The sequence below is a fragment of the Nonomuraea harbinensis genome, assembly GCF_019396385.1.
Lineage (GTDB): Bacteria > Actinomycetota > Actinomycetes > Streptosporangiales > Streptosporangiaceae > Nonomuraea > Nonomuraea ferruginea.
Map to the genome: position 1 here is coordinate 1 of NZ_JAHKRN010000061.1, position 49,502 is coordinate 49,502.

The 49,502-nt window shown below is 72.0% G+C and carries 37 protein-coding genes; 18 read left to right on the plus strand and 19 right to left on the minus strand.

What is annotated here, in order from left to right; genetic code table 11:
- Nucleotides 1-54 precede the first annotated feature (54 nt).
- Entirely contained in the window at nt 55-777 is a 723-nt protein-coding gene (locus KME79_RS38585; RefSeq protein WP_246641153.1) for a hypothetical protein, read from the minus strand.
- 48 nt (nt 778-825) lie between these two features.
- Here KME79_RS38585 and KME79_RS38590 point away from each other — a divergent pair, with 48 nt between their 5' ends.
- Nucleotides 826-1,191 (plus strand): hypothetical protein, encoded by a 366-nt coding sequence (locus KME79_RS38590; protein ID WP_219550657.1) that lies wholly within the window; start codon nt 826-828, stop codon nt 1,189-1,191.
- Here KME79_RS38590 and KME79_RS38595 read toward each other — a convergent pair.
- A complete protein-coding gene (locus KME79_RS38595) occupies nt 1,181-2,707 on the minus strand; it encodes an ATP-dependent DNA ligase (RefSeq protein WP_219550659.1) in 1,527 nt (508 codons plus the stop codon). The two genes, KME79_RS38590 and KME79_RS38595, sit on opposite strands and share 11 nt — an antisense overlap.
- A gap of 355 nt (nt 2,708-3,062) precedes the next feature.
- Entirely contained in the window at nt 3,063-3,437 is a 375-nt protein-coding gene (locus KME79_RS38600) for an FKBP-type peptidyl-prolyl cis-trans isomerase (protein WP_148030111.1), read from the minus strand.
- A 67-nt stretch (nt 3,438-3,504) separates the two neighbouring features.
- On the opposite strand from KME79_RS38600, the gene KME79_RS38605 reads away from it, so the two are divergent.
- On the plus strand, nt 3,505-4,137 hold the full coding sequence (locus tag KME79_RS38605) for an SDR family oxidoreductase (protein WP_219550661.1): 633 nt from the start codon (nt 3,505-3,507) through the stop codon (nt 4,135-4,137).
- Here the strand turns inward: KME79_RS38605 and KME79_RS38610 are convergent.
- Nucleotides 4,127-5,566 (minus strand): GuaB1 family IMP dehydrogenase-related protein, encoded by a 1,440-nt coding sequence (locus KME79_RS38610; protein WP_219550663.1) that lies wholly within the window; start codon nt 5,564-5,566, stop codon nt 4,127-4,129. The genes KME79_RS38605 and KME79_RS38610 overlap by 11 nt on opposite strands.
- 98 nt (nt 5,567-5,664) lie before the next feature.
- Between KME79_RS38610 and KME79_RS38615 the strand changes: the two genes are divergently transcribed.
- Nucleotides 5,665-6,117, plus strand: coding sequence for a GyrI-like domain-containing protein (locus KME79_RS38615; RefSeq protein WP_219550665.1), 453 nt, complete (start codon nt 5,665-5,667; stop codon nt 6,115-6,117).
- Here KME79_RS38615 and KME79_RS38620 read toward each other — a convergent pair.
- Nucleotides 6,114-6,641 carry a TetR/AcrR family transcriptional regulator gene (locus tag KME79_RS38620; RefSeq protein ID WP_219550666.1) on the minus strand — a complete coding sequence of 176 codons (528 nt, stop codon included), beginning with the start codon at nt 6,639-6,641 and terminating at the stop codon, nt 6,114-6,116. The two genes, KME79_RS38615 and KME79_RS38620, sit on opposite strands and share 4 nt — an antisense overlap.
- 91 nt (nt 6,642-6,732) lie before the next feature.
- Between KME79_RS38620 and KME79_RS38625 the strand changes: the two genes are divergently transcribed.
- Nucleotides 6,733-7,962 (plus strand): FAD-dependent monooxygenase, encoded by a 1,230-nt coding sequence (locus KME79_RS38625; protein ID WP_219550667.1) that lies wholly within the window; start codon nt 6,733-6,735, stop codon nt 7,960-7,962.
- Nucleotides 7,963-8,033: 71 nt separating this feature from the next.
- Here KME79_RS38625 and KME79_RS38630 read toward each other — a convergent pair whose 3' ends face one another.
- Nucleotides 8,034-9,155, minus strand: a complete 1,122-nt coding sequence (locus KME79_RS38630) for a CaiB/BaiF CoA transferase family protein (RefSeq protein ID WP_219550668.1) — start codon at nt 9,153-9,155, stop codon at nt 8,034-8,036.
- 152 nt (nt 9,156-9,307) lie between these two features.
- Between KME79_RS38630 and KME79_RS45830 the strand changes: the two genes are divergently transcribed.
- The 4 genes from KME79_RS45830 to KME79_RS38650 all read left to right on the plus strand — a co-directional run bounded on the left by KME79_RS45830 (nt 9,308) and on the right by KME79_RS38650 (nt 14,581).
- The gene (locus KME79_RS45830) at nt 9,308-10,858 is read left to right on the plus strand and encodes a serine/threonine-protein kinase (protein ID WP_246641155.1); all 1,551 of its coding nucleotides are present in this window, start codon (nt 9,308-9,310) and stop codon (nt 10,856-10,858) included.
- Nucleotides 10,855-11,838, plus strand: a complete 984-nt coding sequence (locus tag KME79_RS38640; protein WP_219550669.1) for an NAD(P)-dependent oxidoreductase — start codon at nt 10,855-10,857, stop codon at nt 11,836-11,838. Before KME79_RS45830 ends, KME79_RS38640 begins: the two co-directional genes overlap by 4 nt.
- A 129-nt stretch (nt 11,839-11,967) precedes the next feature.
- On the plus strand, nt 11,968-13,317 hold the full coding sequence (locus KME79_RS38645) for an FAD-binding oxidoreductase (RefSeq protein ID WP_148030120.1): 1,350 nt from the start codon (nt 11,968-11,970) through the stop codon (nt 13,315-13,317).
- Nucleotides 13,318-13,321: 4 nt separating this feature from the next.
- Nucleotides 13,322-14,581, plus strand: a complete 1,260-nt coding sequence (locus tag KME79_RS38650) for an SAM-dependent methyltransferase (RefSeq protein ID WP_219550670.1) — start codon at nt 13,322-13,324, stop codon at nt 14,579-14,581.
- On the opposite strand, the gene KME79_RS38655 is transcribed toward KME79_RS38650, so the two are convergent.
- Together KME79_RS38655 and KME79_RS38660 are read right to left on the minus strand one after the other, a co-directional pair.
- Entirely contained in the window at nt 14,582-15,391 is an 810-nt protein-coding gene (locus KME79_RS38655; protein ID WP_148030122.1) for an alpha/beta fold hydrolase, read from the minus strand.
- 102 nt (nt 15,392-15,493) lie between these two features.
- On the minus strand, nt 15,494-17,029 hold the full coding sequence (locus KME79_RS38660; protein WP_219550671.1) for a long-chain-fatty-acid--CoA ligase: 1,536 nt from the start codon (nt 17,027-17,029) through the stop codon (nt 15,494-15,496).
- Nucleotides 17,030-17,177: 148 nt separating this feature from the next.
- Between KME79_RS38660 and KME79_RS38665 the strand changes: the two genes are divergently transcribed.
- Entirely contained in the window at nt 17,178-18,719 is a 1,542-nt protein-coding gene (locus KME79_RS38665) for a GMC family oxidoreductase (protein ID WP_219550673.1), read from the plus strand.
- 51 nt (nt 18,720-18,770) lie between these two features.
- Complete coding sequence (locus tag KME79_RS38670; protein ID WP_219550675.1) at nt 18,771-19,610, plus strand: alpha/beta fold hydrolase; 840 nt, start codon at nt 18,771-18,773, stop codon at nt 19,608-19,610.
- On the opposite strand, the gene KME79_RS38675 is transcribed toward KME79_RS38670, so the two are convergent.
- From KME79_RS38675 to KME79_RS38695, 5 genes are all read right to left on the minus strand, one after another.
- Complete coding sequence (locus tag KME79_RS38675; RefSeq protein WP_219550676.1) at nt 19,570-20,682, minus strand: TRM11 family SAM-dependent methyltransferase; 1,113 nt, start codon at nt 20,680-20,682, stop codon at nt 19,570-19,572. The two genes, KME79_RS38670 and KME79_RS38675, sit on opposite strands and share 41 nt — an antisense overlap.
- Nucleotides 20,683-20,911: 229 nt before the next feature.
- A complete protein-coding gene (locus KME79_RS38680) occupies nt 20,912-23,263 on the minus strand; it encodes a penicillin acylase family protein (protein ID WP_219550677.1) in 2,352 nt (783 codons plus the stop codon).
- Nucleotides 23,264-23,271: 8 nt separating this feature from the next.
- Nucleotides 23,272-25,548, minus strand: coding sequence for an FtsX-like permease family protein (locus tag KME79_RS38685; protein WP_219550679.1), 2,277 nt, complete (start codon nt 25,546-25,548; stop codon nt 23,272-23,274).
- Complete coding sequence (locus tag KME79_RS38690) at nt 25,545-26,255, minus strand: ABC transporter ATP-binding protein (RefSeq protein WP_148030129.1); 711 nt, start codon at nt 26,253-26,255, stop codon at nt 25,545-25,547. Before KME79_RS38690 ends, KME79_RS38685 begins: the two co-directional genes overlap by 4 nt.
- Nucleotides 26,252-26,779 (minus strand): PadR family transcriptional regulator, encoded by a 528-nt coding sequence (locus tag KME79_RS38695; protein WP_148030130.1) that lies wholly within the window; start codon nt 26,777-26,779, stop codon nt 26,252-26,254. The genes KME79_RS38690 and KME79_RS38695 overlap by 4 nt, the downstream gene beginning before the upstream one ends.
- Nucleotides 26,780-26,899: 120 nt before the next feature.
- On the opposite strand from KME79_RS38695, the gene KME79_RS38700 reads away from it, so the two are divergent.
- Complete coding sequence (locus KME79_RS38700; protein ID WP_148030131.1) at nt 26,900-28,141, plus strand: cytochrome P450; 1,242 nt, start codon at nt 26,900-26,902, stop codon at nt 28,139-28,141.
- Between the two features lie 3 nt (nt 28,142-28,144).
- Here the strand turns inward: KME79_RS38700 and KME79_RS38705 are convergent, their stop codons facing one another.
- On the minus strand, nt 28,145-30,469 hold the full coding sequence (locus KME79_RS38705; protein WP_219550728.1) for a hypothetical protein: 2,325 nt from the start codon (nt 30,467-30,469) through the stop codon (nt 28,145-28,147).
- A gap of 519 nt (nt 30,470-30,988) precedes the next feature.
- On the opposite strand from KME79_RS38705, the gene leuS reads away from it, so the two are divergent.
- Both leuS and KME79_RS38715 read left to right on the plus strand, forming a co-directional pair.
- Complete coding sequence (leuS, locus tag KME79_RS38710; protein ID WP_219550686.1) at nt 30,989-33,442, plus strand: leucine--tRNA ligase; 2,454 nt, start codon at nt 30,989-30,991, stop codon at nt 33,440-33,442.
- 178 nt (nt 33,443-33,620) lie between these two features.
- The gene (locus KME79_RS38715; protein ID WP_219550691.1) at nt 33,621-35,729 is read left to right on the plus strand and encodes a transglycosylase domain-containing protein; all 2,109 of its coding nucleotides are present in this window, start codon (nt 33,621-33,623) and stop codon (nt 35,727-35,729) included.
- A gap of 2 nt (nt 35,730-35,731) precedes the next feature.
- Here the strand turns inward: KME79_RS38715 and KME79_RS38720 are convergent, their stop codons facing one another.
- Both KME79_RS38720 and KME79_RS38725 read right to left on the minus strand, forming a co-directional pair.
- The gene (locus KME79_RS38720) at nt 35,732-36,700 is read right to left on the minus strand and encodes a TIGR03557 family F420-dependent LLM class oxidoreductase (RefSeq protein ID WP_148030134.1); all 969 of its coding nucleotides are present in this window, start codon (nt 36,698-36,700) and stop codon (nt 35,732-35,734) included.
- A gap of 7 nt (nt 36,701-36,707) precedes the next feature.
- The gene (locus KME79_RS38725; RefSeq protein WP_148030135.1) at nt 36,708-37,151 is read right to left on the minus strand and encodes a hypothetical protein; all 444 of its coding nucleotides are present in this window, start codon (nt 37,149-37,151) and stop codon (nt 36,708-36,710) included.
- Nucleotides 37,152-37,304: 153 nt separating this feature from the next.
- Between KME79_RS38725 and KME79_RS38730 the strand changes: the two genes are divergently transcribed.
- Entirely contained in the window at nt 37,305-40,454 is a 3,150-nt protein-coding gene (locus tag KME79_RS38730) for a S41 family peptidase (protein ID WP_219550696.1), read from the plus strand.
- 46 nt (nt 40,455-40,500) lie between these two features.
- Here the strand turns inward: KME79_RS38730 and KME79_RS38735 are convergent, their stop codons facing one another.
- From KME79_RS38735 to lexA, 3 genes are all read right to left on the minus strand, one after another.
- On the minus strand, nt 40,501-41,613 hold the full coding sequence (locus KME79_RS38735; protein ID WP_308249205.1) for a MalY/PatB family protein: 1,113 nt from the start codon (nt 41,611-41,613) through the stop codon (nt 40,501-40,503).
- A 34-nt stretch (nt 41,614-41,647) separates the two neighbouring features.
- On the minus strand, nt 41,648-42,055 hold the full coding sequence (locus KME79_RS38740; RefSeq protein ID WP_219550700.1) for a DoxX family protein: 408 nt from the start codon (nt 42,053-42,055) through the stop codon (nt 41,648-41,650).
- Nucleotides 42,056-42,303: 248 nt separating this feature from the next.
- Entirely contained in the window at nt 42,304-43,011 is a 708-nt protein-coding gene (gene lexA / locus KME79_RS38745; RefSeq protein WP_148030138.1) for a transcriptional repressor LexA, read from the minus strand.
- A 972-nt stretch (nt 43,012-43,983) separates the two neighbouring features.
- Here lexA and KME79_RS38750 point away from each other — a divergent pair.
- From KME79_RS38750 to KME79_RS38765, 4 genes are all read left to right on the plus strand, one after another.
- Complete coding sequence (locus tag KME79_RS38750; RefSeq protein ID WP_219550705.1) at nt 43,984-44,616, plus strand: hypothetical protein; 633 nt, start codon at nt 43,984-43,986, stop codon at nt 44,614-44,616.
- Between the two features lie 6 nt (nt 44,617-44,622).
- Nucleotides 44,623-44,793: a hypothetical protein gene (locus KME79_RS38755; RefSeq protein WP_219550711.1), complete on the plus strand. Its 171-nt coding sequence runs from the start codon at nt 44,623-44,625 to the stop codon at nt 44,791-44,793.
- A gap of 328 nt (nt 44,794-45,121) precedes the next feature.
- Nucleotides 45,122-45,577 (plus strand): transcriptional regulator NrdR, encoded by a 456-nt coding sequence (gene nrdR / locus KME79_RS38760; RefSeq protein WP_148030140.1) that lies wholly within the window; start codon nt 45,122-45,124, stop codon nt 45,575-45,577.
- Nucleotides 45,574-49,440 carry a vitamin B12-dependent ribonucleotide reductase gene (locus KME79_RS38765; protein ID WP_219550717.1) on the plus strand — a complete coding sequence of 1,289 codons (3,867 nt, stop codon included), beginning with the start codon at nt 45,574-45,576 and terminating at the stop codon, nt 49,438-49,440. The genes nrdR and KME79_RS38765 overlap by 4 nt, the downstream gene beginning before the upstream one ends.
- The last annotated feature ends 62 nt before the right edge of the window (nt 49,441-49,502 follow it).

Genomic DNA, 49,502 nt, shown 5'->3' on the forward strand with positions numbered 1-49,502 from the left:
GACTGAGGGGCCGGTGTCCGGCGGGCGGGCCGCCCGCCGGACACCGAGGGCGGGTCAAGGCTGGACGTGGACCAGGTCCGCGCCCAGGAGGTCGGCCGTGGCGCGGAGGTCCGCGGCCCGGTGGCCGGTGCCCAGGGCCCAGTGATGGGAGATGCCGGTGGCGCTCCACTCGTCGGTCCACTCGCCGGGGTCGCAGCCGAAGTCCACCCGGGAGGTGGTGTTGCCGATCCGCAGCAGCGGCCCGTCCACGACCTCGCCCTCCGAGACGACGAACCCGTAGCCGCCGTCACGCGCCTGGCGCAGCCCGAACACGGTGACCGGCCCGTGCTTGACGTCGAACTCGACCGACACGCCCCAGCCGCGCTTGCCGTGGTAGACGCCGAGCCCGCGCAGCAGCGGCTTGCGGGCGCTGATCGCCAGGTGGGCCGGGCCGTCGTGGCCCATCTCGACGTGGCCGCGGTGGAAGTCGAGCGCCTGCAACTCCGTGAACGAGCCGCCGGCGCCGAGCCGGTCCATGATGAGCATCGCCAGGCTGGTGCGCAGCTCGTACTCGCCGGCGGCCGGGATGCCGCGGGCGGTGAGCAGCGACGAGCCGAGGATCATGCCCGCGCCGAGCCGTTCGTGGATCTCGCCGTCGAGGCCGCGGTGGTAGTAGGCGAGGCTGTCCAGCTCGAAGTCCTCGACCAGCCGGTCCAGGCCGACGGACACCCGGGCCGCCCACGCCAGGTCGTCGTCGACGGAGGCGTCCAGCTCGAACACCTCGCGGTCGAGCTGCACGCCGTCACGGCTCCGGGAGCCCAGGGCGGAGCCGCCTTCACCGGCCCGGTGCGGTTCACCTGCGGACCGGGCCGGATGCGGCTGGGCGACTGGGAGGAACGCGGCCTCGCCGGATACAGCGGCGGTGTCCGCTACCGCACAACCGTCACGGCGCGTTCCGGGCCGGGCGTGCTCGACCTCGGCAGGGTCAGGGGCACGGCGGAGGTGACGGTGAACGGGCGTCCGTGCGGGATCAGGGTGTGCTCGCCGTACGCCTTCGACGTCGACCTGGACGACGGCGACAACGTGGTGGAGATCCTCGTCCTCGGCACGCTGGGGCCCTATCTCGACGAGGTCAGCCCCACCCACTTCGTCTTCGCCGGCCAGCGCGTCAGCGGCCTCTTCGGGCCCGTACGGCTGCGTACTAGATCATGAGGGCGCGGACCGTCCCGACCGTGTCGGCGTCCTCGGCGCGCTTGTCGGGGCGGTAGCGCAGGACCCTGGCGAAACGGAGGGCCATGCCGCCCGGATAGCGGGGCGACCGCTGCACGCCGTCGAAGGCGACCTCCACCACCAGCTCGGGACGGACGTGGACCGTCCACTCCGTGGTGGGGCCGTCGGCGAGCGCCAGGAAACGCTCCGTCTGCCAGGCGAGCAGCTCGTCGGTCAGGCCCTTGAAGGTCTTGCCGAGCATGACGAACCCGCCCGTCTCCGGGTCGCGGGCGCCGAGATGGAGGTTGGACAGCCTGCCCTCGCGGCGGCCGTGGCCCCACTCGGCGGCCAGGACCACCAGGTCGAGCGTGTGGCGGGGCTTGACCTTGATCCAGCCCGCGCCGCGCCGGCCGGCCGCGTAGGGGGACGACAGCGCCTTGACCACCAGCCCCTCGTGACCGGCCTTCACCACCTCGGCGAAGAACCGCTCCGCCTCCGCCACGTCGTCGGTGACGAGGCGCGGGGTGAGCAACGGCGGGGGAACGGTGGCCGCGAGCCTCTCCTGGCGGGCCGCGTACGGAAGATCGAGCAGGTCGGCGCCCTCGACCCGGAGCGCGTCGAAGAAGAAGACGCTCAGCGGCGTCTCCGCGCGCAGGCGATCCACATCGATCTTGCTGCCGGTGCGGGCGGCCGTCACCTGGAAGGGGTGCGGGCGGCCGTCGGGGCGGAGCGCGATCACCTCGCCGTCGAGCACCGCGTCTTCCACGGGGAGCGCCAGCACGGCCTCCACCAGCTCGGGGACCCGCGAGGTGAGGTCGTCGAGGGTACGGGTGAAGACCCTGACCTCCGAGCCCGAGCGGTGGGCCTGGACGCGGATGCCGTCGAGCTTCCACTCCAGCGCGGCGGGGGCGCCCGCCTTCGCCAGGGCGGCGGCGACGCCGGGGGCGCTGCCGGCGAGCATCGGCGAGACCGGGCGGCCCACCTCCAGCCGGAACTCCTTCAGGCGCGGCACGCCGCCCGCCAGCGCCGCCGCCCCGACCGCCGGCAACCAGCCGCGGAGCGTGAGCGCGCGGCGCACGTCGGCCGAGGGCGCCCCGGATGCCTTGGCGACCGCCTCGATCATCACGCCGTCGAGCGCGCCCTGCCGCAGCTCGCCGCCGAGCAGCTTGAGCATGAAGGCCTGCTCCTGGCTGGTCAGGCCGGCGAACAGCTCGTGCACCAGCGCCTTGCGCGCGGCCTGTGAGCCCTGGCCGGACACCGACTTGATCTTGGTGAGCAGGGCGTCGACGTCGGTCAGCGTGGCGGTCGCGGCCAGCTTCGGGCCGGGCAGGTCCTGGAGGGAGCGCCAGCCCACGCCGATCTGGCGCTGCGGCAGCTCACCCGACAGGTAGGCGATGGCGATCTCCGCCTCACCCGGGCCGACCCGGCCGAGCAGCTCGGCCAGATGGCCGATCTTCCCCAGCCGCGCGGGCGTGCGCGCCACCGCCTCGGACACCCGGACCACGTCGATCAGTAGCACACCGCTATCGTGCCTCACCACCACGACATTTCCGCAATCCCCCTTCGATTCGGCCCCCCGGAAGGGCGCGCGAATCCCGTACGAGAAAGAAAGAAGCACATCACCGACCCGGGAAGAACCCCGGCGAACGTACCCGGAGTCGGGACCTCGGGCGGATGTGGTGGACTCGGGGGAGAAGGCTCCGAGGTGGCGAGTGGCATCACCGGACGCGGGGGCCGGGGACGTGCGCGGTGGCCGGAGGACCGCGGCGGTCGTGCCCGGGACGTGGTGAATAGCCCGGCGGGTGATGTCGTGAAGCTTCGGGTGGAGGACGTAGGCTCCCGGCGGATGGGCCGGGAGCCGAGGGGTCGGCGGGTCAGCTGACGCCGAGGAGGTCCACGACGAAGATGAGGGTCTCGCCGGGCTTGATGCGGGCGCCCGCGCCCGCGTTCCCGTAGCCGAGGTGCGGCGGGATGACGAGCTTGCGGCGGCCGCCCACCTTCATGCCGGCGACGCCCTGGTCCCAGCCCGCGATCACGCGCCCGCCGCCCAGCGGGAACTGGAACGCCTGGCCGCGGTTCCAGGACGCGTCGAACTCCTCGCCGGTGGAGAAGGCGACGCCGACGTAGTGGACGCTGACCTGATGGCCGGGCTTGGCCTCGGGACCGTCCCCGACGACGATGTCCTCGATCTCCAGGTCGGCGGGCGGGTTGCCGCCCGGGAAGTCGATCTCCGGCTTCGAGAGTGCCACGAAGTGCTCCTGTTGACGATGGCAATGAACCCGACGACTCTACGCGGTCGGGATATCGTCGGCTTCCATGACCGCCCCGACACCCGACGCGATCCTGCTCGACGGGCGCGTGGCCGTGGTCGCGGGGGCGGCGCGCGGGGCGGGGCGGGCGATCGCCGAGGCGCTGGCGGCGTTCGGGGCGCGGGTGGCGGCGTGCGACCGTGACCGGCCGCTGGGTGATCTGGCGATGACGGTGAGGCCCGGCGACGCGATGGCGGCGGAGGTGTTCGCGCGGGCGGTGGCCGACCGGTGGGGCCGGGTGGACGTGCTGGTGACGAGCGCCGGCGGCTTCGACGAGCCGGCCGCGCGCGACGAGCGGGCGGTGTTCGAGGAGCACTTCGGCCAGGTCACGGAGCTGATCCGGCGGATGCTGCCGCTCATGCGCGCGGGCGGCGCGATCATCAACGTGAGCTCGGGCGAGGCCCGGCGGGCGGCGGTGTACGGGGCGATGAGGGCGGCTTTGGAGAGCCTCACCGCGACGCTGGCCGTGGAGCTGGCGCCGCGCGGGATCCGGGTCAACGCGATCGCGCTCGGCGGGCCGCCTCCCGGAGGGAAGCGGCCCGCGGAGGAGGCGGCCGGCGCGGCCGTCTTCCTGGCCGGCGACCTCGCCAGATCGGTCACCGGCACGACCGTGCGGGTGACGACGAGGGTCACCAGCTGATGTGGACCGGCATGCCCTCCGAGTAGCCCGAGGAGCTCTGGACGCCGACGACGGCGCGCTCGTGGAACTCCTCCAGCGTGGTCGCCCCCGCGTACGTGCACGCGGAGCGCAGCCCGGCCACGATCGCGTCGATCTGGTCCTCCACGCTGGGCCGGCGCGGGTCCAGGTACATGCGCGAGGTGGAGATCCCCTCCTCGAACAGCGCCTTCCTGGCCCGGTCGAACGGGCTGTCGTCGGCGGTGCGCAGCCGGACGGCGCGCGCGGACGCCATCCCGTAGTTCTCCTTGTACTTACGCCCGTCGGCGTCGGTGTGGGCGTCGCCCGGCGACTCGTACGTGCCGGCGAACCACGAGCCGACCATCACGTTGGCCGCCCCCGCCGCCAGGGCCAGCGCCACGTCGCGGGGGTGGCGGACGCCGCCGTCGGCCCACACGTGGCGGCCGAGCCTGCGCGCCTCGGCGGCGCACTCCAGCACGGCGGAGAACTGCGGCCGGCCCACCCCGGTCATCATCCTGGTGGTGCACATGGCGCCCGGCCCGACGCCGACCTTGACGATGTCGGCGCCCGCGTCGACCAGGTCGCGCACGCCGGCGGCGGTGACCACGTTGCCGGCCGCGACGGGCACGTGCGGCCCCAGCGCGCGCACCGCACGCAGCGCGGTGGCCATCTTGTCCTGGTGCCCGTGGGCCGTGTCGACGACCAGGCAGTCGACGCCGGCTTCGAGCAGTTCCTTGGCCTTGGCCGCCACGTCGCCGTTGACCCCGACGGCGGCGGCGACGCGCAGCCTGCCGCGGGAGTCCACGGCCGGCTGGTAGAGGGTGGCGCGCAGCGCGCCGGTACGGGTGAGGATGCCGACCAGGCGGCCCGACTCGTCGACGATGGGGGCCAGGCGGTGGCGCCCGTCGTGCAGCCGGTCGAACGCCTCGCGCGGGGCGAGCCCGGCGGGCAGCGTGAGCAGCTCGCTGGACATCACCTGGGCGAGCTGGGTGTACATGTCGACGCCCTGGCAGTCGGCCTCGGTCACCACGCCGACGGGGCGGTTCTCCCAGTCGACGACGATGACGGCGCCGTGCGCGCGCTTGGGCAGCAGTTGCAGCGCTTCGCCGACGGTGTCGTGCGGGGTGAGCACGAGCGGGGTGTCGTGGACGAGGTCGCGCTTCTTCACCCAGTCGACCACGTCCGCGACGACGTCGAACGGGATGTCCTGGGGGATCACCACGATGCCGCCGCGGCGGGCGACGGTCTCGGCCATGCGCCGTCCGGCGACCGCGGTCATGTTGGCCACGACGAGCGGGATCGTGGTGCCGGTGCCGTCGTGCGTGGACAGGTCGACTTCGAGCCGGGACCCGACGGAGGAGCGGGACGGCGTCATGAAGACGTCGCTGTAGGTCAGGTCGTACGGCGGCGCCATGCCGTTGAGAAATTTCACGTTCATCCATCTTATGAGGTGACTGCTTCTACCAAACATTTCCCCCTTTCTCGGGGGCTTATGATCGGCCGGGATGCTCAATGGGGGATGGAGGGCGTGTGGACGTCACCGATCGGGACGAGATGATCGTCGTCGGCTTCGCAGTACGCACCACGAACGCCGACGAAATGGACCAGGCGCGGGCGAAACTGCCGGTCCTGTGGCGGCGGGCCGGTGCTCCGGGGGCCTTCGCCCACGTGCCCAACCGCGTGGGGGAGAACCTCTACGCGGTGCTGACCGACTACGAGAGCGATCATCACGGCGCCTACACGCAGATCGTCGGCACGGCCGTGCGCACGGTGCCGCGGCTGCCTGAGGGCATGGTGGCGGTGCGGGTGCCGGCCGCCAGGACGCTCAAGGTGGAGGCGCGCGGCCCGATGCCGCAGGCGCTGGTCGAGGCCTGGCAGCAGGTGTGGAAGCACACCGAGTCGGGCGGCACGCCGGCCAGGGCGTTCACCACCGACGTGGAGGTGCACCACCCGGGGGGCGTCGACCTCTACGTCGCGGTCTAGAAACCGAGCGCGGCGGCCGCGGCCTCGACCGCCGTCGGCTTGACCTCCTCGACGGGCAGGTGGGCGTACTCGACCGAGCAGTCGGCGAGGCCGCCCAGCGCGATCGTGGCCCGGATGCGCTGGGTGGTGGTGAGGTCGTCGCCGAGCAGCAGGGCGACGAGCCGCTGCCGCCATTCGATCATGCGCTTGCCCAGGTCGAGGTAGGACAGCACGGACAGCTCGCGCACCACCATGACGATCACCTCGCGGTGCCGCCAGATCATGTCGAAGTAGTCGTCGAGCAGCTCGCGCGGATCGCCGCCGGGCTCCCGGCCGGACACGAACCGCTCCATGTCGTCGACGAACGGCTGGACGATGCTGCGCACCAGGTCGTCGCGTGAGGCGAAGTGGTAGTAGAGGGCCGGTTTGGTGATGCCGAGCCGGTCGGAGATCTGGCGCAGGCTGGTGTTCTGCACGCCCTGGCGCGCGAACAGCTCGCGCGCCACCGCCTGGATGCGCGCCCTGGTGTCACTCGGCCTGGCCATGGATCAACCCTAATCCTTACCTATCGTTAAGTAAGCCCTTGTGGCGGCCGCCGGAGGTGTTTTACCATCCGGTAAGTAAGGAGGGATGTCCATGCGCGTCCTCATCTCCGGCGCCAGCGTCGCCGGCCCCGTCCTCGCCTACTGGCTCACCCGCTACGGGTTCACCGTCACGGTCGTCGAACGCGCCCCCGCGCTGCGCAAGACCGGCGGCCACGCGGTCGACCTGTTCCGGCCCGCCGTCGACATCGCCGCCAAGATGGGCGTGCTCGACCGGATCAGGGCCAGGAAGACCGGCACCGAGCTGCTGACCTTCCACGTACCCGGCCGGTCCCGCCCGGTGCGGATGAGCACCGGGAAGCTCATCGCCGCGGTCTCGGAGCGGCACGTGGAGATCATGCGCGACGACCTGGGCGAGATCTTCTACGACGCCGGCCGCGACGACGTCGAGTACGTCTTCGACGACTCCATCACGGCCATCGGCGAGGACGGCGAGGTGGCCTTCGAGCGCGGGCCGTCGCGCCGGTTCGACCTGGTGGTCGGCGCGGACGGGCTGCACTCCAACGTGCGCCGCCTGGTGTTCGGCCCCGAGGAGCGCTTCGCCACCTGGATCGGCGCCTACCTGGCGGTGGCGTCCGTGCCGAACTACCTGGGCCTCGAAGGACGCATGGAAGGCGTCTCGGCCGTCGACCGGATCATCGGCCTGTACTCGGCGGCGCACCTGCCGGACGCGCGGGCCGTCTTCCTCTTCCGCACCCGCGAGCCCCTCGACTACCACTACAGGGACGTGCCCAGGCAGAAGGAGCTGCTGCGCGAGCACTTCGCCGGCCTCGGCTGGGAGGTGCCCCGGCTGCTGGCCGAGCTGGACACCACGCCCGCGTTCTACTTCGACAGCATCACGCAGCTGCGCATGGACACCTGGTCGCGCGGGCGCGTCACCCTCGTCGGCGACGCCGGCTACTGCCCGGGGCCCGCCGTCGGCGGCAGCACCAGCCTGGCGGTGGTGGGCGCGTACGTGCTGGCGGGCGAGCTCGCCGCGGCGGGCGGCGACCCCGCGCGGGCGTTCCCCGCGTACGAGGCCGAACTCGGCGCGTACGTGCGCGGCAGCCGCGACCTGGCGCTCGGCATGGCGAAACGGCTCGTCCCCGGCGGCCGGTTCGACCTGTGGGCGCTCGTCCAGGCGGCCCGCGTGCTCGACCACGTCCCGGACGCGGTCATCAGGGCGGCCGGCCGGCTCGGCGGCAGGAGCGCGCGCCTGCACGACGCCGTCACCCTCAAGGACTACTCACCGTACGAGACGGCACGCGGCACGGCCCGCGCCTGACCAAGCGCGACCCGGGGAGCGGTGCCGCGCCCACGCCGCTTCGACGACCGGCTCGCGCGCGCGGACCGCGCTCAGCCGAGCACGCCCTGGGCGCGCAGCTTCTCCGCCGCCTCCGCCGGGATGCCCCAGGCGGACAGGTCGTCCAGCCGGGTGGCCGGTGCCAGGTCGGGGTCGGGCACGCCGAGCAGCCGGGGCGCGGGCATCGGCTGGCTCAGCCCGCCGACCTCGACGAAGCTGCGCCGGGCCGCGTTGTGCGGGTGCGCGGGGGCCTCGTCCATCGACAGCACCGGCGACACGCACGCGTCGGAGCCCTCGAACACCGCCTCCCACTCGGCCCTGGTCCGCTTGCGGAACTCCTCCGCCAGCCGCGCCCGCAGCGCCGGCCACTGCGCCTGGTCGTTGCGGTCCGGCAGGTCCGACAGGCCCATCAGGGACACCATCGCCTCCCAGAACTGCGGCTCCAGCGATCCCACCGCCAGGTAGCCGCCGTCGGCCGTCTCGTACGTGTCGTACATGGGGGCGCCGGTGTCGAGCAGGTTGGTGCCGCGCGGCCCCCACATGCCGCTGCTCACGCCCTGGTAGAACATCGCGAACAGGATCGCCGCCCCGTCGACCATGGCGGCGTCGATCACCCGTCCCAGGCCGGTGCGCTCCCGCTCGAACAGCGCCAGCAGCACCCCGTACGCGAGCATGAGGCCGCCGCCGGCGAAGTCGCCCAGGATGTTGATCGGCGGGGTCGGCTTGCCGCCCTCGCGGCCCAGCATCGACAGCACGCCGGAGACCGCGATGTAGTCGATGTCGTGCCCCGCCGTGGGCGCCAGCGGGCCGTCCTGGCCCCATCCGGTCATCCGGCCGTAGACCAGCCGCTCGTTGACCGCGTGCAGGTCGTCGGGCCCGATGCCGAGCCGTTCGGCCACGCCCGGCCGGAACACCTCGATCACCACGTCGGCGTGCCGGGCCAGTTCCTTGAACGCGGCCACGCCCTCGGGGGACTTCAGATCCAGCCCGACCGAGCGCTTGCCGCGGTCCATCACGTCGGTGCGCGGCCGGTCGGAGACCGCCTTCACCCGGTCGACCCGCAGCACCTCGGCGCCGTGGTCGGCGAGCATCATCCCGGCGAAAGGACCTGGTGCCAGCCCCGCCAGCTCCAGCACCCGAACCCCGGACAGCGGACCCTGACGAGCGTTCGACATCGGCGTCTCCTTCTCATGACCGGCAGGCGAACAGTCACCCAAGTAGAACAATATTCGGTGCACTCTGGCAAGACGCCTTCCTGACCACCCCTCAGAGGCAGGTGAGGTATGGGAAACTTGCCCACTATTCGGGTGGTCAACAGGGGTAGGACATGGATGCGGATAGCGGCCGGCTGATCGCCAAGCGCTACGAGTTAGTACGCGCGCTTGGCCGCGGTGGGATGGGCGTGGTCTGGGAAGGCCACGACACGCTGCTCGACCGGCAGTGCGCGGTCAAAGAAGTGGTGCTGCCCGCGGGCCTGCCCGACGCCGACCAGGAGCGTCAGCTCGTCCGCACCGCGCGGGAGGCCCGCACCGCCGCCCAGTTCAACCACCCGTCCGTGGTCGCGGTGTACGACGTGGTGGAGGAGGACGGGCGGCCCTGGATCATCATGGAGCTGGTGCGCGCCCCGTCCGTCGAAGAGGTCGTGGCGACCATGGGCGCGCTGCCGGTGCGGCAGGCCGCCGACGTCGGGCGCCAGGTGCTGTCCGCGCTCGTCGCCGCGCACGGGCAGGGCATCCTGCACCGCGATGTGAAGCCGAGCAACGTGCTGCTCACCGACGACGGCCGGGCGGTGCTCACCGACTTCGGCATCGCCACGGCCGAGGGCGAGTCCTCGCTCACCAAGACCGGCATGGTGACCGGCTCGCCCGGATTCCTGGCCCCCGAGCGGGTGCGCGGCACCGAGGCGGGCCCGGCCTCCGACCTGTGGTCGCTGGGCGCCACCCTCTACGCCACGCTGGTCGGCCGCTCGCCGTTCGAACGCGGCGAGCCCATGGACACGCTCAAGGCCATCCTCGACGAGGAGCCCGACTACCGGCGCATCCCGCCGATCATGCACCCGGTGCTCCAGGGGCTGCTGCGCAAGGACCCGGCCGAGCGGGTGACCGCCCAGGAGGCGGACGAGCTGCTCGACGCCGTCCTCCAGGCCAGGCCGGCCGCCGCCGACCGGGACGCGCCCGGCCCCCGCGTGTCGCGCGGGCTCGGCCGCGCCGTCGTGGCGGCCGCCGCGGCCGCCGTCGTGGTCGTGGCGGCGGGCGCCGTCGCGTACTTCAGGTCCGCCGGACCGGCGGAGGGCACCGCGCAGCTCGCCCAGCGGGCCGCGGCGACCAGCCCGATGCCGAGCGCCCCGCCGTCCGCCACGCCGACGCCGACGGCCAGCTCCACGCTCGCGCCGACGCCCGTCCCGACCAGGACGAGGCCCGTGGTGCGGCCCTGGACCTCGCCCGCCGGCTGGTCGATCGAGCGGCCGGCCGGCTGGAAGGGCTCACGCGGCGAGCACCACGCCGAGTGGACGCACCCGCACCGGATGGGTCACCTGGCCGTCGAGGCCGTCTACGCCAGCCTCGACCCGCACCAGCTCCTGCGCGACGAGGAGGAGGCGTTCAAGTCCGCCGGGGGCGTCGGCGTCCTGCGCGACGCCGGCCGCAGGAAGGTCAGCCACAACGGCGCCAAGGCCGTGGAGTGGGAGTTCACCTGGGTGGCCGAGGCGGGCGGCGGCACGCCGTGGGCCGCGCCCGGCATGAAGTACCACGAGGTGCGCCGGGCCGTGACGATCGGCGAGACCGCCTACATCCTGTCCTGGACCTTCACCGAGGCGCAGTGGCAGCGCAACACCGGCCTGATGCGCCAGGTGATGGAGAGCTTTACGGTGGGCGCATGACGCCCTGGAACCTGCTGGCGCTCCCGCCGCTCCCCGTGGACCTGATCCGCCGGCTGCTCGCCCCGCTCGGCGACCGGGTGAGCGTGCGCGCGCCCGCCACGCGCGACCGCGCGGCGCTGCTGGCCGCGCTGCCCGAGGCGGAGATCGTGCTGGGCGACTGGACGGGCGAGCTCACGCTGGACGCCGCGGCCGTGGCCGCCGCGCCCCGGCTGGCGTTCCTGCAGCAGCCCTCGGTCGGCGTCGACGGCCACGACCTGGCCGCGCTGGCCGCCGCCGGCGTGCCGGTGGCCAACACGGCGGGCGTCAGCGCGGGCGCGGTGGCCGAGTGGTGCGTGGCCGCCGCCCTGGCGGTGACCCGCAAGCTGGCCGCGGCCGACGCGGCCGTGCGCGCGGGGGAGTGGCCGCAGCAGGCGCTCCAGCCACGGGAGCTGGGGGCCGCCCGGGTGGGCGTGGTCGGCTACGGCCCGATCGGGGAGGCGTGCGCCCGCCTGTTCGGGGCGTTCGGCGGCCGGGTCTCCTACTGGACGCGCACGCCCCGGGAGGACCCCCGCTACACCGCGCTGGAGGACCTGCTGGAGACCAGTGACGTGGTGGTCGTGGTGATCGCGCTGTCGGAGGAGACCCGCGGCCTGATCGACCCGCGCCGGCTCAAGCGGGGCGCCGTGCTGGTCAACGCCGCCAGGGGCGGGGTCGTGGACCAGGACGGGCTGGTGGCGGCGCTGCGCTCGGGGCATCTCGGGGGCGCGGCGCTGGACGTGTTCGACGCCGAGCCGCTGCCTCCCGGCGACCCGCTGCGCGAGCTGCCCGGAGTGCTGCTGTCACCGCACGTCGCCGGCGTGACCCAGGAGGCCACCGGCCGCCTGATGACCGTCACGCTGGACAACCTGGCCGCGGCCGTGGAGGGCCGCGAAGTCGTCAACGTGGTGAATGGCGTTTGTCAGCCGATTACGCGGAAATACGCGGATTCACCGGCTTCTTAGGCTTGTAGCTGGCACGATGAACAGTTTTCGTGTCTTTAACGCCCCCGGTCTGTTCCATGTTGTCCCGGAGAGATAACGTTCTGTCGACGATCTCTGCCGGCTCCAGGGGGTGCTTGCGTGAAGACGACGATGTCGACACACCGACGGGCAGTGGAGCACATCCGGCGCTCCTACGCCGAGATTCCCGGCGACGCCGCGCCGCGCCTGGCCAAGGCCACGTCCAACCTCTTCAGGTTCCGCGACTCCGGCAAGACGGCCGGGCTTTCCGCCAGGGATCTCGACGAGGTCATCAGCGTCGACCCCGAGACGATGACCGCCGAGGTCCAGGGCATGACCACCTACGAGCACCTCGTGGACGCCACGCTCCGCCACGGGTTGATGCCGTACGTCGTCCCGCAGCTCAAGACCATCACCCTGGGCGGGGCCGTGACCGGGCTCGGCATCGAGTCGACCAGCTTCCGCGACGGCCTGCCCCACGAGTCGGTCGAGGAGCTGGAGATCCTCACCGGCGACGGCCGCGTCATCGTCGCCCGTGACGACAACGAGCACCACGACCTGTTCAGGGCCTTCCCCAACTCCTACGGCACCCTCGGCTACGCGCTGCGCCTGCGCATCAAGCTGCGCAAGGTCCATCCGTACGTGCGGCTCACCCACGTCAGGTTCACCGACGCCGACAAGTGCATGCTGGCCATGCAGGAGATCTGCGAGAGCATGGAGCACGACGGCGAGCCGGTCGACTTCGTCGACGGGGTCTTCTTCGGCCCGCAGGAGCTCTACCTCACCGTCGGCCGCTTCGCCGACCGGGCGCCCTACACCTCCGACTACACCGGCATGCGCATCTACTACCAGTCGATCCGGCAGCGCGGCCGCGACTGGCTGACCGTGCGCGACTACCTGTGGCGCTGGGACACCGACTGGTTCTGGTGCTCGCGCGCGTTCGGCGTGCAGCAGCCGATGGTCCGCACGTTCATGCCGCGCCGCTGGATGCGCTCCGACGTCTACCGCAGGCTCGTGGCCCTCGACCGCAAGCACGGCGTCACCGCCCGCATCGACCGCTGGCGCGGCCGGCCGGTGCAGGAGTCGGTCATCCAGGACGTCGAGGTGCCGGTCGAGCGGGGCGCGGAGTTCCTGGAGTTCTTCCACGGCCAGGTCGGCATGACGCCGGTCTGGATGTGCCCGCTGCGGGCGAGCTCCCGCTGGCCGCTCTACCCCCTGGAGCCCGGGAAGCTGTACGTGAACTTCGGTTTCTGGGGCATGGTGCCGCTGCCGCGGGGGCGGTTCGACGGCCACCACAACCGGCTCATCGAGAACGCCGTGCACGAGCTCGACGGGCACAAGTCGCTCTACTCGACGTCCTTCTACGGCCGCGACGAGTTCTGGCGGCTGTACAACGGCGACGCCTACTGGCCGGTCAAGCGGGAATACGATCCGAGCGGGCGCCTGCTTGATCTGTACGACAAGTGTGTGCGGGGAAGGTGATGTGATGGCTCTCGCGTCCATCTTCGAGAAGATCGTCGGCACGGACGCCGGCATCGCGTTCATGGCGTATGACGGCAGCAAGGCGGGCCCCGACGGCGCCGACGTCACCCTTGAGGTGAAGTCGCCCATCGCGGTGGCCTACCTGGCGCAGGCTCCCGGGGAACTGGGGCTGGCCCGGGCGTACGTGTCGGGCCACATCGACGTGCACGGCGACCTCTACACCCTGCTCGACCGGATGTGGAACATCACGACCAACGACCTGACCCCGGCCGAGAAGGTCGCCGCGGTCCGCTCGCTGGGGCTCAAGCCGCTGCTCATGCGCGTCCCGGTGCCGCCGCAGGAGGTGCGCACCAGCGCGCTGGCCAGGCTGGGCTCGCGCCACGCCAAGCAGCGCGACGCCGAGGCCATCCACCACCACTACGACGTGTCCAACCGGTTCTACTCGTGGGTGCTCGGCCCGTCCATGGCCTACACCTGCGCCACCTTCCCCTCCGAGGACGCCACGCTGGAGGAGGCCCAGTTCGCCAAGTTCGACCTGGTGGCCCGCAAGCTCGGGCTCCGGGAGGGCATGCGGCTGCTCGACGTCGGCTGCGGCTGGGGCGGCATGGTCATCCACGCCGCCCAGCACTACGGCGTCAAGGCGCTCGGCGTGACGCTCAGCCGCCAGCAGGCCGAGTACGCGCAGAAGGCCATCGCCGAGGCCGGGCTGCAGGACCTCGCCGAGGTCCGCCACATGGACTACCGCGACGTGACCGAGAGCGACTTCGACGCCGTCAGCTCGATCGGTCTGACCGAGCACATCGGCAAGGACAACCTGCCCGCCTACTTCGGGTTCCTCAACGGCAAGCTCAGGCCCGGCGGCCGGCTGCTCAACCACTGCATCACCCGGCCCACCGGCAAGGAGAAGACGTTCAACAAGGGCGGCTTCATCAACCGCTACGTCTTCCCCGACGGCGAGCTGGAGTCGGTCGGCTACCTGATCAGGCAGATGGAGGACAACGGCTTCGAGATCCGCCACGAGGAGAACCTGCGCGAGCACTACGCCAAGACGCTGAGCCACTGGTGCGACAACCTGGACGCCAACTGGGAGGACGCGGTCCAGGAGGTCGGCATGGGCACCGCCCGCGTCTGGGCCCTCTACATGGCGGGCTGCATCGTCGGCTTCGAGCGCAACAAGATCCAGCTCCACCAGGTGCTCGGCGTCAAGCTGGATGACCAGGGGCGCTCCGGCATGCCGCTGCGCCCGTCCCGCGACTGGCCCTGATCAGCTCTCCAGCACCTCGTACAACGTCTTGGCGAACTCGGCCGGGTGCGTGAGGAAACCCACGTGCCCGCCGGGGAAGCCGGCGATGTCCAGCCCGAGCTCCTCGGCGAGGGCGAGGGCGGTGCGGTGGCCGACGGTGGACCCCGTCTCGCCGCCGGTGGCCAGCGTGAACTTGCCGCCCCGCAACGCCTCCAGGTCGGGCACGTAACGGACGAACGACCGCAGCTCGTACGCCACGCAGAAGGACATGTTGGCCTGGACCCGCGCCAGCATGTCGGCGACCGGAGGCGGCAGCCCGGCCGACGCCTCCGGCGGCGCGGCGACGCCGAGCAGGGCGCTCAGCGCCCGGACCGCCGCCGGTGCGCCCTCCCGCTCGTACGTCTCGTACACCTCCTGGAAGGCGGCGTGCCAGCGGTCGGCGTCGGGCAGCAGCTCGATGAGGAGCGGCTCGTGCGCGACCGCCGCGCGCACCTGCTCGGGACGGGCGGCCAGCAGGTCCATCACGACCATGCCGCCGTAGCTGGTGCCGAAGAGGTAGGCGGGCTCCCGGCAGAGCGCGCGCAGCAGCAGGTGCGCGTCGCGGGCGTGCTGGGGGATGCGCTGCTCGCCGATCGGGGAGGTCAGCCGGCTCCGCGAGTTGCCGCGCGGATCGTAGGTGATCACGGTGTAGTGGTCGGCGAGCAGTGCGGCCAGCGGCGCGAACGCGCCCGCGTCCCCCTCGCCGCCGTTCACCAGCAGCAGGACCGGGCCGGACCCGCGCAGCTCGTAGTACAGCTCGGCGCCGGGAACGGCGAGCGTGCCAGCTTCCATGCGATCCTCCGATGTTCGTGAGCCGTACACGAACAGATCGCGGACGCGGGGGGAAGCGTTTCGCTCCTGGGCCCCCTCCCTCCGGAAGGGGGCCTGCGGGGCTCAGCGCAGCTCGCGCTTGAGGATCTTGCCGGTGGCCGTCATCGGCAGCGCGTCGCGGAACTCCACGATCCTCGGGTACTTGTAGGCCGCCATGTTGTCCCTGGCCCAGGCGACGAGCTCGTCCTCGGTGAGGCTCGCGCCCGCGTCGAGGATGACGTACGCCTTGACCTCCTCGCCGTGGGAGTCGTGCGGCACGCCCACCACCGCCGCGAGCGAGACCGCCTCGTGCGTCATGAGGATCTCTTCCACCTCGCGCGGGTAGACGTTGAACCCGCCGCGGATGATCATGTCCTTGGCCCTGTCGATGATCGAGTAGTAGCCGTCGGCGTCGCGGGTGGCGATGTCACCGGTGCGGAACCAGCCGTCGCGCATCACCTCGGCGCTCGCCTCGGGCCGGCCGTAGTAGCCCTTCATGATGTTGTGGCCGCGGATCGCGATCTCGCCGGGGCCCTCGCCCTCGACCGTCTTCCAGTCGTTGTCGATCAGCTTCATCTCCACGCCCCAGATCGGGGTGCCGATCGTGCCGGGCTTGGCCGGGCGGCCCGGCTGGTTGAAGCTGGCCACCGGGGCGGTCTCGGACAGGCCGTAGCCCTCCAGGATGCCGATGCCGAAGGTCTGCTCGAAGTCCTTGAGCACCTCGACGGGGGAGGCGGAGCCGCCCGCCACCGCGACCTGCAGCGTGGCCGGGGGCTCAGCGCCCTCGGCGTGGATCTTGGTGAGCATGGCCCAGTACATGGTCGGCACGCCCGCGAAGAACGTCGCCTCCTCGCGGCGCATCAGCTCCAGCGCCTCGCCGGGCTCGAAGCGCGGCATGAGCACCAGCTTGGCGCCGCGCATGAACCCGGTGTTCATGACCACCGTCTGCCCGAAGGAGTGGAACAGCGGCAGCACGCCCATGTAGGTGTCGCCGTTCTCCGAGCGCGGGAACATCTTGTCGTTGACCATGACGTTCATCAGCATGTTCTGGTGGCTCAGCTCGGCGCCCTTGGGCTGGCCGGTGGTGCCCGAGGTGTAGAGGATGACGGCGGTGTCGTCGGCCGAGGTCTGCACGGTCTCGAACTCGCCGGACATGCCGTTCAGCGCCGCCCAGACCGATTCACCGTACTCCGACTCGGTCGCCAGCGGCGTGGCCGGCAGCACGAAGAAGTGGTCGCAGCGCTCGGCCCCCTCGAAGCCCGCCCGGCCGCGCTCGCCCAGCGGCAGCTCGGGCGTGCCCTCGAAGCAGAACAGCGCCTTGGCGTCGCTGTCGTCCAGGTGGTAGGTGATCTCCCTGGACTGCAGCAGCACGTTGAGCGGCACCACGGTCGCCCCGGCCTTGAGGATGCCGAAGTAGACGAACGGGAAGTACGGCAGGTTGGGACAGGCGATCGCGACCTTGTCGCCCTTGCCGATGCCCCGCGAGACCAGCAGGTTCGCGACCTGGTTGGCCACGGTGTCGATCATGGAGTACGGCAGCCGCATGTCGCCGAAGACGACGGCCGTGTTCTCCGGAGTGTTCCTGGCACTGTCTTCCAGGACGATCGACAGGTTGAGCATGACGCCTTCCCTCCTTGTTGGGCCTTCGGCCACATCTTCGCAGCGGGGGCATACCAACCGGTAGGTAACTCAGGTTACAGATGCATATGGACGCGATGCCGCCGCTGGAGTAAGCAAGTAACAAGTTACTCGCCCCTGGGAGGGGTCCATGGAGTACGACTACGTGATCGTCGGAGCCGGTTCGGCGGGGTGCGTGCTGGCGGCGAGGCTCTCGGCCGACCCCGCGGTGTCCGTGGCGCTCGTCGAGGCCGGCGGCCAGGACGACAAGCTCGAGATCCGCATGCCCCTCGGGTTCCCCAAACTCTTCAAGACCCCGTACGACTGGGACTTCACCACCGCGAAGCAGGGCGAGATGGCCGGGCGCGAGCTCTACTGGCCGCGCGGGCGGGTCCTCGGCGGCTCCTCCTCGCTCAACGCCCAGATGTGGGTGCGCGGCTGCGCCCTGGACTACGACCAGTGGCGGATCCCCGGCTGGGGGTACGAGGACGTGCTGCCGTACTTCCACCGGGCCGAGCGCCGCGTCGGCAGCAACCACGGCGGCGTCTACGGGACCACCGGCCCGCTGCTCATCTCCGAGCTGCGCAGCCCCAACGTCACCACCGCCGCGTTCCTCAAGGCCTGCGAGGAGCTCGGGTTACGCCGCCTGGACGAGCTCAACGGCCCGTCCAACGAGGGCTACAGCCCCACCCCCGTCACCCAGGACCGGGGCCGCCGCTGGAGCGCCGCGGACGCGTACCTGCGCCCCGCGCTGCCCCGGCCGAACCTCACCGTGATCACCGAGGCCCCCGTGGACCGGATCACGATCGAGGACGGGCGCGCCACCGGCATCGAGCACAGCGGCGGCGCCCAGATCAGGGCCAGGCGCGAGGTCATCCTGTCGGCGGGCGCCATCGGCTCCCCCTACCTGCTCATGCGCTCCGGCGTCGGAGCCGGCGACGAACTGCGCGACGCCGGCGTGCCGGTCGTGCGCGACCTCCCCGAGGTCGGCAAGAACCTCCAGGACCACCTGTCCACCGGCGCCTTCGTCTCCTGCACCAAGCCCGTCACGCTCACCAGGGCGGAGTCCGTCGCCAACCTGCTGCGCTACCTGGTGTTCCGCTCCGGCATGCTCACCTCGAACGTGGGCGAGGCGGTCGCCTTCATCAGGACCTCCCCGGAGGAGCCGGCCCCCGACATCGAGCTGATCTACGCCCCCGTGCCGTTCAAGGACCACGGCCTCACCCCGCCCACCGGCCACGGGCTGACCGTCGGCGTCGTGCTGCTGCAGCCCGAGAGCCGGGGCAGGATCGGCCTGAACGGCCGCGAGGTGGTGGTCGACCCCGCCTACCTGAGCGCCGGCGTCGACGTCGAACGGCTGACGGCCGGGCTCAAGACGGCCAAGCAGGTGTTCGCCACCAACGCGATGAAGCCGTACGCGGGCGGGCCGATGCCCCCGTACACCATGCCGGAGAGCGACGAGGAGATCGCCCAGTGGATCAGGGAACGCGGCGAGACCCTCTACCACCCCGTCGGCACCTGCCGGATGGGCGTGGACGAGGCGTCGGTCGTGGACCCGTCGCTGCGCGTGCGCGGCGTGGCGGGGCTGCGGGTGGCGGACGCCTCCGTCATGCCGACGCTCAACCGGGGCCACACCCACGCCCCGGCGGTGATGATCGGTGAGAAGGCGGCCGACCTGATCGCCGAAAGCTGATCGGCCCCGGACGCCCCCGCACGGGCGTCCGGAATGTTAGGTTGCGCAGTCATGGAGATCAGAACCGTCCACGCCAACGGGGTGGAGTTCTCGTATCTGACCGTGGGGGACGGGCCGCTGGCGCTGTGCCTGCACGGCTTCCCCGACACCGCGCACACCTGGCGTCACCTGCTGCCTGAGCTCGCCGGGCGCGGCTACCGCGCGGTCGCGCCCTTCACCCGCGGCTACGCGCCGACCGAGATCCCCGCCGACGCCGCCTACGAGGGCGCCGCGCTCGCCGCCGACGTGCTCGCCCTGCACGAGGAGCTCGGCGGCGACGAGCGCGCGGTGCTCGTCGGGCACGACTGGGGGGCGTTCCCCGCGTACGCGGTCGCCGACCGGTTCCGGGCGGCCGTGACCATGGCGGTCCCGCCGCCCGCCGCGCTGCTCGCCGGGCTGATGGACTATGACCAGCTCAAGCGGTCGTTCTACGTGTTCCTCTTCCAGACGCCGCTGGCCGAGTCGGCCGCCGCCACCCCGGGGTTCCTGGACCGGCTCTGGCAGGACTGGTCGCCCGGCTACGACGCCTCCGACGACCTCGCCTTCGTGCGCCGCAGCATCGGGGAGCCGGCCAACCTGGCGGCGGCCATCGGCTACTACCGGGCCATGATGGGCACCACCCCGCCCTCCGGGCGCTACCCGGACCCGGGCAGGGCGGAGTCGACGCCCATCCTCTACCTGCACGGCGACCGCGACGGCTGCCTCACGCCCGACGTGGTCAAGCAGGCACTGCCGCACCTGCCGCCGGGCTCCCGCGCCGAGCTGGTGCCCGGCGCGGGCCACTTCCTGCACCTGGAGCGGCCGGACGTGGTCAACCGGCTCGTCCTCGACTGGCTCGCCGCCGTTCCCTGAGCCGCAGCACGGCCAGTACGGGGTGCCGCCCCGACAGGCTGACCTCCACCCGCTCCACGGTCTCGAACTCCGGCGGGTCCCCGCCTTCGTCGTACGACAACGCCACCACCAGCCCGTCGCGGGCCAGCACGCGGCGGATCTCCCGCCACAGCCGGTCCGGCTCCCGGGCGAGCTCCCCGGCGGGCGGCACCTGACGCCCCCACGGCGGATTCACCAGCACCCGGTCGACACTGCCCCCGGCCACCGGCACCCGCCCGGCGTCAGCAACCCCCCACCGGAACCTCGTGCCCCTGCCCGTGCGGATCCCGCCGGCCGGGCCGCGGAGGTCAGCCGTGCGGCGGGGTGCGCCGTCCGTGCCGTTCTCGGCGTGGCGGGCGTTCTCGCGGGCGGCCGCGATGGCGGCCGGGTCGTGGTCGAGGCCCAGGAGGAGGGCCTGCGGCGCGAGCGCGGCGGCCTCGATGAGGGTGGTGCCCGCGCCGCAGCACGGGTCCAGGACCGTGCGCGCCCCGGCGAGCCGGGCCAGACCGGCCATGGCGGCGGCCAGCGGCGGGTGCAGGGTGCCCCGGATCGAGGCCGTCTTGTACGGCCTGCGGTGCAGCGGCCGGCCCGCGATCCGTACCGCGATCACCGCCCGGTCGCCCTCGATCGTGACCCGCCACGCGAGGCACCCGCCGGGCGGCGCCGCGCCGCCCGAGCGCGAGTGGTACGGCGAACCCAGCCGCCGCGCCAGCTCCGCCCCGACGGCGTCCTCGATCTCGAACCGCGTGTAGTTGCGCCGCCCCACGAACGACGCGGAAACCTCGATCCCCGGCTGCGCGGGGACGCCGGGGTACGTGATCGTACGGGCGGCGGCGGCCAGGCGGCGCAGGGCCGCGCGGGCGGGCCCGACACCGTCCACGACGGCCGCCACCAGCAGCACGTCGTCGGCCGTCCGCAGCCCTGTCAGCCCGGCCCAGGAGCCCGAGGGCTCGAACCACACCTCACGATGGCGCAGCCCGCTCACCCGGCCCAGCCGTGAATTCCGGATCTCCGCGGCGACCAGCGGTTCGATGCCACGAACCGACCGTGCCACGGCAAGAGTGTGCGCGGAAGAACGCGCCCGGCGTCCCTCCGCAGGTTGCGAATCTCGCACCTGTCTTCTCCCACGTCGCGACCCGGGACGGCGGCAGGCCGTCCCGCATCGCCGGCGGTGGGTCGTCCGCGACCCGCCGGCGGGTCGCTAACGCAGGTAGAAGAACGTCACGCGGCCACCTTAGCGATCACCCGCCGGCGACCACCACGGGTTTTCCGCCAGGCCCGCGTCAACGCAGTGACACCGTCGTGAGCCCCGGATACGCCCTGATCTCGGCCTCGGTGAACCGCCCGGTCACCCACCGGCCGCGCGAGAACAGCTCGGTCTGGTCGGCGTGGTGCGGCGAGGTCGAGTTGGCCGACAGGGAGTACGTCAGCACGGTGCGGGCGCGCGGCCCGGACGGCGTCAGCTCCACGGCCATCAGGAAGCTGGAGCCGGTGTCGACGTCCGCATAGCGGCCTTCCTCGCCGAGCGCGCCGCGGGCGCGGATCCGGTCGAAGCAGCCCTCCGCCTCGGTGCAGCCCGGCACCGGGACGGCGCCGTACCACTGGGCCTGCCCCGGCGTCAGCGTCAGCGGGAGGTCGTTGGCCCTGAAGAGCCGCACGGCGTCGGCCAGCGCGGCCGGCACCGCCGGGTTGGCGAGGTCGAGCCCGCGCGGTGTGGTGAGCGGGTGCTCGGGGTCGAACGGCACCTTCCACCAGCTCCTCGGCGGGATGACCCCGCCGTCGGGCCGTCTCTGCGGGCGGTGCAGGCCCAGGAAGAACTCGCGCCACAGGATCGCGCCACGGCTGTCCAGGCGGGCCCGCCCGTCCCAGGCCGTCAGCGTGGCGCAGGCCCGGCGGACGTCGACCTTCTCGCCGTCGCTCGCCGTCATCACCGGCCTGGCCCGGCACAGCGCGCGCAGATCCGGGCGGAGCAGCTCGGCACTCAGGTTGCGCTTGCCCGTCGCCGTCCGCCGGAGAGTGTCCAGCGTGAAGCCGGGGGCGCCGAGCCCGTCGTCGCCCGACAGCCGCTGGGCGATCATGTCGAGGCCGACCCGGGTGCGCAGGTCCCGTTGCGTGCGGGTGTCGCCGAAGATGCGCGGATAGTCGGTGAGCGGGGCCTCCGGGTTGGTCAGCCAGGGGTCGGCGTTGGCGTTGGTCACGTAGTCGGCGCGGGCCAGCCGGGGCTGGGCGGCGGGGCCGAAGACGCCCGGCTCGATCGCGTCCGCGTCCTCGCCCCACAGGCAGGCCGACGTGGACCCGTCCAGGATGAGCATCTCCGGGTCGTCCCCGGCGCGGCAGCGATCCGCCTGCTCGTCGGTGACGTGCGGGACCACCGAGGCGTCGGCGAAGTACGTCTCGCCGCCGGCGTCCGCGGCGAGCGTGTAGACGAAGGGCATCCCCTGGTAGGTGTCCTGCGCGCGGCGCAGCCCGGCCAGGTCGCGGGCGGTGCCCATGGCCAGCCACTCGTCGGCGAAGCGCAGATTGGCGGCGTTGACGTCGGCCAGGGCGATCGCCGTCCCCTCCGTCCAGCCGGTGGCCAGCACCGGGCCGTACCGGGAGGTGTACAGGGTGGTGGTGACGGCGCGGGTCGCGCCCCCGGCGTCCCGGACGGTGACCGACACCTCCTGCCGGCCCATCGGCTCGGGCCGGCCGTCCACCAGGTACGTGGTGCGCCGGCCCGGCACCAGCTTGAGCCGGTACAGGGTGAAGCGCTGGGCGTGGGAGACGGTGTGCGTCCAGGCCACGCTCGCGTTGTGGCCGATCTGGACCATGGGGGTGCCGTACAGGCTGCCGCCCGACACGTCGAGCACGCCCGGGATGGTCAGGTGGACCTGGTAGAAACGGCGGCTCCCGTTCCACGGGAAGTGGGGGTCGGCCAGCAGCATGCCGTGGCCGCTGCGGGTGGCCTCGCGCCCGAGGGCGTAGGCGTTGCTGCCGGGGGCGCTCACCTTCTTCTTCCTGTCCGGCTGCTTCGCCTCCTCTTCCTCCTGCCCGGAGGCGGCGATGGCCTCCTTGAACGAGGAGCTTCCGGCCAGGCGGCCGAGGTCGAGCAGGTTCATCCAGACGTCCGTGGCGGTGATGGGGCCGACCCAGTCCTTGCCCCGGCAGGCCGGGTCGGGCAACCCCGCCACCCCCGTCTCGCTCAGGTAGCGGTTGAACCCGGCCACGTAGCCGTCCACGAGCGCCCGCACCTCGGCACCGGGGCCGTGGGGCGCCGGGCGGGCGAGCACCCGGCGCAGCACGCCCGACGCGTGGACGCTCTTGTAGTACACGTCGCTGGCCAGGTTGGAGACCGGGTCGACGGCGTCGTCCGACATCGCCTCCGCGCCGAAGTGGCGCGACCGCTCGCCGCGCAGGGTGAGCGCCCACGAGGCCATGACGCACAGGTTGTCCTCCGCGAAGGCGTAACCGTAGCCGTAGCCGAGGCCGCCGTGGTCCTTCGCGGAGATGTGCGGAATGCCGTACTCGGTGCGCCTGATGTCGGCGGCGTAGCGGCCTTCGGCGGCCCCCGCCGGCGCGGGCGCCGCCACGAGGAGGGAGGCGGCCAGTGCGGTCGCGAGCGGCGCGGCCAGCCGCCGGACACATGTCTTGATCATCGGCGGTCCTATTCGAAGCGGGCGTTGTCGGGGGTGGTCACGCGCTTGAGCAGCGGCAGACCGGCGAGGGCGATCAGCAGGGCGGCCAGCAGCCCGCCGCCGACGGTCAGGAAGTAGGCGGGGCCCGGCATCGTCGCCGGGGCGCTCTTGATCGCCAGCTGGTTGATCACCGGCCCGGCCACGCCGAAGCCCGCGCCCGCCGCCACCAGGGCGGCCAGCACCACCGGGACGGCCGTCTCCAGCAGCATCACCCTGGAAAGCGTCCGTGTCGGCGTGCCGCACAGCCGCAGCAGCGTGAACGGCTGCCTGCGCTCCACCACGCCGCCGGCGACCGCCACCAGCAGGCCGCAGCCCGCCACCAGCAGGGTCAGCGCGACGATGGCCAGCGCGACGCGTTCCACCTGGTCCAGCAGCACCGCGCGGGCCCGGGCGACCTCGGCGAACGTCTGCGGTGTCTCGGCGCTGCCGGAGAGGGCGACGTACGGGTTGAGCAGCGTACGGATCCGCTCACGGATGACCGGGTCGGCCGAGTGGATCAGCACCGCGGCCAGGGGCCGGTCGGCGGTGGCCGTGTCGGCCTTGTTGCCCGCGTCCACGACCGGCAGGTTTCGGTCGACGGAGAGCATGTTGTCGCTGGTCAGCAGCCGGTTGAAGTCGGCCGTCACCGCGTGGACGCCCGGGGCGCACCGGCCGAGCGCCGGGAAGGCGGCCAGGGCGTCGCATTCGACCACGTGCCCGAGCAGGAAGTCGAGCCTGCAGCCGGGGCCCGGGTCGCACGGCGGAGGGCCGTCGGGCAAGGCAGGCGTATCGGCCCTGCGGTAGATCGGCAGCACGGTGACGCCGGGATGGGCGCGTAACTTGGCGAGCAGCTCGGCCGCCGTGGCGGGCGGCAGAGGCTGACCCTCGGCGGCGTCGGCGTACCCGAACGGCGCCCGCATGACCTCGTTCAGCGTGCCGCCGCCCGCCGCCTCCTGGCCCGAGACGACGGCGGGGACGATCCCGGCGACGGCCGTGCCGATGAAGACCGCCAGCACGATCCCGTTCACCGACCGGAAGGCCCCCTTCGGGTCGGCCGCCAGCCGCCGCGCGGCCAGCAACGTCGCCGCGCCGCGCGTGACACGGGCGGCCAGCCGCGCGGCCAGCATCGTCAGCCACGGCCCGGCCACCACGAGACCGACCATGATCAGCGCCAGGCCGGCGTCGACGAGCAGCGCGTCCGGGTCCTCGCCGCCCGCGAACACCGGGCCCGCGAACAGCCCCAGCCCCGCCAGCAGCGGGAGCACCCGCCACCATCCCGGGGCGGCGGCCCGCACCTTACGCGCCGCGCCGAGCGGTGTGATCCGCACCCGGCGCAGCGACCACAGCGCGGCGCCGGCGGCGGCGAGCGGCACGCCCGCGACCACGGCGCCGTACTGGAGCGCGGTCGGCGCGACCACGTCGGGGAAGAAGCGGGAGCCGGTGACGGCGACGCCGGCCAGGGCGGGCCGCACCGCCTGGAAGGCCGCGACGCCGGCGAGCGCGCCCAGCAGCGCGCCGAGCGCCGCGTCCACCGACGCGATCACGTTGATCTGCCGCGCGGTGGCGCCCGCCAGCCTGATCGCCGCGAAGCGCGCCTCGCGGCGGGCGGAGGCCAGCCGGGTGGCCGTGCCGACGAGGACGAGCAGCGGGAAGATCAGGCCGATGGCGGCGATGCCGAAGCCGTGCTCGTAGAGGGCCGCGGTGTCGTCCGCGCGCGGGGTGGTGGTGACGGCGTCGACGGCCACGGTGCCGGCCATGGCGGCCAGCTCGCCGGGGGTCCGGCCGACGACGACGACCAGGTCATCAGGGCCGGACAGCGCCGCCCGTCCGATCAGCCCGGCGCGGTCGCCGGGAAAGCGGCCGGCGAGCTGTTCGCGTGGCACGGCGTCCATCAGCTCGGCGAGCGCGGGCGAGACGTAGTGGCGCCCCGCGCCGGGCAGCTCGGGGACGCCGGGCACGGCCGGCGTGGGCGTTCCGTCGAGGACGGCGACGTCGAGCCACTTGATCGGGCGGCCCGCGTAGGAGTCCTGGCGGTGGTTCCACAGCACGGCGCCCGGGGTGGCGCCCAGGGCCCAGCCGCCCGGCGCGGAGCCGGTCGTGCACTCCCAGCACGGGCGGTCAGCGGTCACCTGGAAGGCGTTGAACAGCGCCACCGTGGACAGCAGCACCGTCACCCCCATCGCGACGGAGGCGGTGACGAGCGCCAGCCGGACGGCCGCCTCCCGGCCGCCGCGCAGCGACAGCCGCAGGCCCAGCCAGAGCGTCATCGGACGGCTCCGCCGGCGTAGGGGTCGGTGACCTTGCCGTCACGCACCATGACCTCCCGGTCGGCGCAGGCGGCGACGCGGGCGTCGTGGGTCACCACGATCACGGTCACGCCCTCCTGGCGGGCCAGGCCGACGAGCAGTTCCATGACCTTCTCGCCGGCGAGCGAGTCGAGCGCGCCGGTGGGCTCGTCCGCGAAGATCACCTGGGGCCGCGTCACCAGCGCCCTGGCGATCGCCACCCGCTGCGCCTGCCCTCCGGACAGCTCGCCGGTGCGCCGCTCGCCCAGGTCGTCCAGCTCCAGCCGCCGCAGCCAGCCGCGCGCCCGATGGTAGGCCTGCTTGCGCCCGGCCCTGCCGAGCAACAGCGGCAGGGCGACGTTGTCGGCCACCGTGAGCTCCGGCACCAGCTGGCCGAACTGGAAGACGAAGCCGAACGCGGTGCGGCGCAGCTCGGACCGCCTGGCGTCGCTCAGGGTGTCCAGCCGCCGCCCGCCGAACCAGACCTCGCCCGCGTCGGGGGTGAAGACGCCGGCCAGGCAGTGGAGCAGCGTGGACTTGCCGGAGCCGCTCGGGCCCATGATCGCCAGGATCTCTCCCGCCGTCACGGAGAGGTTCGCCTCGCGCAGCGCCCGCGTACGGCCGTGGGAGCGGTCGACGGAGCGGGCCTCCAGCAACGGTCCGGGCACAGGAAGGCCGTCGACGGTCATGACTGCCGCACCGTCTCCGCCAGCGCGCCCAGGCGGGCCGTGGTCACGTCGATCCAGCGCAGGTCGGCCTCCAGGTGGAACAGGGCGTGGTCGGCGAGCAGGGCGTCGACCAGGGCGCCGGAGCGTTTGATCTCCGACAGCTCACGCATGCGCCGCATGTGGGTGGCGCGCTGCGCGTCGAGATAGCCGTGCGCGTCGTGGCCCAGCATCAGCGCCAGCACGACCTTCGTGAACAGGACCGTCTGCAGCAGCGGCTCCGCGGCCACCGGCTCGGCCAGCCACGCCTCCACCTCCTGCCTGCCGACCGGGGTGATGGCGTAGCGCTTGCGGTCGGGGCCCTCGCCGGGCTCGCTCTGACCGGCCGTGACCTTGCCGTCCCTGGCCAGGCGGCCGAGCGTGGAGTAGACCTGCCCGAAGGGGAGCGGCTTGCCCCGGCCGAAGTAGGTGTCGTAGGCGCGCTTCAGGTCGTATCCGTAGCTGGGCTCGCGATCCAGCAGGCCCAGGAGGGCCAGGGGGACTGTCATGGCGGACGACTATACACCGGAGGTATATACCCGGTGTATACGTGACTCCGGATGAAAGGTACGTACGGTGTACGTGCAAAGTGTTGACGCGGAACCGCCCATGCTCGAATGATGGGCACCATGAGCGTCCTCGACTTCGACCTGTCGGACACCCACTTCTGGGCCAGGCCCATGTCGGAGCGGAGGCAGGCCTTCGACCTGCTGCGCCGGCGTGCGGCGCCGGCCTTCTTCGCGGAGCCGGAGATCTCCTTCGCGCCCAGGGGTCCCGGCTACCACGCCCTGGTCAAGCATGCCGACATCCTCGAAGCCAGCCGCAACCCGGAGGTCTTCTGCTCCGGCGACGGCGGCGCGACGAACATCCCCGACATGCCGGCGGAGTTCACCGAGTACTTCGGCTCCATGATCAACATGGACGACCCGCGCCACGCCCGCCTGCGTCGCATCGTCTCCCGGGCCTTCACGCCCAAGATGATCAAGCAGTTCGAGTCGGACGTCGACACCGCCGCCGCGAAGATCGTCGACGACCTCCTCGCCAACGGCCCCGGCTGCGACTTCGTCACCGAGGTCGCCGCCCGTCTGCCCCTGAAGATCATCTGCGACATGATGGGCATCCCGGAGCGCGACTACCAGTTCGTCTTCGAGCGCTCCAACATGATCCTCGGCGGCTTCGACCCCGAGTACGTCGGCACCGACGTCGAGGGCATCGCCGAGCGCCTGCTCACCGCCGGCATGGAGCTCCAGCAGCTCGTCCAGGACCTGGCCGCCCACCGCGCCGACAACCCGACGAGTGACCTCACCTCCTCGCTGGTCAACGCCAACATCGACGGCGAGCGGCTGACCATGCAGGAGCTCGGCTCGTTCTTCATCCTGCTCGTCGTGGCGGGCAACGAGACCACCCGCAACGCCATCTCGTACGGACTGCGCCTGCTCACCAAGAACCCCGAGCAGCGCGAGCTCTGGAGCCAGGACTTCGACAAGCACGCGCCGACCGCGGTCGAGGAGATCGTCCGCCTCGCGTCACCGGTCAACTTCATGCGCCGCAAGGTCACCCGCGACCACGTCATGAACGGCAACCCGTACCGCGCGGGCGAGAAGGTCGTGCTCTACTACTGGGCCGCCAACCGCGACCCCGAGGTGTTCGACGACCCCGAGCGCTTCGACATCACCCGCCACCCCAACCCGCACGTCGGCTTCGGCGGGCCGGGGCCGCACTTCTGCCTCGGCGCCCACCTGGCGCGCCGCGAGATCACGGTGATGTTCCGCGAGCTGCTGCGGCGCGTCCCCGGCATCGAGGGTCACAACCCGGACCGGCTGCACTCCAGCTTCATCAACGGGATCAAGCACATGGAGTGCAGGTTCTGACGGTCACCCCTGGGAGATCAGGCGCAGCCGCTTGACGACGGTGTTGACGTCCGGCAGCAGCGCCTTGCCCTCCGCGGGCACCGACATGAAGACGATCGCCGGCACGTCGCCGCCCGTGTTGATCGCGGCGGCGACGACCGTGGCCTTCTCGGTGGGCGAGGTGAGCGAGTAGGCGATCAGCCTGCCCGTGCTGTCGCCCACCTTCAGCGACTGCTGGGCGATCTTGCGTACCTTGTTGCCGTCCGCGTAGAGCCGCTTGCGCGCGTCGACCACGACCGCCTTGATCACCGGCTCCAGGTCGTCCGGAGAGGTGTACCTGCCCGCCAGCTTGGCGGGCAGCGGGCCGGTCAGCACCTGGGCGGCCAGGTCGTCGCCGACCATGGCGTACTGGCGCGTGTCGTACCCATAGGTGCCCTTGACCGTCGGCCGCTCGTCGAGCCGCCAGGTGCCGCCGAGCCGGGGGACCTGGATGCCCGCCTGCGGGTCCTGGACGGTCCCGGTCACCGGAGACGCCTGGCCCTTGTACGCGGGCAGCCTGCCGATCGTGACGGACGTCTTCCTCGGGGTGGCGGGGGCCGACTGGGACGGGGTGGCCTGCGCCGCGGACTTGCCCGGGTCCTCGCTCGCCAGCGGGCCGGCGATGAACGCCCACAGCAGCGCGATCACCAGGGCTACGGCCGCCGAGCTGGCCAGGGCGTAGATCCACAGCGGCTTGCCGGGCTCGTCCAGCGACTCCGGCTCGCCCATCGCCTGGTAGTTGTCGCCGAAGACGGTGTTCCAGAGCTCCTGCTGGCGCTCGGGGGGAGGGGTGCGGGAGCCGCTGATCTGACCGGCCGTCACGAACGGGCGGTCAGGGTCGGAGGGGTCGCGGCTGAGGTTCGCCCCGGGCCTGCCCTGCTCGGTCCCGGGCCCACCATGACCATGCCCAGCAGGCCCGCCAGGTCCACCCGGACCGTACGGGCCGTCGGCCCCGCCGTGACCGCCGGGCCCGCCAGGTCCGTACGGGCCGTCGGCTCCGCCGTACGGACCGTCAGCTCCGCCTTGACCCCCAGGTCCGTAGGGACCGTCAGCTCCACCGGGCCCGCCAGGACCGTAAGGGCCGTCGGCTCCGCCGTGACCGCCAGGGCCGTAGGGCCCGTCGGGCCCGCTGGGACCGTAAGGGCCGTCGGCTCCGCCTCGTCCGCCGTGGCCCGGCCCTCCGGGGCCGCCCGGCCCATGGGAGCCGCCGGACCCGCCGGGGCCGTACGGTCCACCGGGCACGCCGCCAGGCCCCCCGGAACCACCGTGACTACCGGAACCACCGGAGCCGCCAAGACCACCGGGACCGCCTGGGCCGCCTGGGCCGCCAGGGCCACCGGGACCGCCTCCGCCTGGACCGGCCGGGGCTTCCACGCCCGCTCCGGCGTGCGCGGCCCGTGCGCCGGGGCCGGCGTAGCCCTCCGGGCCGCCCGCGCCGGGGTAGCCGTTCCGCGCGCCGGGGTCGGCGACACCCTGCCCGCCGTACCCGTCGGAACCCCCGGGGTTGCCGTACCGGTTGGCGCCGTATCCGTCCATGCCGCCGGAGCCGCCGGAGCCGTAAGCGTCCGAGCGCCCGGAACCGCCGCCACCGGGGCTGCCGTATCCGTCCATGCCGCCGGAACCGGCGTGGCCGTCCGCGCCGCCGTACCTGTCGGAGCGTCCAGGACCGCCGTAGGTGTCCGAGTGGCTGGGTACGGGGTTGGCGCCGGAACCGGTGAGGCTCGCTCGTCCGTACATCATCGTGTGCTCGTCGGCGGCGGCGGCGGAGCTGCGCGCGCGTCCCGGGTGGTCGTCGAGCCCGCCAGGACCGTACGAGCCGAGGATCGCGGCGTCCGGGTCCACCGGGGCGGGCTGCAGGTCGGGCACCCGGTTCATGGTCATCGTCCCGTCCAGCGGGTCGCCGGGGCGGGAGGTGTCGGCCTGCTGCGGCCAGGGGGCGGGGGAGTTCAGGTTGGACCAGGCGTCGGAGTAGGACGAGGCCGGCGGCTCGGACCAGGCGGGCACCGGGTCCTTGACCGGCGGCGGCTCCGGCCACGAGGGCTGGGCGGCGGGCGGCGCCTCGGGCCAGGAGGCGCCCCGCGAGGCGGACGGGGCGTCCGGCCACGACGCGGGCGGGGACGACGGGCCCTGCGAGCCCGCGTCGGGCCAGGCGGGGGCGGACGGCGGCGTCTCGGGCCAGGACGGGCCGGGCGGCCGGGACGTGGGAGCGCCGCCCTGCCGGGCGTCCGGCCACGCGGTGGGAATGTCGTCGCGGGGCGGCTCCGGCCACGAGGGCTGAGAGCCTGGCGCCTCGGGCCACGCGGTGGGCACGTCCTGCCGCGGAACTTCGGGCCAGGAGGGTGGCCGGTGCGACGCTCCGGAATTCTCCGATGCCATGGGTTCCGGCCCTCCTGAGCGCTTGTCCGGACTCGACGTACCGTGCATGATCTCATGGGATTTTCCAAGAGAGTCAGCCGACTCCGCAGCGAAACGGGCGAAGCCATGCGGATCGGTCGGCGGATCCTGCATCGGCAGGTCGGCCTCCGAACGTTCCGGTCCAGCTGAGTGCACCACGGTGACGAGCGTATTCTAATGGGACATATGAGGTCACAACGGATAGATCACCATCAGGTCTCGCGAGCCTGAAGGGCCCATTGTGCCCTCGTACCTCGATCGGCCGCCCGCATTCAGCCGAAGACGTGCGCTAGGCTTGACGTATGCGTTCCGCGACCCTGCTCCTTACCGGGCCGCGACGGTTCTGAGTTCCTCGCCGTCGCGGCTGCCCCTCGTCCTGGTCACGGGGGGTTTTCTTATGGGTCCGAGTCCGAGTCAATCAGAAGGACAACCGCCGTGAGTGAGTACGACCCGCAGGCGCTGCAGGCCAAGTGGCAGCCGCGCTGGGAGGAGATGGACCCGTTCCGGGCGAGCGAGGACGCCGCCGATCCCCGTGAGCGGCGCTACCTGCTCGACATGTTCCCCTACCCGTCGGGTGACCTCCACATGGGCCACGGCGAGGTCTTCGCCCTGGCGGACGTCATCGCGCGCTACTGGTTCCAGCGCGGCTACAACGTCCTGCACCCCATCGGCTGGGACTCCTTCGGCCTGCCCGCCGAGAACGCCGCGATCAAGCGCGACGCCCACCCCGCGGAGTGGACCTACCGCAACATCGAGACGCAGGCCAACTCGTTCAAGCGCTACGGCATCTCCTTCGACTGGTCGCGCCGCCTGCACACGAGCGACCCCGACTACTTCCACTGGAACCAGTGGCTGTTCAACCGCTTCTTCGAGCGCGGCCTCGCCTACCGCAAGGGCGGCCTGGTCAACTGGTGCCCCAACGACCAGACCGTGCTGGCCAACGAGCAGGTCGTGGCCGGCAAGTGCGAGCGGTGCGGCGCCGACGTCATCAGGCGCGAGCTCACGCAGTGGTACTTCAAGATCACCGACTACGCGCAGCGCCTGCTCGACGACATGGACCAGCTGGAGGGCGGCTGGCCCGAGCGCGTGATGACCATGCAGCGCAACTGGATCGGCCGCTCCGAGGGCGCCGACGTGGTCTTCGAGATCGAGGGCCGCGACGAGCCGGTGCACGTCTTCACCACCCGGCCCGACACCCTGTTCGGCGCCACGTTCTTCGTGGTCGCCGTCGACGCGGCGCTGGCCGACGAGATCGTCACCGACGAGCACCGCCCGGCCTTCGAGGCCTACCGCGCCGAGGTCGCCAAGCTGAGCGACATCGAGCGGCTGTCCACCGAGAAGGAGAAGACGGGCGTCTTCCTGGGCCGCCACGCGATCAACCCGGTCAACGGCGAGCGCATCCCCGTCTGGGCGGCCGACTACGTGCTGTCCGACTACGGCCACGGCGCCATCATGGCGGTGCCCGCCCACGACCAGCGCGACCTCGACTTCGCCAGGAAGTTCGGCCTGCCGGTGCGGGTGGTGGTCCACACCGGGCTGGCCGACCCCGGCGAGACCGGCGTCGCCACCTCGGGCGAGGGCGAGATGGTCAACTCCGGGCCGCTCGACGGGCTGGGCAAGGCCGAGGCCATCGCCGAGATCATCCAGGTCCTGGAGGCCGAGGGCAGGGGCCGCGGCGCGGTCAACTTCCGGCTGCGCGACTGGCTGCTGTCCCGCCAGCGCTACTGGGGCACGCCGATCCCGATCATCCACTGCCCCGACTGCGGCGAGGTGCCCGTCCCCGACGAGCAGCTCCCCGTCACCCTGCCCGACCTGCGCGGCGAGGCGCTGGCGCCGAAGGGCGTCAGCCCGCTGGCCAGCGCGACCGACTGGGTCAACGTCGACTGCCCCAAGTGCGGCGGCCGCGCCCAGCGCGACACCGACACGATGGACACCTTCGTCGACTCGTCGTGGTACTTCCTGCGTTACTGCTCGCCGGGCTACACCGACGGCCCGTTCGACGTCGAGCAGGTGCGCAGGTGGGGCCCGATCGACCAGTACGTCGGCGGGGTCGAGCACGCCGTGCTCCACCTGCTCTACTCGCGGTTCTTCACCAAGGTCCTGTACGACATGGGCATGGTCGGCTTCACCGAGCCGTTCCTGCGCCTGCTCAACCAGGGCCAGGTCATCAACGGCGGCAAGGCGATGTCCAAGTCGCTGGGCAACGGCGTCGACCTGGGCAAGCAGATCGACGACTTCGGCGTCGACGCGGTGCGCCTGACCATGGTCTTCGCCGGCCCGCCCGAGGACGACATCGACTGGGCCGACGTCTCGCCCGCCGCGTCGCAGAAGTTCCTGGCCCGCGCGCTGCGCGTGATGTCGGAGGTGACCAGCGAGCCCGGCGCCCCGTTCGAGGGCGGCGACGTCGAGCTGCGCAAGGTCACCCACCGCACGATCGACGAGGTCACCAAGCTGGTCGACTCCCACCGCTTCAACGTCGCGGTGGCCCGCATGATGGAGCTGACCACCGCCGCCCGGCGGGCGATCGACTCCGGGCCCGGCGCCGCCGACCCGGCCGTCCGCGAGGCGGCCGAGACGCTGGCCGTCATGCTGTCGCTGGTGGCCCCCTACACCGCCGAGGAGGGCTGGGAGCGCCTCGGCCACCAGGGCGGCACCGTCTCCAAGGCGGGCTGGCCGAGCGCCGAGCCCGCGCTGCTGGTGCGCGACCTGGTGACCTGCGTGGTCCAGGTGGCGGGCAAGGTGCGCGACCGGCTGGAGGTCTCGCCGGAGATCGCCGAGGACGAGCTGCGGTCGATCGCGCTGGCTTCGGAGAAGGTGCGGGCCCACCTGCGGGGCGAGCCCCGGCGGGTGATCGTGCGCGCGCCGAAGCTGGTCAACATCGTCCCCTGACGCGAATCGCGAGGCCGCCGCACCCCCGGGGGCGCGGCGGCCTTCGTCGTGTACGGGCTGACCAGCGGTGATATGCACACCGATATCACCTGCTTTCCCATATCGCTATTGGACGCCATCCGATCAGGTCTGCTTTGCTCCTGCCCACTGCCGGGCGACAGAAGGACAAAGGGCACTGATGGCACGTCGGGGGACGAAGATCGTACGGCTCACCGCCGCAGGGGCGGCGGCGGGCGTGCTCGTGGCGGGGCTCGCGGCGCCGACCGTGGGCGGCGCGGGTCTCGGGTTCATGTCGGCCGCGGCGGTGGCCGACCTGCGGCCGGTCGAACTGGCCGAGCCGCCGCTGCCCGAGGTCTCGGTCGTGCTGGACGTACGGGGCAAGGAGATCGCCCGCTTCTACGAGGAGTACCGCGAGGTCGTCGGCCTCGACCGGGTCGCGGAGGTCATGCGGACGGCGATCGTCGCCATCGAGGACTACCGCTTCTACGAGCACGGCGCGATCGACCTCGAAGGCACGATCCGGGCGCTGGCCAAGAACCTGCAGGCGGGCCGGGTGAGCCAGGGCGGGTCGAGCATCACCCAGCAGTACGTCAAGCAGGTGCTGCTCAACGCCGCCGGCACCGAGGAGGAGCGGAACGCCGCCCTGGAGTCCAGCTACGCGCGCAAGCTGAGAGAGCTCAGGTACGCCATGGGCGTGGAGGAGAAGTACACCAAGGACCAGATCCTCGAGAAATATCTGAACATCGCGTACTTCGGTGCCGGCGCCTACGGCGTCGAGGCGGCGGCCAAGCGGTTCTTCGGCGTCCGGGCGAGCCGGCTCACGCTGCCGCAGGCGGCCACCCTGGCCGGCGCCGTGCAGGACCCCAACGCCACGGACCCGAACCTCGGCGAGAAGCACCGCGCGCGGCTGCTGAAGCGCCGCGACGTCGTGCTGAACCGGATGGCCGAACTGGGCGCGATCACCCCGGCGGAGGCGGCCAAGGCGAAGGCCACCAAACTGGGCTACAAAGGCAAGAAGCTCCCCGGTGGCTGCGAAGCCAGCAAATATCCGTACTTCTGTATATATGTCCGCCAGGAGATCGCCAACAACCCCGCCTTCGGCAAGACCGCCAGGGCGCGCCTGCGCATGCTCAACGGCGGCGGCCTGACCATCAGGACCACGCTCGACCCGGCCATGCAGGCCGCCGCCGACCGGGCCGTCAAGAGGTACGTGCACGCCTCGGACCACCCCGTCGCCGCCGAAGCCCTCGTCGAGCCCGGCACCGGAGCGATCAGGGCCATGGCGGCGAGCAGGCCGTACGGGCGGAGCAAGGCCAGGAACGAGATCTCGTACAACGTCGTCGCGGACGCCGGGCACGGCGGCGGCGCCGGGTTCCAGGCGGGCTCCACGTTCAAGACCTTCACCTTGATCACCGCGCTGAAGCAGGGCATGAAGACCGGCGACGGACTGAGCGCGGGGGCGGGCTACCGGGCGCCGGGTCCCGCGGCGTTCAGGAACTGCGCGGGCGAGAACGTCGGCGACCCCGGCCACACGGTCACCAACGACGAGGGCTCGCCGGGATGGAAGACGCTGCGCACCGGCACCTGGAGCTCGGTCAACACGTTCTTCATGGAGCTGGAGCGGCGCGTGGGCCTGTGCGAGACGGTCACCACGGCCGAGGACCTGGGCATCCGCCGGGCCGACGGCCGCCCGCTGAGCGAGTACGAGACGTTCACGCTCGGCATCGACGAGATGGACCCGGTGACGGTGGCCGGCGCGTACGCGGGCATCGCGGCACGCGGCCGCTACTGCGCGCCGATGGCGATCACCCGGATCACCGGCCGCGACGGCGAGGCCACCGCCTACCGGCCGAAGTGCCGTCAGGCGCTGGAGCCCGCCGTCGCTGACGCGACCGCCGACGTGCTGTCCGGCGTGTTCACCGACGGCACGATGCGCGGCGTCGGCGGCATCGGCCGCGACGCGGCGGGCAAGACCGGCACCACCGACGGCTACGCGACCGCCTGGTTCGCCGGCTTCACCCCCGACCTGGCGGCGGCGGTGAGCATCGGCGACCCGCGCGGCTCCCAGGCCCACAAGCTGGCCGGGGTGACGATCGGCGGGAGGTACTACGGCGCCGTCGACGGGGCCGCCCTGCCGGGTCCCATCTGGAAGGAGACGATGATCGGCGCGCTGGCCGGCTCGCCGCCTCAGCGGTTCACCCCGATCGACTCCGCCCGGTTCGGCGGGTGCTCCCAGGACTGCCGGCCGGAGCCGGAGCCCACGGACGAACCCCGCGACGCGGAGTGAGCTCAGAGGCGGCGCAGAGCGGGCAGGAGCTCCTTCTCCGCCCACTGGAAGAACGGTTCCTGCTGGTCGGCGCCGATCTGGACCAGGGCGACGTGCGTGTGGCCGGCCTCTAGATAGGCGCGGACAGCCTCGACGACCGCGTCCACGTCGGCGCCGCACGGGACGCTCCCCGCCACGTCGTCGGGCCTGACCGTGCCGGCCGCGGCCCGGAAGTTCACCGGGCCGGGCAGCTCGGCCATCACCTTCCAGCCGCCGACCGCGGACCAGCGCCACAGCCGGTGGGCCCGCTCCTTCGCCGCCTCCGCGTCGGTGTCGTAGGCGATCGCGAGCTGCCCGTACACCGGCTTGCCGGAGCCGCCGTCGTTCTGGAAACTCCGCACCACGTCCGGCATCGGCTCGTTGACGACCAGGACGTCCCCGTACTCGGCCGCGAGCCGCGCCGAGGCGTCGCCGGAGGCGGCGATGCCGATGGGGACCGGATCGTCCGGCAGGTCGTAGAGCTTGGCCGAGTCGACGTCGTAGAACTCGCCCTGGAAGGTGACGTAACCACCGCCGAGCAGCTCCCTGATGATCCGCACCGCCTCGCGGAGCATGCGGTGGCGGACGTCGGCGGACGGCCAGCCCTCGCCGACGACGTGCTCGTTCAGGTTCTCGCCCGCGCCGAGCCCGAGTGAGAACCGGCCCTCGCTCAGCACCGCCATCGTGGCGGCCTTCTGCGCCACCACCGCCGGGTGGTAACGCATCAGCGGACAGGTCACGTACGTCATCAGAGGCAGGCGTTCGGTCGCCTGCGCGGCGGCGCCGAGCACCGACCAGGCGTACGGTGAGTGACCCATCTCCTCCAGCCAGGGGAAGTAGTGATCGGAGATGACCGCGTAGTCGAAGCCGGCCTGCTCGGACCTGGCGGCGAAGTCCACGAGCTGCCGTGCGGGCGTCTGCTCGCACATCAGGGTGTAGCCGAACTCTGCCATGGTGGCCCTACTTTCCGGCGTACGGGGACGCCATCCGGTCGCCCAGCTCCTCCAGCACCAGCCCGAGTCCGATGCCGAGCATCCAGACGTCCTTGGCCAGACCGATGCCCTCGGGCGTGGGCTTGAGGCTGCCTTCCTGACGCATGCCGGGAGTCTTGAGATAGAGGCCGAGCAGCCCTCCGGCGAAGGCGGTCAATGCCGCCCCGGCCAGCAGCGAAGGCACCATCGGCAGCAGCAGCGCGGCGCCGAGCGCGATCTCGCTCTTGGCCAGCAGCCTGGTGAACTCCTGCGGCTCGTGCTTCTCCAGGAAGGGGTAGACGCCGACGGCCATCCCATGGGTGCCGGCGGCGGTCCCCTCGTCGGCGCCGGCCTTGCTCAGGCCGGAGTTCAGGATGAACGCCCCCGCCGCCACGCGGGGCGGGATCTGGTGAGGACGGGCGAAGATACGCATGCATGCCTCCCGACTATGCGTCGCAACACCCCCTTCCCGTGATTTTTCACGACATCCGGGAGTCTGTCCGGTTTTGACCGTGTCTTCATTCCTCGCAGCCCTCGGCGCGAAATCGTGTCATCCCCTCGGCGGAGCGCGCACTAGTGTCTACCTGTGACAACTGGCGCATACCTGAGATTCCCCCACCTGTGCGGTGACCTGGTCACCTTCGTCGCCGACGACGACGTCTGGCTCGCCCCGATCGCCGGCGGGCGCGCATGGCGGTTCACCGCCGACCGCACCCCCGTGTCGAACCCCCGTCTCTCACCCGATGGCGCCCGCATCGCCTGGACCAGCACCCGCGAGGGCGCGCCCGAGGCGTTCGCCGCCGAGCTCGACGGGCCGGAAGGCGAGCGGCTCACCCACTGGGGGAGCCCGTCGACCCAGGTGCGCGGATGGAGCGCCGACGGGCAGGTGCACGTCGTCAGCGCCGCCGGGCAGGGCGGCCGCACCAGGACGTGGGCCCACGCCGTCCCGCTCGACGGCGGCCCGGCCACCCGCCTGCCGTACGGGTGGGTGAGCGAAGTCGCCGTCAGCCGCGACCGGGTGGTGACCGTCTCGCCCATGTGGCGCGAGCCGTCCCAGTGGAAGCGCTACCGCGGCGGCACCGCCGGCAAGATCTGGATCGACGCCGAAGGCTCCGGAGAGTTCACCCGCCTGTTCGCCGACAACCCCGCCCAGCACTGGGCCGCCATGTGGATCGGCGACAGGATCGCCTTCCTCGCCGACACCGACGGCATCGGCAACCTCTACTCGACCCTGCCCGACGGCTCCGACCCGCGCAGGCACACCGGCCACGAGGAGTTCTACGCCCGCCACGCCACCACCGACGGCGAGCGGATCGTCTACAGCCACGCCGGTGACCTGTGGCTGCTGGAGAGCCTCGACGCCGAACCGTACCGGCTCGACATCAAGCTCGGCGGGCCGCGCCCGGCCCGCGCCAGGCGGCCCGCGCCCGCCCGCGCCGGCGGGTTCTCCCCGGACGCGACCGGCCGCGCCAGCGCGGTCGAGATCCGCGGCACCGCCCACTGGGTGACCCACCGCGACGGCCCCGCCGGCACGCTCCGCGCCGAGCCGGGCGTCCGGGTACGGCTGCCGCGCGTGCTCGACTCGGACGGCCGCGCCCTCTGGGTGTCCGACGCCACCGGCGAGGACGGCCTGGAGATCGGCACCCCCGGCGGTGAGATCCGCACCCTCGCCGCCGGCGAGCTCGGCCGCGTGCTCGACCTGGCCGCCTCGCCCGACGGCAAGCACGCCGCCGTCGCCACCCACGACGGCCGGCTCCTGGTCGTCGACGTCGAGACCGGCGCGCACCGCGAGCTCGACCGCACCGGCCACGGCGACATCAGCGGGCTCACGTTCTCTCCCGACTCCGCCTGGCTGGCCTGGGTGCACCCGCACCAGGAGCCGCTGTCGCAGATCAAGATGGGCCGCGTCGACGGCACCTCCACCATCGAGGTGACGCCGCTGCGCTTCGCCGACTACGACCCGGTCTTCACCCGCGACGGCAAGCACCTGGCGTTCCTGTCGGTGCGCACGTTCGACCCGGTGTACGACGCGCACGTGTTCGACCTGTCGTTCCCCGTCGGCTGCCGCCCGTACCTGGTGCCGCTGCGCGCCACCACCCCCTCCCCGTTCGACCCCAGCCTGCAGGGACGGGGCTTCAACGGCGAGGACGACCACCCGCAGGCGGAGGAGAAGAAGAAGGACGACGCGCCGCCGCGCACCGAGGTCGACCCCGAAGGGCTCGCCTCCCGCGTGGTGCCGGTCCCGGTGCCCGCCGGCCGTTACGTCAACCTGCGCACCGCCAAGGACGCGCTGCTGTGGCTGCGGCACCCGCTCGCCGGCCGGCTCGGCGACGGCACCGAACCCGCCGGCGAGATCACGCTGGAACGCTACGACCTGAAGAAGCGCGCCAAGAGCGAGCTGGGCAAGGAGTTCCGCGCCTTCGAGGTGAGCGGCGACGGCACCCGGCTGGTGCTCAACGGCAAGAACGGCCTGCAGACCCGCTCCGCGAGCGAGGGCGACGAGGTCGTCACCATCGAGCTCGACCGGGTCGCCGTCCAGCTCGACCCCGTCGCCGAATGGCGGCAGGGCTACCGCGAGGCCGGCCGGCTCATGCGCGACCACTTCTGGCGCGCCGACATGAACGGCGTCGACTGGCAGGGCGTCCTCGACCGCTACGCGCCCCTCGCCGAGCGCATCGGTGCCTACTCGGAGCTGATCGACCTGCTCTGGGAAGTGCAGGGCGAGCTCGGCACCTCCCACGCGTACGCCATCGGCAACGGCCCCACGGTCGACCCGCGCCGCCGCCAGGGCCTGCTCGGCGCCGACCTGGCCCGCGACGAGGACGGCACCTGGCGGGTCGAGCGCGTCATCGCGGGCGAGTCGTCCGACCACGACGCGCGCTCGCCGCTGCTCGCGCCCGGCGTCGCGGTCCGCCAGGGCGACGCCCTCGTCGCCGTCAACGGCCGTCCCGTCGATCCGGTACGCGGGCCGCTCCCGCTCCTGGCGGGCACCGCGAACCAGCCGATCCAGCTGACCGTCCGCCCGGCCGCCGGCGGCGAGACCCGCAAGGTCGTGGTCACCCCGATCGCCGACGAGACCCGGCTGCGCTACCACGACTGGGTCGAGGGCCGGCGCGCGTTCGTCCGCGAGGCGTCCGGCGGGCGGCTCGGCTACCTGCACGTGCCCGACATGGTGGCGTCCGGGTGGGCGCAGTTCCACCGCGACCTGCGTACCGAGATGGCGTACGAGGGACTCGTCGTGGACGTGCGCGAGAACGGCGGCGGGCACGTGTCCGAGCTCATCCTGGAGAAGCTGTCGCGCAAGGTCACCGGCTGGATCCGGGTCCGCGGCCACCAGCCGACGCGCTATCCCGAGGACTCCCCGCGCGGGCCCGTCGTCACGGTGACCGACGAGTTCGCCGGCTCCGACGGCGACATCGTCAGCGCCGGCATCAAGAACCGCGGCATCGGCCCCCTCGTCGGCGTCCGCACCTGGGGCGGCGTGATCGGCATCGACTCGCGCTACTCGCTGGTCGACGGCACCGTCGTCACCCAGCCGCGCTACTCGTTCTGGCTGGAAGGGCACGGCTGGGGGGTGGAGAACCACGGCGTCGACCCGGACATCGAGGTCGTCATGACACCCCAGGACCGCGCGGCCGGCCGCGACCCCCAGCTGGAGAAGGCCGTGGAGCTGGCACTCTCCGCCCTGGAGGAGTGCCCAGCCGCCACCCCGCCCGACCTCCCGCCCCTGCCGTAACGACCCCGGGGGACGGCTCCTCGTCCGGAGAGCCGTCCCCGCCCGATCAGGGCGTCACGGTGGCGATCCTCCGCAGGATCTCGGCGAGAACGGGCTCGGAGGTGGCGAAGTTCAGCCGGACGAACGTCTCGCCGCCCGGCCCGAACACGGCGCCGTCGCTGAGGAGGACCTTCGCCTCCCGCTCCAGCTGCTCCGCCACCCCGGGACGGCCGTAGTCGAGCCATGCCAGGTAGGTGGCCTCCGGCACGCGGTACGTGACGCCCGCGGGCAGGTGTTCGGCGATGGCGCGCCGGTTCCGGTCGAGCAGCGCGACCGTGTCCGCCAGCCAGGCGTCACCGTGCCGCCAGGCGGCGACGGTCGCCTCCACGCCGAACACGTTCGCCGAGCCGAAGAGGAACGGCGGCTGGGCGTCCAGCGCCCCGCGCAGCCCGGGGGAGCCGAGGTGCGCCACCGAGCAGCGGATCCCGCCCAGGTTGAACGCCTTGGTGGCCGAGGTCAGGGTGACCGTCCGGTCAGGCAGGATCGTGCCGAACGGGATGTGCCGGTTCGGCTCGTACACCAGGTCCGCGTGGATCTCGTCGGAGATGACCAGCAGATCGTGCCGTTCGGCCAGCTCGGCGAGCTCCTCCAGCTCGGCCCGGGTGAAGACGCGGCCGGTCGGGTTCTGCGGGTTGACCAGCAGCAGCACCTTGCACCCGGACAGGTCGGGGATCTCGGCGCGCCACGAGTCGCCGTCCGGCACGAGCCGGATGGGCCGCAGCGGCCGGTCCATGGTCTCCAGCGTGCCGAGGAACGGGTGATAGGCGGGGGTGTGCAGCGCCACCCCGTCTCCCGGAGCCGTCCACACGTGCAGCAGCACCTGCAGGGCCTGGTTGATGTCGGAGTAGGAGCGGACCAGGCCCGGATCGGGCTCCCACCCGTATCGGGCGGCCATCCGCTCCGCGAACGCCTCGGCGAGCGGCCCGCCCTGGGGGCTGTCGAGCCACGAGGGATAGCCGAGGTCGCCTTCCGCCCGGCGGCGCAGCGCCTCGACCACCTCGGGAGCGGACGGCAGGTCCATGTCGGCCACCCACGCGGGGATGACCCCCGGGTCAGCCTTCGCCCACTTCAGCCCGTCGTTGCGTGCTTTGAACGCTTCACCCACGAATGTGTCGCTCACCCAGACATTCTAGGAATGTCGGCCTTCGTACGGATCAGCCGCCGGCCAGCGACCGCCACAGCCGGTCCGTACGATCACGCCGCCCCCACGCGATCACCCCGCTCACCACGAGCAGGACCAGCGGCAGCGCCACAGGCCCGCCGCTCACGAACGCCTCGGTCAGCACGGCACCGGCCATCAGCCCGGCGCCCGCCAGCGCGGCCGTTCCGGCCAGCGGGGGCGCCAGCAGGCACACCGCCACCGCGACCTCCAGCACCGCGACCAGGTAGCGGAACCAGTCGCCCCACCCGATCGCCTCGAACGTGGACACCGACGGCTCCGCTCCGGTGAACTTGCCCATCGCCGCCATCAGCAGCATGCCGGCCATGACCACCTGGAGCACCCACAGGCCGGCCCCGGCCAGCCGACGCCCGGCACTCGGCCTCGTCTCGATCTTCTCCATGCCGCCGAGGTTATGGACTGCGATCAACCGCCGGAATACGGCTGGTTACCGGACAAGGGTGGAGGTAGGTGCACTTGCCCGGAGAAGCGCCGTGTGCGACGGAACCATGGAACCCAGGCAGCCGGAGAGGCGCCCGCCGGACAGGACGCACGTGGAGAGGAGGACGGCGGCCATCGGCGGGCTGGTGCGCGAGAGCCGGTGAGGAGCGCGGTGCGGCACGGCCGCACCGCGTCTCACGCGGCGAGGGGTCAGAGGCGGCGCAGGACCGCCACGACCTTGCCCAGGACGCTGGCCTCGTCGCCGGGGATGGGCTCGTAGTTGTCGTTGTGCGGCACCAGCCAGACGTGGCCGTCCTTGCGCTTGAAGGTCTTGACCGTGGCCTCGCCCTCGATCATCGCGGCCACGATGTCGCCGCTCTCGGCGACCGGCTGCTGGCGGACCACGACCCAGTCGCCGTCGGCGATCGCGGCGTCGATCATCGAGTCACCGGTGACCTGCAGGAGGAAGAGCGTGCCCTCGCCGACCAGCTGCTTGGGAAGCGCGAAGACGTCCTCGACGCTCTCCTCGGCCAGAATCGGGCCACCGGCGGCGATGCGGCCGACCAGCGGGACGTAGGCGGCGGTGGGCCTGTTGACGGGGGCGTCGTCGGTGGCGGTGTCGGGGTCGACCCACAGCACCGGCTCACCCGGCAGCCGCACCTCCAGCGCGCGCGGGCGGTGGGGGTCTCGCCGCAGATAGCCCTTGCGCTGCAAAGCCGTCAACTGGTGCGACACGCTGGACGTGCTGGTCAACTGGACGGCCTCGCCGATCTCGCGCATGGACGGCGGATAGCCGCGCTGCTGCACCGAGTCGCGGATCACCTCGAGGATCTTGCGTTGCCTGGGGGTCAGCCCCAGTGAGTCACGCCTTCGCACCGCGAGGTCACTGACCCCATTGGCGTCATCCCGCTCGCTCATGCCTCTCCTCCTCGCCCGGCAACCCGCCCCGCGGGCGAGGCTCCCGGTCCGTGGTCCTGATGTCGCACACAGCGACCGTATCTCTGTTGAAGATCATCTTCAAACAGTTGTTCGAGTCTTCCTCGAAAATGTCGGCAGTGTGGTGTAGAACATCGTACGGGAGTTCGATCGACACCGTGTTCGATTTGCCGATCTTTCTACGGCCGTTTCCGGGGGCCACGACGGCGGGAGGTCCATCATGCGAACGACCAGACGGAGCCACCGCGCAGCGGGCTCACCCACGGGCCGCATCCACGGGATGCTCTGATGGCGGATCCGACCGGCGACCACGGCAAGCGCCTCACCCTCATCGTCGACGCCACCCAGGAGGGGAGCCCTCAAGAGCGCCGCCCTCGCCCCGAAGCGCCCAGGCGGAAGAACGACGGCGGAGCGGGCCCTCGATCGCGATGGGCCGCCGACGGCAAGCGCCCCCACCTGTACCTCGTCCCCCCAGCCCGCCCCGACTCGGACACCGGCCCTGGCAGGTGGGGGAGAAGCGACGGCGGGCCCGTCCGAGGGGGAGAGCACGCCCCCGGAAACGGTCAGGTCGTCAACGGCGGGTCCGTCCGAGAGCGAGCGCCCGGAGCCGGTCAGGTCGTCAACGGCGGGCGCCAGGCGGCGGGCGAGCGGCGGGTCGTGGAGCGGCGCCGGAGGCAGGGTGCGCCGGAAAGGCGCCTGACGGACGACGGCCCTCTGCGGCGTTCCGGCCTCACCGGCGAAGACGGGCTCGGCGACGGTCGCGCTGAGAGGTCGCCGGTGTCCCCGGCCCGAGTGCGGGGGCTCCGGCGGGACGGGGCGTCGATGGTACCCAAGGGGAGTGCGCGCGCAGCGCAGGGGGAGCGGGCCCCGGCGGACCTGCAATCGAGGCGCCGGACGCGTAAGGGGGACGGCGCGAACGCAGCGGACGCGGTGCGGGCGCGTCGCCGCGTCGTCGTGCCCGGGACTCCAGCGCAGCTCGGCCGGCCGAGGGTGGGCTGGTTCCCGAGGTTCGCGCGGATCGACAGGGCCGGTCGCGTTACGCAGATTGACAGGGCTGGTCGCGCCACACAGGCCGACAGGGCTGGTCGCGCCACGCAGGTCGGCAGGACCGGCGGCACCACGCAGGCCGACGGGGTGGGCCGCTCCGCGGGGGCCGGCAGGGTGGGCCGCTCCGCGGGGGCCGACAGTGGACGGCGTGCGCGGGCGGGGAAGAGGCTGCGGGGTGGCGCGGCCGAGACCGCGCCGGTGCGGTTGACGCGGCGGGGCCGCGCGGCGCTGGTGCTGGTCATGGCGCTGCTGTCGCTGGGCGGGTTCTGGCTCGGCACCAGGACGGCCGGCCACGCAGGGGTCGAGCGCTCGCCGGGCGCCGTCGGCCTGTCGTGGGCGCAGGTGCGTGAAGGTGACGACCTGTGGGGCGTCGCCGGCCCGCCGTGGGTACAGGTGCGTGAAGGCGCCAGCCCGAGAAGCGCCGTCGGCCTGTCGTGGGCGCAGGTGCGTGAAGGTGACAACCTGTGGAGCGTCGCCGGCTTACCGTGGGCGCAGGTGCGTGAAGGCCACAGCCTGAGGAGCGTTGCCGGCCTGTCGTAGGCACAGGTGCGTGAAGTCGACAACCTGGGCGGCGCCGGCGTCCACCCCGGCGAGGACCTAGGCGCCGTCGCGGACGAGGCCAAGCGGTTCGACGGGCTGACGAGTCCGCCCAGACGGACGGGCACCCGCCTCCACGGCCCCGATGGCGTCGGCACCCCTTTACACCAGGGACAATAGGTGACCGTGCGATGCCCGCGAGCCTCCTGTGAACAAACATCACGTACGTGACGCGTACCAACAAAAGTGACACGTCCCGGACGACACGCCGAGGCGGGGCGGGGACGCGGGGGCTGATCAGCGACTTCGGCCGGGCGGGCCCGGCCAACTTGCGTTCATGGTCGCGCGCTTCTACGGTTGGACCACAACATCTAGTAGTTACACCGATGTAGTTCACCACACCTTGTGTTTCGGCGACCGCACCAGACAGAAGCTCCGGTGCGTGCGCGAGCGTCCCCAGAGGCGGATGCCGTGCCTGTGGTGACCCCTGAAACGAGGAGGCGTAAGCGTGCATTGTCCGTTCTGCCGCCACCCCGACACCAGGGTCATCGACAGCCGCTCCACAGAGGACGGCGCGGCGATCAGGCGCAGGCGCACCTGCCCCGAATGCGGGCGGCGATTCACCACCCAGGAGACCGTGCTCCTCATGGTCAGCAAGCGCAGCGGAGTCACCGAGCCGTTCTCGCGTGACAAGGTCGTCGCGGGCGTGCGGCGAGCCTGCCAGGGCAGACCGGTCAGCGAGGACTCACTGGCGCAGCTGGGGCAGAGGGTGGAGGAGGCCATCAGGGCCAAGGGCGCGGCCGAGATCGCCTCCAACGAAGTGGGGCTGGCGATCCTCGGGCCGCTGCGCGAGCTCGACGAGGTGGCCTACCTGCGGTTCGCATCGGTTTACCGCGGTTTCGAGAGCCTGGCGGACTTCGAGGCCGAGATCAAACAGTTGAAGGCGGAGAAGGGGGAGTCATGACGGAGACGTCCAGCGGATCAGTGGCGCGCGGAGGCAAGCGTCCCCGCAAGGGTCTGAAGATGAAGCGGATCTTCACCACGCCCGGCGTGCACCCGTACGACGAGATCGCGTGGGAGCGCCGCGACGTCGTCATGACCAACTGGCGCGACGGCTCGGTCAACTTCGAGCAGCGGGGCGTCGAGTTCCCCGACTTCTGGTCGATCAACGCGACCAACATCGTGACCACCAAATACTTCCGCGGCGCGGTCCGCACACCCCAGCGCGAGCACAGCCTGAAGCAGCTCGTCGACCGGGTCGTCGGCGTCTACACGCGGACCGGCCTGGACCACGGCTACTTCGCGAGTGACGAGGACGCCGAGATCTTCGACCACGAGCTGAAGTACGCCCTGGTCCACCAGATCTTCGCCTTCAACTCCCCGGTCTGGTTCAACGTCGGCACCCAGTCGCCCCAGCAGGTGAGCGCCTGCCAGCCGTACGACGCGCTGGTGAGCACGCCCGACGGGCTCGTCCCGATCGGCAAGCTCGTCCAGGACAACGCGATCGGCGCCAAGGTCTACGACGCCCACGGCCTCACCCGCGTCATCGCCACCAAGGCCAACGGCGTGAAGAACGTGCTGCGCCTGCACACCAAGGCGGGCTACACGCTTGACGTCACCGGCGACCACCTGGTGTGGAAGGCCACCGGCGACGGCACCGGCCACTTCGTGGAGGCCGCCACGCTCAATCCCGGAGACCAGCTCGAGTGGCACCGGCGCGAAGCGTTCGGCGAAGGCGAGATCGACTTCACCGAGGTGGCGGAGGCCGCCCTCGCCGGCTGGCTGCAGTCCGGCGGCTTCGTCGGACAGTACGAAGGCACCAACAAGTCCCTCACCATCGAGGCGATGACCGTCAACGACGCCGAGCTCGCCTGGGTGACCCGAGCCCTCGACGTCGTGTTCCCCGGCGTGCACCGCAAGGAGCACACGGTGGAGACGCAGGACACCTCGCTCGACTGCCGGCGCACCCGCCTCTACGGCAAGTCGCTGGAAGGCTTCGTGGACAAGTGGGACCTGCGTCGGCGCGGCGTCGACATGTCCGTCCCCGCCGGCCTCTTCACCGCTCCGCTGCCGGTGGTGGCCGCCTATCTCCGCAGCGTCTTCCAGGCCGAGGGCTTCGTCTCCGCGAGGGAGAGCTCCACCGTCGTCGAGGTCGACATGATCTCCGAGGAGCTGATCCGCGGCATGCAGCGCCTGCTGCTGCGCTTCGGCATCTACGCCCGCGTCGGCTTCAAGAAGGACGCCCGCGACGACCGCAAGGGCTGCTGGACGCTGCGCATCCAGTCCGCCGGCGACCGGCGCACCTTCGCCGACGAGATCGGCTTCGTCGACGAGACCAAGTCCGGCAAGCTCGAGACGAGCTTCGACAAGCCGGGACACCCGTCGAAGGCGACCAAGCGGCTGGAGATCGACCGGGTCGAGGACCTCGGACCGATGGAGGTCTACGACATTCAGACCGAGAGCGGCGAATACCTCTCGGGCAACCTCCGGGTGCACAACTGCTTCATCCTCGCCGTGGACGACACGATGGAGTCGATCCTGGAGTGGTACAAGGAAGAGGGTGTGATCTTCAAGGGCGGCTCCGGGTCGGGCGTCAACCTGTCCCGCATCCGCTCGTCCAAGGAGCTGCTCTCCAGCGGCGGCACCGCCAGCGGTCCCGTGTCGTTCATGCGCGGCGCCGACGCCAGCGCCGGCACGATCAAGTCCGGTGGCGCGACCCGCAGGGCCGCCAAGATGGTCGTGCTCGACGTCGACCACCCCGACATCGAGGAGTTCATCGAGACCAAGGCGCGCGAGGAGGACAAGGTCCGCGCGCTGCGTGACGCCGGGTTCGACATGGACCTCGGCGGCAAGGACATCGTCTCGGTGCAGTACCAGAACGCCAACAACTCGGTGCGGGTCTCCGACGAGTTCATGCGCGCGGTGGAGAAGGGCGAGAAGTTCGGGCTGCGCGCCCGGCTCACCGGCGAGGTCATCGAGACCGTCGACGCCCGCGACCTGTTCCGCAAGATGGCGAAGGCCGCGTGGGAGTGCGCGGACCCCGGCGTGCAGTACGACGACACGATCAACGACTGGCACACCACCCCGGAGACCGGGCGGATCACGGCCAGCAACCCCTGCTCCGAGTACGTGCACCTGGACAACTCGTCCTGCAACCTGGCCAGCATCAACCTGCTGAAGTTCCTCAAGGACGACGGCTCGTTCGACGTGCCCGGCTTCGTCAAGCTGACCGAGCTGATCATCACGGCGATGGACGTCTCGATCACGTTCGCCGACTTCCCGACGGAGAAGATCGGTGAGACGACGCGCGCCTACCGGCAGCTCGGCATCGGCTACGCCAACCTGGGCGCCCTGCTGATGGCGACGGGTCACGCCTACGACTCCGACGGCGGCCGGGCGGTGGCCGGGGCGATCACGTCGCTGATGACCGGCGTGTCCTACCGCCGCAGCGCGGAGCTGGCCGGCGTGGTCGGCCCGTACGACGGCTACGCGCGCAACGCCGAGCCGCACAAGCGGGTGATGCGCAAGCACGCGGCGGCCAACGACAACCTGCGCGCGATCGGCGCGATGGATTCCAAGATCCACGCCGAGGCGTCGCGGCAGTGGGCCGAGTGCCTCAAGCTGGGCGAGCGGAACGGCTACCGCAACGCCCAGGCCAGCCTGCTCGCGCCCACGGGCACCATCGGCCTGATGATGGACTGCGACACGACCGGCATCGAGCCCGACCTGGCGCTGGTCAAGTTCAAGAAGCTCGTCGGCGGCGGGTCGATGCAGATCGTCAACCAGACGGTGCCCCGGGCGCTGGTGAAACTCGGCTACCAGCAGGAGCAGATCGAGGCGATCGTCGAGTACATCGCCGAGCACGGCCACGTGGTCGACGCCCCCGGCCTGCGGCAGGAGCACTACGAGGTGTTCGACTGCGCGATGGGCGAGCGGGCGATCGCGCCGATGGGTCACGTGCGGATGATGGCGGCGACGCAGCCCTTCCTGTCGGGCGCGATCTCCAAGACGGTCAACCTGCCCGAGTCGGCCACGATCGACGACATCGAGCAGGTCTACCGTGAGGGCTGGGAGCTCGGCCTGAAGGCGCTGGCGGTCTACCGCGACAACTGCAAGGTGGGCCAGCCGCTGTCGGCAGGCGGCAGCAAGAAGGAGGAGCCGAAGGCCGCCGAGCCGGAGGTCAAGGTCGTGGAGGTGGCGCGGCCGACCAGGCGGCGCATGCCCAACCAGCGGCCGAGCACCACGACGCGGTTCACGGTCGGCGGCGCCAAGGGCTACATGACCGCCTCCTCCTACCCCGATGACGGGCTGGGCGAGGTCTTCCTGAAGATGTCCAAGCAGGGCTCGACGCTGGCGGGCGTCATGGACGCCTTCTCGGTGGCGATCTCGATCGGGCTCCAGTACGGGGTGCCGCTGGAGACGTACATGAGCAAGTTCGTCAACATGCGCTTCGAGCCGGCGGGCATGACGGACGACCCGGATGTCCGGATGGCGACGTCGGTGATGGACTACATCTTCCGGCGGCTGGCGCTCGACCACCTGCCCTACGAGGAGCGGGCGGCGCTCGGCATCTTCTCGGCGGCCGAGCGGGCGGCGCAGCAGCGCGGCGAGGACCCGGCGGCGCTGCAGGAGACGGTGGAGTCGCTGGCCCAGTCGGCGCCGATCGAGGAGAAGCCGAAGCAGGAGCCCAGTAAGGAGCTGACGCTGGAGAGCCACCAGCGCTTCACCGCCGACGCGCCGCTCTGCATGACGTGCGGCACCAAGATGCGCCCGGCGGGCAGCTGCTACGTCTGCGAGGGCTGCGGCTCGACCAGCGGCTGCAGCTGAGCGAGGGGTAGATCGTCCGCGAACGAGGTGCCGGTGCCGATCCGGCACCTCGTTCAGATCGG

What these genes read in the sequence shown, in the direction of transcription:
- KME79_RS38605 (WP_219550661.1), top strand. Translation starts at nt 3,505, where the DNA reads ATGACCGCCCCGACACCCGACGCGATCCTGCTCGACGGGCGCGTGGCC.
- KME79_RS38620 (WP_219550666.1), bottom strand. Translation starts at nt 6,641, where the DNA reads ATGGCCAGGCCGAGTGACACCAGGGCGCGCATCCAGGCGGTGGCGCGC.
- KME79_RS38625 (WP_219550667.1), top strand. Translation starts at nt 6,733, where the DNA reads ATGCGCGTCCTCATCTCCGGCGCCAGCGTCGCCGGCCCCGTCCTCGCC.
- KME79_RS38630 (WP_219550668.1), bottom strand. Translation starts at nt 9,155, where the DNA reads ATGTCGAACGCTCGTCAGGGTCCGCTGTCCGGGGTTCGGGTGCTGGAG.
- KME79_RS45830 (WP_246641155.1), top strand. Translation starts at nt 9,308, where the DNA reads ATGGATGCGGATAGCGGCCGGCTGATCGCCAAGCGCTACGAGTTAGTA.
- KME79_RS38640 (WP_219550669.1), top strand. Translation starts at nt 10,855, where the DNA reads ATGACGCCCTGGAACCTGCTGGCGCTCCCGCCGCTCCCCGTGGACCTG.
- KME79_RS38645 (WP_148030120.1), top strand. Translation starts at nt 11,968, where the DNA reads ATGTCGACACACCGACGGGCAGTGGAGCACATCCGGCGCTCCTACGCC.
- KME79_RS38650 (WP_219550670.1), top strand. Translation starts at nt 13,322, where the DNA reads ATGGCTCTCGCGTCCATCTTCGAGAAGATCGTCGGCACGGACGCCGGC.
- KME79_RS38655 (WP_148030122.1), bottom strand. Translation starts at nt 15,391, where the DNA reads ATGGAAGCTGGCACGCTCGCCGTTCCCGGCGCCGAGCTGTACTACGAG.
- KME79_RS38660 (WP_219550671.1), bottom strand. Translation starts at nt 17,029, where the DNA reads ATGCTCAACCTGTCGATCGTCCTGGAAGACAGTGCCAGGAACACTCCG.
- KME79_RS38665 (WP_219550673.1), top strand. Translation starts at nt 17,178, where the DNA reads ATGGAGTACGACTACGTGATCGTCGGAGCCGGTTCGGCGGGGTGCGTG.
- KME79_RS38670 (WP_219550675.1), top strand. Translation starts at nt 18,771, where the DNA reads ATGGAGATCAGAACCGTCCACGCCAACGGGGTGGAGTTCTCGTATCTG.
- KME79_RS38680 (WP_219550677.1), bottom strand. Translation starts at nt 23,263, where the DNA reads ATGATCAAGACATGTGTCCGGCGGCTGGCCGCGCCGCTCGCGACCGCA.
- KME79_RS38685 (WP_219550679.1), bottom strand. Translation starts at nt 25,548, where the DNA reads ATGACGCTCTGGCTGGGCCTGCGGCTGTCGCTGCGCGGCGGCCGGGAG.
- KME79_RS38690 (WP_148030129.1), bottom strand. Translation starts at nt 26,255, where the DNA reads ATGACCGTCGACGGCCTTCCTGTGCCCGGACCGTTGCTGGAGGCCCGC.
- KME79_RS38695 (WP_148030130.1), bottom strand. Translation starts at nt 26,779, where the DNA reads ATGACAGTCCCCCTGGCCCTCCTGGGCCTGCTGGATCGCGAGCCCAGC.
- KME79_RS38700 (WP_148030131.1), top strand. Translation starts at nt 26,900, where the DNA reads ATGAGCGTCCTCGACTTCGACCTGTCGGACACCCACTTCTGGGCCAGG.
- KME79_RS38715 (WP_219550691.1), top strand. Translation starts at nt 33,621, where the DNA reads ATGGCACGTCGGGGGACGAAGATCGTACGGCTCACCGCCGCAGGGGCG.
- KME79_RS38720 (WP_148030134.1), bottom strand. Translation starts at nt 36,700, where the DNA reads ATGGCAGAGTTCGGCTACACCCTGATGTGCGAGCAGACGCCCGCACGG.
- KME79_RS38725 (WP_148030135.1), bottom strand. Translation starts at nt 37,151, where the DNA reads ATGCGTATCTTCGCCCGTCCTCACCAGATCCCGCCCCGCGTGGCGGCG.
- KME79_RS38740 (WP_219550700.1), bottom strand. Translation starts at nt 42,055, where the DNA reads ATGGAGAAGATCGAGACGAGGCCGAGTGCCGGGCGTCGGCTGGCCGGG.
- lexA (WP_148030138.1), bottom strand. Translation starts at nt 43,011, where the DNA reads ATGAGCGAGCGGGATGACGCCAATGGGGTCAGTGACCTCGCGGTGCGA.
- KME79_RS38765 (WP_219550717.1), top strand. Translation starts at nt 45,574, where the DNA reads ATGACGGAGACGTCCAGCGGATCAGTGGCGCGCGGAGGCAAGCGTCCC.